This window comes from Streptomyces sp. SLBN-8D4 (assembly GCF_049739545.1).
In the GTDB taxonomy this organism is placed as follows: Bacteria; Actinomycetota; Actinomycetes; order Streptomycetales; family Streptomycetaceae; genus Streptomyces; species Streptomyces canus_C.
This window is the reverse complement of record NZ_JBMGQC010000001.1, coordinates 9742443-9799686: the sequence shown is the minus strand read 5'-3', so window position 1 is coordinate 9799686 and position 57244 is coordinate 9742443. Positions and strand designations below refer to the sequence as shown.

The window sequence follows — 57244 nt, the reverse complement described above, 5'->3', positions numbered from 1 at the left end:
GCCGCTCGGCGGCACCCCGGAGGCGGGGGGCGCGGTGACTGTGAGCCTCGACGACCGGACGCCGGCAGCGTGCAGTTGGGGGACGTGGCGCCCCGGTCGGCTTCCCAACATCCCGCTGACCGGCACGACCCTGTACGCGAGCAGCCCGCACGCCCCGCTCCAGCGCTGCGCCGTCGATCCCGGGCGGGCCGTCGAGCGGGGCTGCGCCCGCGCGAGCACCCGTCTGACGCGAGAACAGCGGCGGGCGTACGGAACCAAGGCGTCGGGAGTCACAGGCGGCGGGCCGCGCGCAGCCCTTGGGCGTAGTAGCCGTCACCGTCGAGCCGATGGGTGCCGCTCTTGTCACCCATGGTGGGGCCACCCGCGTTCTTCCGGCTGGAGATGAAGCGCGGGTGGTCGGCGGTGTCCAGGCCGAGGTAGATGCCGATGTGGCCGATCCGTCCGCCGGGCAGCTCCCGCGTGCTGAAGAAGACCAGGTCGCCGGGCTGGAGCTGCTGGATGACGGCGGGGCGGCGGCCGGTCAGGGGCATCACGGGTACGCCGAACCGCCCGTGGGCGATCGCATCGGCGCTCCGCTGCAGCCCGCTGCCGGCCGGGCCGTCCCTGCTGCTCAGCGGGAACCCCGAGCGGTATCCGTACACCAGCCGGACATAGCCGGAGCTGTCGACGGAGCGCGCGCGGTCCTTCTCGGGGCGGCGGGTGACCGTGTCGGGGAAGGTCCAGGGGATGCCCAGGTAGTCGTAGAAGTCGGAACCCGTGCGCGGCTTCGACTTCCCCTGTCCGGCACGGCCGGCACTTCCGACCCGCCCGGCGTCGCCGGGGGTGTTGGGGGTGTAGCGGGCGGCACCGCTGTATGTGACGCCCGCTGCCGTGGTCCGGGCCGGGGCACCTGCGATGTACTCGAAGGCGATGCCGAGGACGTCGGGATCGCGGCTGCCGAGCCGGGACCTGAGCCAGGTCCTGAACCAGCCGCTCCGCTCCGCGCCACGGGCCCATGTCTTGGGCAGCAGCCGCACCCAGCTCTTGGTGACGACCTTGGCATCCGTCGTACGCGGCTCGGCGAAGGTCCTGCTGGGCCCGGTCAGTACGGCCGTACGGGCGCCGTCGGTGAACGTGGCGATGACGGTGCCGTGCCGGTCGCGGGCGACCGTGCGGGCGGGGTTGCCGATCCGCTCGAAGCGCAGCGGGCCGGTCCCGGCCCGGATTCCGGCATCCGGTGCTGCCGGTGACGGGGGTGCTGCCTGTGCTGCTTGTGCTGCCTCCGGATGGTCGTTGCGGTGCTTGAGCTGCAGGCTCAGCCCGTAGCTCGCCGCGAGCAGGACGGCTGTCACCAGGAACAGGGCGGTGTTCCTGGTCAGGGAGAACCCAAAGATTCCGGGCAGGGGGCGTTTCACTGATCAACTCCGGTGAGGGGAAGGAGACACGGCGCTCATGTCGTGGGCAGGGCGCCCAGCAGCAGCCCGGACACCAGGACCACGTAGGCGGCGAAAGTGACCGCGCAAGTGGAGAGAACCGTCGCTGCCTTGGGCTGCCTCTCCAGCTGGTAGGCGATGAGACCGGGGACGATGAACCCGAGGGCCTGATGGGCGAACAGCAGAGGGAACTGCTGCTGCAGCAGCAGCGAGAGCCCGGCCTGGAGCAGGACGCCGATGAGCACGACAGCGGCGAACAGCCGCTTGCCGTAGAGGATGACGAAGCGCTGCAGCAGCTTGGTCAGCAGATAGGTCAGAGTTGCCACGGCCGCGACCATGGCGGCGCGCCGCAGATCGCCGACAAGGGTGAGGGCGAGCCAGCCGGGGGTGATCATGCCGCCCGGTGAGAGATTCGTGGTCAGGTAGCACAGGAGGGAGAAGACCAGACCGAGTGCGATGCCGATGGCGGCGATCTGCGGGGTGACTACTGCGGGGATCAACGGGACTCTCCGTGGGAGGAGTTGTGGTGGGCGCCGGGCGGTGTGGGGGCGTCGCACGGGCCGGCGGGGTGGGCAGCGTCGGCGTCGGGATGATCGGGCTCGAGTGCCGCGAGCCGCTCCAGGAAGAGTTCGCCCTGGCCGTGGATGTTGCCGATGGCGACGAGCGAGGAGTCCGGCCCCAGGTGAGCCAGCAGATCCGCGGTGAGCCGGTCGGGGTCGCGGCGGTCGCCGCCGAGATCGACGACGTTCCCGGTCCAGTGGGCGGGGACGGCGTCGGCGGCCGACTTGGTGGGGTGGCCGATGAGGAACACCGTCTCCGGGTCGAGCTGGGGTATGAGCGCGCCCATCTGGCCGTTGCGCTCCACACGGTCGGGACGGCAGTTGATGACGACGTGCAATGGACGGTGGATCGCGCCCAGTTCGAGCAGCTGCGTGATGTTCATGAGCGTCGACTCGGGGTCGTTGGCGGCGAAGACGTTCGCGAAGCGCAGCCGCTTTCCGTCAGGGGCGCGGTACCGCTCGACGGACAGCACACCCGGGTCCGGTGGCGCCTCGTACATTCCCTTCAGCGCGGTCGCGCGGTCGACGCCGAGCAGTTCGGCGACCGCGAGTGCGATGGCGACGTTCTCCTTGAAGGTGAACCAGCTGAAGCCGCGCAGTTCCTCGTCGGTGACGGTTTCCGGGTCGGCGTAGACCAGCTCGCAGCTCCGGGCGTCGGCCTCCTCCTGGAGGATGGGGAAGCGCTCCTTCTCGGCGGTGACGCAGACTCCGCCCTCCGGCAGGGACCGGCACAGGGAGCGGGCCACGTCGTCCAGCGTGGGGCCCATCTCGGCGAGATGGTCCTCGCGGACGTTGCAGAGCACGCCGATGGTGGAGCGGATCAGCTTGGACTGGTTGATCTCCTGGAGTGCGGGCATGACGGCCATGCACTCCATGACCAGGACATCGGGCCGGTAGCCGGCGGCCCGCCGGACGATGCCGATCTGCTCCACGACGTTGGCGATGCCGAACTTGCGGTAGACCGGCTCCTCGGTGGCATCGGGATGAATGAACCGGGCCGCGGTGCCTGTGGTCTTGGCGACGGTCACCAGGCCGCTGCCGCGCAGCGCGCCCGCGCACAGCCGGGTGATGGAGGACTTGCCGCGAATGCCGTTGACCAGCACTCGGGTGGGTATGGCGGCGAGATTGGCGTCATGGCGGCGCTGTTCGACGATGCCTGCGACGAGCAGGCCGGCGCAGCACGTCGCGAGGACGCAGTACAGGAAGAGCACGGCGGGTCAGCTCCTGGGACCGGGGCCGGACGGGGAAGTGGAGGGCGTGGGCGCGCTGTCCGGGGAACCGGGCGCGGGCGGTGCGTCGGCGCGCGGGAGTCGCTGTCTGATCAGTTCGAGGCTGCGGGCGAGGGATCCCACCTCGTCGTGGTAGCGCGGGTAGAGCACCGTTCTGCGGTCCCCGGCCGCCAGCGCCTCGGCGTCCTGGGTGAGGTCACGCAGCGGACGTACGACGACGAGGTACAGCCAGCCGAGGCAGAGGGCGCCCGTGGTCACCCCCAGCAGACCGACGAGCATGATCCGCCGCTGTGCCTCGTACTCGGGCAGGCCGAGCCAGAACACCGGTCTGATCGAGGCGACCTCCCAGCCGAGTGCGCTCGCGACGCCCCGCTTGTCGTGGAACGGCGCCACCGCGGCGACCGCCGGATCCCTCCAGCCGAGCAGCAGCTCAGCGGAGCCCTTGGTCCTGGGCACGGCCTGCAGCTGGGTCCGTAGCCGGCCGTCGGAAACCCGCCCGAAGGCCACGAACCCCTTGTTGGACGCGATGACCCGATGCGCGGAGTCCACCAGCCACACCGAGCCGAGACCGGGTCGGTTGAGGATGCCGGCCAGGTACTGGACCTTGAACTCGCCCACGACGTAGCGGCGCCCGGCCCTCGTCGGCGCGCCCTTGACCTGCTGAGCGGCCACCGCGGCGAGCACCGGTTCCGTGCCCGAGGTGTTCGTCTGCAGGACCCCGGGCCTGATGCGGGCCTTCTTCGGGGTACGGGGTCCGTCGCCGGCGCGGACGAGGATCCTGCCGACGCCGTCGACGACGTACAGGGACCGGTATCGGCCGTGCTGCTCCAGGGATCTGTAGAGGACCGTGCGCGCCTCCTCCGACCGGGAAGTGTCGATCACGGTGGCGAGATGGGCGAGATCCGCGTATCCGTCGTTGATCCCCCTGCGCACGCGATCCGCCGTCGTCTCGGTGCGTTGCCGCTGGTCGTCGGAGATCAGCCGCGGTACGACCGCGGCTGGGCGCGGCAAGCTGCCTGCGAGCGTCAGCACCATCGACGTGGGCCAGGCCAGCAGGGCGAACGCGCACACCACAAGGACGGTGCGCAGTCCGAGCCGACGCCGGCCCTTGCCGGTCCCGAGCAGAACACGCTTCCGGGCCGGCGGCTGCGCGACCGTCTGCTGCGAGGGTCCGCCCCGGCCCCGGAGTTGAAGGCGCAGTGCCTCCAGCGCGGCGCCGATCCGGGCGGGTTCGCCGAAGCAGGGCACGCGGACGGGAGCCGTGAGGTCGCCCGAGCCGATCCTCTGCGCTGCGCGACGCAACCTCAGCACAGGCCGCTGCAGCACCATGTGGAGAGCGACGGTGACCCCGGCCGCGAGGGTCAGTAGCACGGCCGCGGCAAGGAGGGCGAGACGAAGGTCACCGGTCCCCGCCCCATGAGGCTCGGTTCGTACCGTCGTGACGACCGTCAGTCCGAGCGCGCTGCTCGGACTCTCTTGCGTGGCAGGCGCCCGGGCCACTGCGGCGTACCCGACGGCGGTACGGCGGTTGCCGTCCGCCGCCCCGACGAGACTGCCGCTCGGACCGGCGAAGCCGCCGCCGGCGGCGGTGTCCGACGGTCCCTTGCTCTGCGCCTCGCGGGCGGCGGTGCCGGCCAGCGCCTTGGCCCGGTCCGTGCCGGATCCCGGCCCGGCCGAGGCGAGAGTGGCTCCGTCACGGTCCACGACGTTGAGCGTGTGATTCCTGCCGACGGAGATGCCCGGCGGCTTCAGGCTCTGGGAAGCGACGAGCAACTCCTGCCTGCCGCCTTGCGACAAGGTCGCGAAGGTCAGTAGCCGGGTGATGCCCGAGTCGTCCCGCACCAGTCTCGGAGGCGGGTCCGTCGGCAGTCCGCGCAGGTTCACCTTCCCGAGGGGTACGGCCTCGCCGTGCGAGGCCAGCAGCCGACCGGTGGACACGTCGACGACGGCGGTGCCGCGCCACTTGCGGTAGGCCCGGTCGAGGCGGGTCAGGATGCCGTCCGCCGGCAGGGACTTGGAGCCACCGAAGTCCGCGGCCGCCGCCCGCAGATCGGTGACGCTCTGGTCGACGGCGCCCTGCAGCGCGACCGCCCCGTCCTCGGCGATGTGCTGCTGGGAGCTGAGGACGGCCTCGGGAACGCCCCGTTCGGCATCGCTCCCGACGGCGAACACCGTCAGGCCCGCGACGAGCGCCAACAGAACCGGCAGGGCCGCCAGGGGCGGCCGCACACCTCCCAACACAGCCGTGTGCGCCCGACGCCGAGCCGGTCCCTGCATGGATATCGGGGATCGAGTGGTGGTCAAGAAGAATCCTTTCCAGGTTCTGTCGATGTCGCGTGAGGCAACGAACAGAAGTTCTCGACCTGTGTGACGACGGGAATGGCCAGCCGGTTTATCAGGGAGGTGTGACGGTACTCACCCGCCGACGAAAAGCGCCGTTTCAGGCAAGCGGGAGGAGTTGCGTGACCACTCTGACCTGCTAGTTCGTGAGACGCTCGCTGAAATACGCACGATTCACAATGCCTGCGAGAATGGTAAATTCGAGCTTCACGGAATCTGAACAAATTGGGATTGGGTCGCCCCAGAATGAGGCGACAATTGCCCGCAAGGATTATTTTGCTTTTCTGCTTCCTTGCCCATCCCTCAGTCGGCTGCTGCACCCCCGCCGATCGGCGGGGGTGCGTTCCGCTCAGCCCTGCTCGCGGCAGTCGTAGAGGCCGAAGTTGCCCCTGGTGTGCCAGCCGTAGGCCCCGGAACGGACGCGCCTGCAGTGGGACTTCACCCAAGTCGTCGCGGGCGTGGTGGGTCGCAGGTGAGTGAGCAGCACGTAGCGCAGTTGCTGGGTGGCGATCAGGTTGCCGAGCTGCGGGGCGCTGGGGAAGGGGGTCTTCCCGGTGAATCCGCCCATGACGAGGATGGGTTGGGCCTGAGCGCGCAGCAGACGTTCCGCCGGGTAGGCGGCCTGGGTCGCGAGCAGGTACTTCTCCCCCTTGCGGTGCGCGATGAGGTAGCCCAGCAGGGTGGTGTCGCGGGCGCTGGGCCGGTCGAGCTCGGCCCGGCGCAGAGCGGAGGGGTCATGGAGGGCCCGGCGGTGGAACTCGCCGACCGGACCGGCCGTCGGCGACGTGGAGGCGCCCGCGTAGCGCGGGTCCAGAGCCGAGACGGCCCAGCCGGCGGGTACCAGCAGAGTGGCGGCTGTTCCGGCGGCCAGACAGCCCTTGACCAGACTCCGGGAGGCTCGTGACCCGCTGGGGAACAGGCAGAGCGTCCCGCACACAGCGAAGATCACGGCGAACGCCAGCAGCCGGGAGACGAACCAGGTCGGCCGGTCGAGTACGAGCGCCCAGGCCACCGTCAGCACGATCGCCGACGGCAGCCACAACCGTCGCCGGCCGCCGGACTCGTACGCGGAGCGGAAGAGCGCGAGGCCGCCTCCGGCGAGCGCGGCGATCGCCGGTGCGAGCACGGCCGTGTAGTAGACGTGGTTGCCGTTGGAGACGCTGAACACCATGGCATGCACGGCAAGCCAACCGCCCCAGAGGAGGAAGCCCGCACGCAGCGGGTCGGTCCGCGGCTCGCGGGCGCGCCAGACCAGGGCCGTCACAACGGCAAGCACTGCGAGCGGCAGGAACCAGGCGATCTGCGGGCCGACGGTGGGGTTGACGAGCATCCCCCATCCCGTGTTTCCGGAGATACGGCTGGCGGCGGTGGCCGGCACGGCGCCGAACGCGGTGTCGTCGTCGGTGAAGCGGCTGATGCCGTTGTAGCCGAAGACCAGGCTGAAGGGGTTGTTGTTCGACGTGGCGTCGACATATGGGCGGTTGCCTGCGGGAGTCACCCACGCGATCAGCGCCCACGAGCAGGAGACGGCCAGCGTGACCGCACCACCCACAAGGAGGCGCCAAGCCCTCCGCAACGGCGAGCCGCTCGCGGCGAGTTGATGGACCAAGGCGAAGACCGGCAGGACGAGCCAGGCCTGCAGCATCTTCGTCTGGAAAGCCAGCCCGACCCAGACGCCACACGTGATCAGCGGGAGCAGCCGCCCGGTTCGGACCGCCTTCTGCAAGGCTCCGGCGGCTGCCACCAGCAGCAGAGTGAGTGCCGTGTCCGGGATGGTGGCCCTGTTCAGCGCCACGGTGATCGGAGTGAAGGTGAGCGTCAGCGCGGCGATCAGTGCGGCGAACGGCCCGGCCCATGCCCGTACGATCCGGTGCAGCAGCCATACGGTGAGGACGCCCTCGATCACATGGGGCAGCGCGGCCGCCCACGTGTGCGGCCCGAAGCCCCATACGGAGACGGCATCGGGCCAGAAGGCGCCGGGCACCTTGTCGAGGGTGATCGAACCGCTGGTGTCGAGACCGCCGAAGAAGAAGGCCCGCCAACTGGTGGCCATCGACCGTATCGCCGCGCCGTAGTAGGGGTGAATCTCGGCATGCCCCATGCCCCATGCCCCATGCATACAGCAGAGCGGCGACGCCCAACACCGCTGCCAGCGCCGGGCGTTCCCAGCGTGCCGGACCTTCCGGCCGGTCGGCGCGGCGGTGCGATTCCCGGAGGAGGTCATGGGAGTCGGTGCTCTGGGCGGTGGGTATGGCAGCCATGGCGAAGGTCCCTGGATCAGTGTTCGGGCGGAACGGCAGGTGAGAGGCGGAAGGCTGCGCGGGGCCGCGATCAGCGCACGTGCGCCCGCGGTGCGGCAGTACGCCGCCCTGGAGACTGCGATGGGCGTCGATGCGCGTCGATGCGCGTCGATGCGCGTCGAGAGGGGTTACGGCGTTCGGCGCCCGCCTGCCGGAGGCCGACTCACGCTGCCGCGCATCCCCGGAGTGCTGAAGTACTCCGGGAATGCGAACAACAGCCACTTCTCGTACGGACGTCCAGGGGTGCCCACCCGCGGCTCAGCGGACGGAATTCGCCAGTTTGGTGGCGCCGTTGAGCAAGTACTCCAGCGGTCCGCGGCGGAAGAAGCGGGACCAGACCGCCGCGAACACGGTGGCCCCGACGATGAAGCACAACAGCAGCGCGGCGGAGGCGGACTGCGGCGGGGTGGCCGCTTCGCCGGGCAGGGCGAGGATGACCAGAATGTGGCCCACGTAGAGGGTCAGGGACATGGTGCCGACAGCGATGATCGGCGCTGCCAGTCGACGCAGCCACGTCAGTCGGTCCAGGGCCACCGTCAGGCACAGGAGCACGGTGATCGCGATCCCCAGGCTGCCGATGAGGTCGAACGTGGAACCGCTGTGCGGCTCGGCTGCCAGTAGCCCCCATGTGTCGGGGCCACCCAGCCCGCCACCGACCGGCGAGTCGAAGGATGCTGATGCCAGGCCGGGATCCTTCATGGCACCTGCCTCCTTCATGGCGGACATCCCGTCCATGATCTTCTGAGCTCCGCCGGTCAACCGCAGCGCCAGCCACGAGACGCCGTACCCGAACGCGATCATCGCGGGACCGACGACGGCCAGCCGCCGCCGGACCGTGCCGGAGGACAGGTCCAGCCGGCCCAGCGCCATGCCGGTGACCACGAACGTCATCCAGGTGATCGCCGGGTAGAGGCCGGTGAGCAGGAGATCGAGCACACCCACGCCGCAGAGTCGTGCGATGGGGTCGTACGAGTCGATGCTGTGCACGATCGACTCGGTGAGCAGCGCCCGGATCACATACGCCAGCTGCGGCGTGACGACCGCGAGGGTGACCGCCGTGATCGCGAGCGTCCTGGTCCGCAGCCGCAGCAGGGGCAGGGCCAACAGGAAGTACACCGCGTAGAAGTTGAGGATCCCGGCGCCGCCGAAGTTGGTCATCGCCAACGCGCTGCCCAGCACCAGCAGGATCACGGCCCGGATCACGATCCGGGCCCTCGCCTGCCGGCCGGCCAGTCCGGTCTTCGGCTCGAAGCGGCCCGCGATCAGCATCAACGAGATCCCGGCGAGGGTGGCGAACAACGCCGACGCGCGGCCGCTCGCCAGCTCCAACAACCAGTCGCCGACACCGCCCCCGGGTGTTGCCATGGGGCCGACATGCACGGCGAACATCCCGAACACGGCCAGTGCACGGGCGAGGTCCACCGCGACCAGCCGCACCGTCGGCGCAGGGCGCTCGGTCGCCGTGGCGGACTCGGGTGAGGGGAACGGCCGGAGAGGCGTCTTCTTGGCGCTTTCGATCTCGGTCACCGGGACAACCTTGCCGAGGCGGGGGGCGGCCGACCATCCGCCGGGCTTCGGGAGGTGTCCCGCCGGTCGGCCGAGACCGACCCCGCCGATCGGAGGGGGTCGGTGTCGGCCGTACCCGAACGACTATGCTCCCCGACCTGGTCGTCATGATGCGGGCGGTGGGCTCACCGCGACCGTGAGAGTGGGGCGCGGTTGTCGGAGCTGCCGTCGCAACGGCCGGCCTCATCAACGCGACGCAGTACGAAGGCGGCGGCCGGGCCCTGAGACGCTTCCACCTGTATAACCGCGTCATTGAGAAGGACAGGTTCTTGGTGTGGATCAAGTTGGCACCACGGTGGAGGTGAGATGAGCGACGAGGTCGCACGCGGCAACGGACGCGTCCCGGTGCAGTACCACCAGTTCGACATCAGCGACGAGGACGGGCCAACCGGCCCCGACCTCGAACGCGGCCACAACGGACTGGTCCGGGTCGCCGACGGCGTCACCACGGTCATGACCGGCATCCACACCGGCGATGTCGACGTCACCGTGACCCTTCATGAAACCGAACCCGTCCCCGACGGCGCCAACTGGCAGGAAATCCTGGAGGTCTCGGCACACTCCGCATCCGGCGACCTCATGGTCCGCGGCATGATGGACGACCTGGACGAAGAACTCCCCGTCCTGTCGTTCCGCGGTCCCGGCGACTACCGGCTGCGCGTTCACACCCGCGGCCGGGACACCGCCGTTGACCTGACCCCGGACCAGATCACCGAGTGGTACCTGATCCAGGCCTGGCCCGCACCTGCCTCCTTGCCCGCCGCCGTCAAACCACAACACCTTTCCGGCCCGTTGCTCTCGTCGGAAACGGATCCCTGCCGGCGCGCCACCAGCGGCGTGACGCCAGCGCGGCGAGACCCGCGCCGGCGGTGTTGAGCAGTACGTCGTCCACGGACGACACCCTGTCCAGTTGCAGGACGTACTGCGCTGTCTCGACGAGGATCGAGCAGCCCGCTCCGAGCGCGAGAACCCGCCGTACCGATGCCAGCGCCGCGAACCGGAGCGGGCCGAGGAACCCGAGCGCCGCGAACACCAGCAGGTTGCCGACGATCTGGCCCGCGTCCATCGTGAGCAGGTCCCGCAACGGCACCAGGTTCACGACCGCCCCGTCCTCGTCGCCCGGCAGCAGGATCAACCAGACCGGCGGCACTGTCCCGTAGACGATGCCGACCTCGGCGAGCGACGTGCGCCACGCCCTCGCCGGCCTGGCACCTGCGCGCCTCCGCCAGTGGGCCAGAGCCCACGCCGCCAGCGCTGCCAACGGCAACGCGGCCACCGTGAGGAGCACCACCCCGGTGAACGTACCGACCCAGCCGTGCCACCCTTCGAGCCGCACCCTGCCACCTCTGCTTCCGTCCAGTTGTCATCGACAGTCTCACCGGCGGCGCATATCGGCGGCGTATTGATCGGCGTTTGATGCCTTACGGGGGGGGGTGAGTTCGACCTCGTGCGCGTGGAAGCAACGGTCCACGTCGGCCTCCGTCGAGGCCTGCGCGGCGGCCTGCCGGAGTTCGTGCCAGTGTGGAACCCACGCAATAGTGATGCCGATGCCGGGGTGCCGCTCGGCCGGGTCGGTGACGGCACCCGACCAGCCACCGGCGAACGCAGAGACAGCCACCGGGATAGCCACCTCACCTCCCGTGACAGCAGACAATGCGACGGGCAGGCGTGTGCAGCGGATGCGTGGGTAAGCGGCTTCTCGTCGGCCTGTGTCTCCAACAGACCGGCGTTCAGACGTCTCGGGAGGGAAGCATCATGGCGGCACTGAGCACGGCAAAGACAGAGACCCACATAAAGGAGCTGCCGGAGCTCACCGACCCTTCCAAGGTCGCCCCGAAGGACGCCCGCGCTCTGACCAAGCTGTTCTTCGACCAGCTGGCGGTACTGGAGGAGGGCACGCCCGAGTACCAGTACGCCCGGAACACGCTGATCGAGATGAACATGTCCCTGGTGCGCTTCGCCGCGGGGCGGTTCCGCAGCCGTGGGCCGGAGGAGATGGAGGACATCGTCCAGGTCGGCATGATCGGCCTGATCAAGGCGATCGACCGGTTCGAACTCACCCGTGAAGTGGAGTTCACCTCCTTCGCCATCCCCTACATCGTGGGCGAGATCAAGCGGTTCTTCCGCGACACCACTTGGGCCGTCCACGTGCCACGCCGTCTGCAGGAAGCCCGGGTCCAGCTGGCCCGCGCCACCGAGGAACTCCGCAGCCGCCTGGGCCGGACCCCCACGGTCAAGGAACTGTCCGAGCTGATGTGCCTGCCCGAAGAAGAGGTCATCGAGGCCCGGCTGGCCGCAAACGCCTACAACTCGACCTCCCTGGACGCCACCATCAACGGCGCGGAGGACGGCGAAAACGCGCTCGCGGACTTCATCGGCACCGACGACGCGTCACTGGAGCTGGTGGAGGACTTCCACGCCCTCGCCCCCATGATCGCCGAACTCGACGAACGGGACCGCCAGATCCTCCACATGCGGTTCGTCGAGGAACTCACCCAGGCACAGATCGGCGAACACCTCGGCGTCTCACAGATGCACGTCTCCCGCTTGCTCTCCCGCACCCTCGCCCGACTGCGCGAGGGCATGCTCACCACCCAGTGACACCCGTCTGCCGGACACCGCGGCGGTAAGGGGAGTTGCTGCTCCATGGCAGCGCTCCCCCGTCCGCCGTGCCGGTGGCACCCGGAAACGCGAACGCAGGCGGGTCTACCTGGTCCACGCCCGCGGTCGTCGACGAGATCGTGTGCGGGAGACCGGAAACGCTCAGCAATCGTCTCCGACGGTGGCGGACGGGACCGTGTACATCGGCAGCCAGGACAACTTGCTGTCCACACCCAGCGGCGGGGTGGACCGCGGCAGCCGCGGCGGGATCATTGCCGCCGTCCGGCATCGATGCGGACGCGGTGAGGGTTTCGACTGCTGTTGCTGTACGTGGGTCGGGGCGGGAGATGCGAGGGCGGCCTGCTGATTTCACGGACGTGTTCGACGCGCTGCCCCCGTTGCTCCGGACAGGACCTGCAGCGGAAGGGCGCCCTGGAATCATGCCCTGGCGGAACCGATGCGACCGGTCAGCGCCCAGCGGGCTCCCACCACATCAGATTGGCGGCAGCCTGGGCCACCGGCTCGATGATCTCCCAACCCTCGGCGATCAGCCCCCCGTCGATCCGCCAGATGTCGACGACCGCGATCTCCGGCCCGGCACCGGGGAGTTGTCGTCGCGAGTGCACCACGACGTGATCACCGTCGGCCAGCAGGTGGTGGACCTCGACCCGCATGTCGGCGAGCGGGGTGAGGGCTGTCTCTACGGCGGCGAGCCATTCCGCCTTGGTCGAGGAAGTCGAGTCCGGCCTGTGATGGACGAAGTCATCGCTCAGCAACGGTTCTAGCGCGTCGACGCTGCCCGTCTCGATCAGTTCCGCCAGTGCCCGTTGAACGATGCCCTTGTTGTCTGTGGTCATGGACGCAGTGTTTCCGCGGTCCCAACGGTTGTCGATGAAGTCGGATTTCATGGCGTGCGACTCCGCGATGAGTACTCTCGACGACTGTGCATACAGTTGGGGAGCTCTTGCGGCAGTGGCGGCATCGCCGAGGGGTCAGCCAACTCACCCTTGCGCTCGCGGCCGACGTGTCGGCTCGTCATGTCAGCCTGGTCGAGACGGGCAAGTCCAACCCCAGTGCCGACATGGTCCTCCGGCTCGCGGACCAGCTCGATGTGCCGTTGCGTGATCGCAACCGGCTGTTGCTCGCGGCCGGCTTCGCACCCCGGTACGCCGAGCGGCCGCTCGATGACGGTGCGCTGTCGGCGGCCCGGGCTGCGGTCGAGAGGGTGCTCCGTGCGCATGAGCCCTACCCGGCGGTGGCCTTCGATCGCCGGTGGAACATCGTGATGACCAACCGCGCGGTCGAGCCGTTCTTCGCGGGCGTCGATCCCGACCTGCTACAGCCGCCGGTCAACCTGGTGCGGCTGGGGCTGGACCCGCGAGGTTTCGCCCCTCTGGTCGTCAACCTGGCCGACGTGCGTGTGGTGTTCCGCTCCCGCATCAGGCGTCAACTCGCCCTTGCTCCCGACCCGGAGCTCACCGCGCTCTATGAGGAACTGCTGACGCCCGACTCCGAGGACACGTCGAGCCGATCGGTCGAATCCGATGTCCTGATCCCGATGATCCTTCGCCTCAACGGACGAGAGCTACGGCTGTTCTCGACCATCACCACGTTCGGTACTCCGATGGACATCACGCTGGACGAGGTCGCGATCGAGTCGTACTACCCGGCGGACGCGGAGAGCGGCGCCTACTTCGAGCAGTCCAAGGGTGACTTCGAGCAGCCGCCCTGCCCTTGATCCTCGGCGAGGATCCGGTGGCCACGGACCTCGGCACACGCCCTCGGTCGCGCCGGTCGCGATCGGCCGGCCTGCTTCCAGGGCCGCATCGTCATAGCACTGGATCCCGTTGTGCCCCGCAGACAGCGGAAGCGACGGCGTGATGTGTTCGTGCCGGGTAGTTCGCCTGGTGCTAGGGCCTGTGTGAGGTCGTGATCATTCTCGGGTTCTGGTCCCGTGCGGGGGTGGGGCCTGGTAGGACGCTGGGTGTGACACGTACGCAACTCACCAACGAGCAGTGGGAGTTCATCGAGCCGTACCTGCCGATAGGCGAGTACGGCCCGTACCCCGAGCGGCTGCGGGAGCAGTTCGAGGGGGTGATCTGGCGGTTCCGCTCCAGCGCCCAGTGGCGCGAGATGCCCTCCGAGTTCGGACCGTGGCCGACGGTCTACGGGCGCTTTCGCGTCTGGCGGGACGCCGGGGTCTTCTCCGCTCTTCTGGAGGGCATGATCGCCGAGGCCGCTCGCCGGGGACAGACGGACTTATCCCTGGTCAGCGTGGACTCCACTACGGCCCGCGCCCACCAGGACGCCGCCGGGATGCACCTCGGCAAGGACGTCATGGACGCCCTTGAGGAAGCCGCCGCCGAACAGGAGCGGGCCCGGCAAAAAGGGGCGGCCCGCCGGGACAGAACGGGCAGGACGGCGGGGACGACCCCGAGCAGGAAGAGCGACGGCGTATCCGGCGGCGGCGCAAGTTCCGGCTGAACCAGGCCCTGCTCGGCAGATCCCGTGGCGGACTGACGAGCAAGATTCATCTCGCCGCGGACCGCAGGTGCCGTCCGCTGTCCCTCGTGCTGACCGCAGGACAGGCCGGCGACAGCCCGCAGTTCGTCCCCGTGTTGCAGAAGATTCGGGTCCGTCTGCCTGTGGGCCGGCCTCGAACCCGGCCCGGCGCTGTCGCCGCGGACAAGGCCTACTCGTCCCGCACCAACCGCTCTTACCTGCGCAAACGCGGCATCAAAGCAGTCATTCCGGAGAAGAAGCACCAGGCCGCCAACCGGAAGAAGAAGGGCCACCGGGGCGGCCGCCCCACGTGCCACGACAGTGATCTTTACAAGGAGCGGAACACGGTCGAGCGGCTCATCAACAAGCTGAAGGCCTGGCGGGGCATCGCCACTCGATACGACAAGTCGCCCGAGAGTTACCTCGCCGGCCTCCACCTCCGTGCCTCAATGATCTGGATCAACGACCTGCTGAAGGCAACTGGCTGATCACAACGTCACACAGGCCCTAGGACACGGTGGTGGCGGGCGGTGCCCACCGGTGGGTGCGTCGCAGGGTGCCGCTGACGCCGAAGTCCTTCTTCAGTTGTTCGGGGACGGCGTAGTGCATGACGCGTCCGCGGGTGAGGGAGGACAGCTCGAAGACGCTGGTGAGGTGGCCGAGGCGGTCCAGCGCCCAGGCTCCGAGGGGAGAGCGGTCCTCGATGGTCTCCAGCACGCCCAGCAGGTGGGGCACGGTCTTGACGACGGTGTCCCATGGGGTACGGGGGACCTGCAGCCAGTCGGCGCACGTGTCGCCGATCAGGTAGCGGATCAGGGCGGAGACGATGGGGTCGAAGAGGGTGCCGGGCACGACCTCCTCGTAGAGGTCGATGAGTTGCCGCGTCAGGTGGGCGCCTTCTTCGGAGGGTCCCATGTGCCGGATCATGTACAGGTCGAGGAACTGCCGGGCCTCTTCCAGGGTCTTGGGGACGGCGTCCTGGTCGACGCCCAGGATCGCGCCGACCACGCGCCAGGCGTAGAAGTACGCTTCGGCTCCCTCGACGCTCATGTGGATGCCGAGCCGGTGCAGGCTGTCCAGGACCAGGAGGGAGAAGAACATCTGTCCGCCGATCATGTCCTCCTGACAGATCGGCGTCCCCATCGCCGCGGTGTCCCAGCGGTTCTCCCGTTTGAGGTGGTGGCGGATGGAGGCGTGCAGCAGGCGCACTTTCTGGGCGGCGGGGATGAACCGGCTTCCCGCCTCGAAGGCGTCGGGCTGCATGAGGTAGACGGTGAACTGGCCGGTCTCCGCCATCCGCTTGGACGGGTAGCTCAGCCCGTGGGTGGCCGACAGCAGCTTCGCGACGTGCGGGACGACGTAGCAGGCGGGCATGGAGGCGAAGGACAGCGCGGTGGAGATGTGCACGTTGTTGTCGATGAAGAACAGGCGGGCCTTCTCCATCTCGCCCCAGTCCACCCAGGCCGGTGGCACGCTGGTGGCCTGAAGGTACTCGCGTGCGACGTCGGGAAGCCCGTCCGGCAGCGGGGCGCCGGCGGTGGAGACGTAGCGCATCAGGGTGTTGAACTTGCCCACCTCGCCGCGCTCGAACAGTTCGGCGACGACGGCGTCGGCGAGGTCGTCACCGGCCTGCCGCAGGACGTCCATCGAGGCCTCGGTGCAGGTCATGGCGGAACTCCTTGTATAGGCGGGATTCTTGCGAGCCGGGATTCTTGCGAGGCGGGAGCGGCCGCCGGGGAGCACGGACTGCGGCGCCCCGATGCGAGGGGTCAGGACCGGCGGACCGCCGCGGTGTGTGCCAGCGCGGTCAGGGCAGCGACAGCGTGCGCGGGAACGTCGAGCTCGTGCAGAGCGCCAAGAGCCGTCTGGACCCGCGCGGTGATCATGTCCTCGATGCGGTCGGGTGTCTTCAGCCGGCGCATCAGCTCCCGGACCGCGTCCAGACCGTCGGTCTCCAGGTCACGTCGGCCGAGCAGGGCGCGCAACTGCTCCCGCTCGCCCTCACCGGCAAGACGCCAGGTCTCCGACAGCAGGGCCGTGGGGCGATGGCCTGACACGTCGTCGGCGTTGGCCTTGCCGGTGTGTTCCGGATCGCCGAACAGGCCGAGCAGGTCGTCCCGCAGCTGGAACGCCTCGCCCAGCGGCAGCCCGTAGGCGGAGTAGCCCTCGCGTAGCCGCTCTCCGGCCCCGGCCAGCGTGCCGCCGATCAGCAGGGGTTGTTCGACCGTGTACTTGGCGGTCTTGTACCGGATCACCTTCAGCGACGTCGCGGTGTCCGGATCCGCTCCGGTGCGCAGGATCTCCAGGCACTCCCCCGCGATCAGTTCCCGGGCCAGCATCGACCACAAAGGGCGAGCCCGGGCCAGATACGCCGCGGGCAGACCGCTGGTGGCGAACATCTGCCCGGCCAGCGACATCAGCAGGTCCCCGACCAGCATCGCCAGCGATCTGGCAGCGGAGACCGCACGCGGCCGACGACGAACCGCCCCGCGCAGCGCGACATGCGCCGTGGGCCGGCCGTGCCGCAACGGGCTGTCGTCGATGAGATCGTCGTGCACGACCGCTGCGGCATGCACCAGCTCCATGGAGGCCGCCGCCCGCACCAGCGCGTCACTGTCCGGCTGCCCTGCCGCACGCCAGCCCCAGTAGCAGAACGCCGCCCGCAGCCGTTTGCCGTCCGCGACCGCCGCCTCCAGTTGCCAGGCCACCGGCTCCAGGGCAGGGTCGATCGCCGCCAACTGGTCGGCTTCCCGCGCGACAAAGACGCGCAGCACCTCGTCGACACGGCTCTTGAACGCGGTTGGCTCCCATCGCTCAGACATCACCAAGGGCCCGCCGGGACAGGGCATGCCGGGCGAGGATCTCCAGGTGGGCCGGGGGGACGGTGGCGTACCTATCCAGCGCGATACGGCCGCGTGCCATCAGGTCCTGCTCGGCTTCCACGGCCAGATCCGCGACGTCCGAGCGGCGCAGCAACCCCCGCACGGTCCCCAGAGCCGACCCCAGCGTGCTCATCGCCAGATCGGCCACTCCGGCCACCAGCAGCACCGCCTGCTCGTCCAGGCCCTCACGGCCACCCGCTCCCTGCACCACGCCCGTCCCCCTTCCGTCCACCACGTCCGAGCGGCGCCGGTCACACGCCGTCCGACCCAGAGTCGCGCCGCACCGGGGACATGAAGGGAAGAACTCACGATCGAGTGATCACATCGCACACCCGGACGAGATCTGCTGGTGAGCGGCATTCCGTTCGCGACGCCGCGACCGACGTGGCCGTACAGCGGCCAACCGGCGCAAAAGGGCGCGGAGTTTCCCGGTAGGCCGCGGCGGGATGCCCGTGTGTGTGCCTGAGCGCTTCAGTTGGTTGTGACCACGCTGCCGCGCTGGGTGCGCCTCGGCAACGAAACCACCTCGCCAGGAGGTACACGACCGCGCATCAACTCGCCGCGTCACCGGTGCGGAAGACGCGGTTCAGGTGGTGGTCCAGGATTGCGGTCGCGGACTCCGGGCTGCGCTGGCCGACGAGGATGCTGGTGCCGAGTCCCGCAGACATGGCGAGCAGGCCGGCTGCCTCCGACTGTACGTCCACACCGGGCTCGAGCAGTGCCGCTTCCCGTGCCTGCCGGAGGAGTGCGGCCAGGGCGTCTTCGGCTGCATCCGGGTTCTTGATGAAGGGCTGGGCCGCGAGCGCCGGGTCGTTCACGGCCAGGACTGCGTATGACGTGTAGAGGTGGTGGAAGGTGCGGCTCTCGTCATCGGTCGGCAGGGCCGCCATCAGCAGCGCCTCGACCATCGCGCGCGGACCAGGACTGTCCCCGGCGGCCCGTAGACGGGCGGAGACCCGCTCCCCGAATCTCTGCGCCAGCAACTCGAGTCCGAAGAGCAGCAGCTTTTCCTTGGTCTGGAAGTAGTACTGCACCAGCCGCAGTGATACGTCCGCCTCCGCTGCCACCTCGCGCATCCCGACGGCGTGCAGCCCGCGTCGGGCGGCGACCCGGACGAGGGCCTCGGCGATCTCGGTGCGCCGTTCTGCGTGGTCTACCCGCTTGGGCATCGGCCGTCTCTCCGCTCGTCGTTGTTGCTGCTGCGGCTCCCATGGGGTCCGGGACTTTTGATGATACAGCTGTACCAACATCATGGTACGTTCGTATCACAAAACCGAGACGCCGGAGGTGGCCATGCCCGAGACCGCTGCCCGACCCCAGGCCGATGTGGGCCGCTACGTGAGCGATGCCTGGCGCGAGCGCTACTTCACGGCCTGCGACGCGGTCTACGCACTAGGAGCGCCCGCACTCGCGGAACAGGACGTGGAGACCTCCTTCGGCACCACGCACGTCTACCGCTACGGCCCCGCGAACCAGGCCTCCCCATCACGCACCCCCGTCGTCCTGGTGCACGGGGCCGGCTCCTGCTCTGCCATGTGGTACCCGAACACCCCCGCCCTCAGCGCGGACCGCACGGTCTACGCGATCGACACCCCGGGCGATCCCGGCCGCAGCGTGCAGCGCGAACCCATCCACCAGCCCGACCATGCGGCGCAGTGGCTGGACGAGACGCTCGCCGGGCTCGGACTCGACCGCGTCCACCTCGTCGGCTCCTCCTACGGTGGCTGGCTTGCCCTGAACCAGGCACACCGCAGGCCCGACCGCCTCGCCTCGGTCACCTTGCTCGACCCAGGCGGCCTGGAGAAGGTGGGGCTGCGCTTCTTCGTCTGGATCTTCGCCAGCCTCTTCGCGACCTTCGCGCCCAAGGCGCTCCGCCCGCGACTGGCGGCCTGGCTCGAACAGCCGGTCCTCGTCGTGCCGGAACTGCGGGCGATGATCAGAACGGCGGTTCGCGCCTACCGCATACGCCGTCCGGCACCACTCCCCCTGTCCGAGCAGGAACTGTCCACCATCCGCACTCCGCTCTATCTGGTGCTCGGCAAGCGAAGCCTCCTCGTGCACCCTCAGCGACAGGCGGAGCGGGTACCGCGCCTGATCCCCGGTGCCCGAGCCGAGATCATCTCCAGCACGGGCCACGGACCGCAGATCGACCACGCGGAGGAGATCAACCGCAGGATGCTGAACTTCATGGCCTCCGTCGACTGAGGTGCGGACTGCAGAAGCTGTTCCCGTTGACGAGAGTTGGGACAGGAGTCTGGTTCGGTCGCCGGGAAGCCGGGGGCGGGCGAGGCTCGCGCGCGGGTGGGCAGATCATGAGCTCGGTGCAGCGCTCTCCGAATTCTCCGCTGCACTCAGCCGTTCGATCGTGCACTTCTCGTCCTTTACGCGGGCGTACAACCCCCACGGCAGCGGGCGAGGATGAATCCCGTTGCGCGGCGGGCTCAACGTCATCGACGAAGCCGGCGCCGGACAGACGGCCGACCTTGCGCCTCTTCCTGTGCGTTGATGAGGTCGGCGTAGTGCCCCAGGTTTCGTTCGATCTCTTCAAGGCCGATCTCGGCGATGGCCTTTCCGAGCTGCGGCACGCGCCTGGAACCCCGGCCAGTTGACCGATGCCACGAACTCCGCCCAGGACGCGCGCAGATCGGCTTCCGGCGGCAGGGTGGACCGGTTGGTTCTGCGCCTTGGCGCCCAGGACCACGCCTTGTCGAAGGACGCTATACGTGCTGTCCCGCCGTCAACCAGGTCGTCCAGTTCGGCGCCAGGGACGGCCCGGGTCACCCATCCGTACCGCTCGGCCGTATCGGCGCTGAAGTCCTGGCTGGCGAGGATCGCTTCGAGCGCGCGGTCCCGCCCCAGCAGCCAGGTCAGGCGGTCACTGCCGCCACCCCCGGGGACGATACCGGTCGCGACCCCGGGCCGGCAGAAGAACGTCTCCTCGCGGCCGGCGTAGCGCAGGTTGAAGGCCAGAGTGATCTCGTCCCGGCCGCCCCGCGTGCGCCCGCGGATGGAGGCGATGCCGACGAACGGGGCACTGGTCAGGCTCGTGACCAGGTCGACCCACGGCGCCAGCCCCACCAGGGTCACCGCCTCGACCAGGTGACCGGCGCGGCGCAACTCGGCCGCCACCGCGTCGAGCGCCCACCCGCCCTGCCGACCACCCGGCACCATCACGAACCCCATGCGTACGCTCCATGACGGCACGTCACGGCTGCTCCGGGCCACCCGCCCCGGTCCGGGGTGAGCCATGTCGCATCAGAGCGAGCGGGGCTTGCTATGCAACGAGTTGCATAGCACGATCGTCGACATGGCGCTCGAACACGCGATCCTCGTGTCGCTCCTGGAGAAACCGGCGTCCGGCTATGAGCTGGCCCGGCGTTTCGAGCGGTCCATCGGCTACTTCTGGACCGCGACCCACCAGCAGATCTACCGCGTGCTCAAGCGCATGGAGAACGACGGCTGGGTCGACGCCCGCGACGTCCCGCAGCACGGACGGCCGGACAAGAAGGAGTACTCCGTCGCCGACCTCGGCCGGGCCGCGCTGTCCTCGTGGCTGCACGATCCGATCGAGCCGGAGAGTGTCCGCCACGATCTGGCGGTGAAGATCCGCGGTGCCGCCTTCGACGACCCGGCCGCCCTGATCCAAGAGGTGGAACGTCACCGGCAGGCGCACCGCGACCGGCTGGCGCACTACCTCGCGGGCGAGGAGCGCGACTTCACAGGGCCCGGGGCGAACGCGGCCCCGCCGGACGCGCCGCCCGACGCGGAACGCGAACTCCAGCACGTCGTCCTGCGCGGCGGCATCGCCTACGAGCGGATGATGATCGGCTGGCTGGACGATGTGCTCGCCACGCTGGCCCGCTTCGGCCCGGCCGAGCACTGACCGTCCCATGAGTGCCCCATCGCTCGGCCCCTGCTCCCCCGGTCTCCGGACGTTCTCCCTTTCTCACCTACCGTCCCGCTCAAAGAGGTTCCTCACCATGGCTGACCAACTCCTCTTCAACCCGCGCACCTACGACCCCGCGCACTTCGATCCCGAGACGCGCCGCCTGCTGCGTGCCACCGTCGACTGGTTCGAGGAGCGTGGGAAGCGGCAGCTCATCGAGGACTACCGCACGCGCGCCTGGCTCGGTGACTTCCTCGCCTTCGCCGCGAAGGAGAACCTGTTCGCCACCTTCCTGACGCCCTCCTCCGCCGCCGGGGAGGGGGAGGCGGACAAGCGGTGGGACACCGCCCGCATCGCCGCGCTCAACGAGATCCTCGGCTTCTACGGCCTGGACTACTGGTACGCCTGGCAGGTGACCATCCTCGGCCTCGGCCCGGTCTGGCAGAGCGACAACGCCGCCGCCCGTGACCGCGCCGCCCAACTCCTCGCCCAGGGTGAGGTGTTCGCCTTCGGCCTGTCCGAGAAGACACACGGCGCCGACATCTACTCCACCGACATGCTGCTGGAGCCGGACGGCGAGGGCGGCTTCCGTGCCACCGGCTCCAAGTACTACATAGGCAACGGCAACGCCGCCGGGCTTGTCTCCGTCTTCGGGCGCCGCAGCGACGTCGAGGGTCCCGACGGCTACGTGTTCTTCGCCGCCGACAGCCGTCACCCGGCCTACCACCTGGTGAAGAACGTCGTCGACTCGTCCAAGTTCGTCAGCGAGTTCCGCCTGGAGGACTACCCCGTGCGGGCCGAGGACGTCCTGCACACCGGCCGCGCCGCCTTCGACGCCGCCCTCAACACCGTCAACGTCGGCAAGTTCAACCTGTGCACCGCCTCGATCGGCATCTGCGAACACGCCATGTACGAGGCCGTCACCCACGCCCACAACCGCGTCCTCTACGGCCGTCCCGTCACCGCCTTCCCGCACGTGCGGCGCGAGCTGACCGACGCCTACGTCAGGCTCGTCGGGATGAAGGTGTTCAGCGACCGTGCCGTGGACTACTTCCGCTGCGCCGGTCCCGACGACCGCCGCTACCTGCTCTTCAACCCGATGACGAAGATGAAGGTGACCACGGAGGGCGAGAAGGTCATCGACCTGATGTGGGACGTCATCGCCGCCAAGGGCTTCGAGAAGGACAACTACTTCGCCCAGGCGGCCGTGGAGATCCGCGGACTGCCGAAGCTGGAGGGCACGGTCCACGTCAACCTGGCGCTGATCCTGAAATTCATGCGCAGCCACCTCCTCGACCCGGCCGACCACCCCGACGTACCGACCCGCCTCGACGCCGCCGACGACACCTTCCTGTTCCGGCAGGGACCGGCCCGCGGCCTCGGTTCGGTCCGCTTCCACGACTGGCGGCCCGCGTTCGAGTCGTACGCGCACCTGCCCAACGTCGCTCGTCTGCGCGAACAGGCCGACGCCCTGTGCCAGTTCGTCACGGCCGCGGCCCCCGACGCCGAACAGAGCCGCGACCTCGACCTCCTCCTCGCCGTAGGCCAGCTCTTCGCCCTCGTCGTCCACGCACAGCTCGTCCTGGAACAGTCCCGCCTCACCGGCCTCGACGAGGACGTGCTCGACGAGCTCTTCGCCGTGCTCGTACGGGACTTCTCCGCACACGCCGTCGAACTGCACGGCAAGGACTCGGCGACCCCGCAGCAGCAGGAGTGGGCGCTCGGCGCGGTCCGGCGGCCCGTCGTCGACCCGGCACGCACCGAGCGGGTCTGGCAGCAGGTAGAAGCGCTGTCCGGCGCGTACGAGATGGCCCTGTAGGCACGTCACGCCGTACCCGTGCACCGGTGGTGGCCGAGCCGCACGGCCCGGCCACCACCTCCCGGTACCCCCTGACGCCCTATCCGTACAACCGGTCGAACCGGAACGGTCGCAGTGCTTGCGGGCGGGTGCCGGTGCGGACGTACTCGGCGAGTTCGTGGCCGGTGGCCGGGCCGAGGGTGATGCCGAGCATGCCGTGGCCGGTCGCCGCGTAGGCGTTGTCGTGGCCCGGGACGCGGTCGATGACGGGAAGGCCGTCGGGGAGGAAGGGCCGCCCGCCCACCCAGGGATCGCGGATCAGGGTGACCAGGTCGTCGGGGTCGTCGAACCAGTTGCCCAGGTAGTGCCGACTGGCGAGCGCGACGGCGACGATCCGGCGCCAGTCGAGCCGGTTGTTGTTGCCGCTGAGCTCCATCGTGCCGCCGATGCGTGTGGTGGCGCCGATGGGTGAGGCGACGGCCCGGCGTTCGCCGAAGTAGAGGGTGTGGCGGGGCGCCGGGTCCAGGTCGACCGAGAAGCTGTAGCCCTTGCCCGCCTGGAGCGGCAGCCGCCGGCCGAGGAGGCCGAGCAGGGCCGGGGAACGCATGCCGGCCGCGATGACGACAGCTTGGCAGGGCATGTCGCCCTGGCTGGTGCGCAGTGCCGTCACCCGCCCTCCGGCCGTGCGGAATCCGGTGATCCGCGTGTGCTCGTGGACCTTCACCCCCGAGGCGGCCAGCGCCTGTCCGAGCCCGCGGGCGAACGCCTCCGGATCGACCACGCCCTCCCCCTCGACGAGATACGCGGCGCGCACCCCGGGCGCGAGAGCGTCGTCCAGCAGGCGCGCCTCGTCGCCGGTGGTCACGTCCTCGGGCAGCCGGTAGTGGCCGTCGGCCATGTCCCGTTGGACGGCGAGGTGGCGGCGAGCCTCTGGCGCCGACAGGAAGGCGTGCACCATGCCGGGGCGGGTCAGCGTCGTCCGCACGCCCGCGTCGCGCAGTTCGTCGAACCGGTCGAAGGTGTCCCGGTTGAGCTCGGCGATCGCCGTGTACCCGCGCCGGAACGCGGCCGGTGTGCTGCTGCGCCAGAAGCGCCACAGCCACCGTACGAACGCCGGGTCCGGCAGGGGCCGTAGATACAACGGCGAGTCGGGGCGGCCCAGCGAGCGCAGCGCGTAGCGCACCACGCCCGGTGCCGGGACGGGCGTGGAGTGGCTGAGGCAGACCCAGCCCGCGTTGCCCCGTGACGCGCCGGAGCCCAGGTCCCCGCGCTCCACCACCTCGACCGGGAGCCCGGCGGCCGCCAGGTAGTACGCCGTGCACAGCCCGACCACTCCGCCCCCGACCACGACCACGGGCCCGTCACCGGTCGGCCCGGTCGCCCCGCTCACGCGGCGGTCCCGGAGGCGGCGAGGAAGGCGCGGGTCCGGGCGTGGAAGGGCTGGTCCAGGACCTCCCCGGGGGCACCCTCCTCCACGATCCGGCCGCCGTCGACGAAGACGACGTGGTCGGACACCTCACGGGCGAACGACAGTTCATGGGTGACCAGCAGCATGGTCATGCCCTCGACGGCCAGCTCCCGCATCACGCTCAGCACCTCGCGGGTGGCCTCCGGGTCCAGGGAGGAGGTCGGTTCGTCGAACAGCAGCACCTCCGGCTTCAGCGCCAGCGCGCGGGCGATGGCGACCCGCTGCTGCTCACCGCCGGAGAGCTGTTCGGGCTGGGCCAGAGCCCGGTGGGCCACGCCGACCCTGCGCAGCAGGGTCACGGCCCGTTCCAGCGCCTCCTGTTCGGGGACGCCCGCCTTGCGCTGGGCGAGAACGACGTTCTCCACCGCCGTCAGATGCGGGAAGAGGTTGAACCTCTGGAAGACCATGCCGACGGTGCGCCGCAGCCGCGGCAGATCGCGGCAGACGGTCCGGCCCCGGCTGTGGACCACCTCGCCGGCCACCTCGACCGTGCCGCCGTCGGGTTTCTCCAGCAGGTTGACGCAGCGCATCAGGGTCGTCTTGCCGCCGCCGCTCTGTCCGATGATGCTGACGATCCGGCCCCGGCCGACCGTCAGGTGCACGTCGTCCAGGACGAGCCTGCCGTCGAAGGACTTGCTCAGCCCCTCGATCCGTACGACCGCCTCGGCGGCGGCCCCTTCGACGGACGCGCGGGTGGTGCGGGGCTCGGTCATACGACCGCCTCCGTTCGTTCGGCGGTGGCGCCCAGGTCGGCCGCGAGCAGCGCGCGGGCCGCCCGCACCCGGCGCCGCCGCCACGGGGACAGCGGGACACCGGCCCGCACCTTGCGCTCCAGCAGCAGGAGGAGTTGGGACAGCGGGTAGCACAGGGCGAAGTAGAGGGCGGAGATGACCAGGTACACCTCCAGTGCGCGGAAGGTCGCCGAGGTGATCAGCCGTCCCTCGGACATCAGCTCGGCGGCCGACACGGTCACCAGCAGGGATGTCGACTTCAGCAGGTCGACCAGCATGGTGTTGGTGCCGGGCAGGGCCTGGCGGACGGCCTGCGGCAGGACCACGTGGACGAAGATGCCCGTCCTGCCGATGCCGAGCGCCTCGCCGGCCTCCGTCTGCCCGCCGTGCACCCCGCTGATCGCGGCGCGGAAGATCTCGGACAGGTAGGCGGCGTAGAACACGATCAGCGACAGGCATCCCGCGCTGAACACGTCGAGCCGGATGCCGGCGGAGGCCAGGCCGAAGTAGGTCAGGAAGATGATGGCCAGCAGCGGGACGTTCTTGAACACCTCGGTGTAGAGCGCGGCCACCGCCCGCAGGGGCCAGGTCCCGCTCAGTCTCAGCAGTGCCACGGCCAGGCCGAGGAGCACCGCTCCGACGAAACTGACGACGGTGTAGGAGACGGTACGGCCGAGCGCGTCGACGAGGTCGCCGCGGTAGTCGGACCAGGGCACTTGGAAAAGACCGGACATGTCAGCCCCTCACTGTCCGATGGTCGGCGGGTTCCAGTCGCGCGGTCGGTCCACCGCGCGTCGGGCGCCGGCGACATCGGCGGCGGGCTTGAGGAACTGCAGCGGATCGCCGCCGTACTTCTTGACGAGCTTGCTCATCTCGCCGTTGCGGTACATGGCGTCGATCTCGTGGGAGACGGCCTGCTCCAGCTTGGTGGCCTTCTTGGGCAGGTAGAAACCGGTCTGGTACTGCTGGAAGTACGCGAAGGCGGGCCGCTGCTTCACCTCGGCGGCGGTCGGAGGCGTCAGGTACTCGGTGGTGATCTTCAGGTCGGGGCGCTGCTTCTGCGCCGCGATGATGATCAGCGGGTCGAGGAAGCCGACGTCGACACGGCCCGCGCCGAGGTCGTCGAACACTCCGTTGGCGTCCGGGTAGGCGTGCAGCTTCGCCTGGGGCACCGCCTGGATCGACTTGACCCACACATAGCCTTCGACCGTGCCGAGGTCGAGGCCCTTGAGATCACCGACGGTCGTGTAGGTCCTGCCGTTGCGGACGGCCATCGCGGGCGGCGAGTAGTACGGCGGGTCGGTGAACAGGCCCTGCTTCTGCCGGTCGGCGGACCAGGCGACACCGCCGACGGTGATGTCGACGCGGTGCGACTGCACGCCCGCGAGCATGCCCGCGAAGTCCGTGACCTGCGGCTTTATCTCCAGGCCGAGCTTCTTGGCGATGGAGGTGAGGATGTCTCCGTCCAGGCCGACGATCTTGCCGTTCTGGAGCGAGGTGTACGGCGCGTACGGCTCGATCGCGACCTTCAGTACGCCGGGCGTGAGGGTGCCCAGCGCGGCGGTCCTCGCCGACACGTTCGTGGGAGCGTCGTCGCCGCCGGAACTGCAGGCGGCCGTCAGGGACATCAGGACCGTCGCGGCCAGGGCGACGGCAAGTGAGCGGACACGGAACATGGGCTGAGCCCTTCCGTCGCGGGGCGGGGTGGGGGTGGGGTTGGGCCCATACGCTAGGGATCACCCCGCTCCGCGTCACTGTTCACCTCGTACGAATGTCTGGCCGAAATCGTGCGGTGCCCTGTACGGTCCGTCCAAGCAAGTCCCGCCGCCGACGGGAGGACCCACCGTGCTGAGCCCCTCGCTCGCCCAGGAGATCGCCGGGGACACCTCCGCCGTCATCGGCTACAACGTGCTCATCACCGACGCCGACGCCATGGTCATCGGCAGCGGCGACCGCAGCCGGGTCGGCTCCTTCCACGAGGCGTCCGTCGAGGTCATGCGCACCAAGGAAGCCGCCACGCACAACGCCTCCCAGGCCCAACTGCTGCGCGGAGTACGGCCCGGAGTCACGCTGCCGCTGGTCGCGGGCGGACAGGCGGTCGGGACCGTCGGTATCACCGGCACACCCGCGCAGGTGCGACGCTTCGGACTGCTCGTCAAGCGCCAGACCGAGATCCTGCTGCGGGAATCGGTCATGCTCCGCTCCCGGCTGCTGGCCGAGCGCGCCGCCGAGAAGCTCCTGACCGACCTGGCCTCCTACGACCCTCAGGTCATCGAGGCCGACAGCCTTGCCTTCCGGGCCGTGGACCTCGGCTTCGACCTGCGCCTGCGCCGGATCGCCGTGGCCTTCGAGGTGACCGTGCCCCCTAGCGCCCCGCGCCGGGACCTCGCACTGGTCCGCTCCGAGATCCTGCGCACGGTCCGCGAGGTCTTCGCCGACCCGCAGGACATCGTCGCCGCCACCGCCCCCGGCCGGGTCGGCGTCCTGCACCGGCTCGCCTCCCGCCGCCCGGTGGACTCCGTGAGCCTCGACTGCCGACGGATCATCGACGCCATCGCCGCCCAGGACGGCCTCGTCGCCCGCGCCGGCATCGGCGAGCCGGCCACGACCGTCGACGGCCTGCACGACTCCTACCAGGACGCCTGCGAAGCACTCCGTCTCGGCCCCCGCCGCCCCCGTGGGTCGCTCGTCCACCCCATCGGTGAACTACGCGTCCACCAGCTCCTCTCCGCGGTGGGCCACCCCGCCCGCACCCGGCTCCTCGACTCCACCACCGCCTCCCTGCGCGACCAGCCGGACTGGCCGACCCTCCGCGACACGATCACCGCCTGGTGCGAGAGCGGCTACAACCTGGTCCGCACCGCGACCGCCCTGCACATCCACCGCAACACGGTCGTCTACCGCATGAACAAGATCGAACAGCTCACCGGCCGCTCCCTGCGCGACCACCCCACCACTCTCGCCCTCTACCTGGCCTGCCTTACCGACCACCTGACGACCCGGAGTTCGGATGAGGCGTGACTGAGCCGTCCCACCATCACTTAAGCCGGCTTGTCGCTGGATTCGGGTCCTGCCGGTGGGCTGGGCCGCCCTGCAAGGCCGGGCCGAGTGGTGGCGACCGTCAGGATGGCCGCGCCGGAGCGGACGAGGACCGGCAGTCGCGCCCGGCGTGCGAGGCGGTCGGGTGGTTCCGGCGGATCACCGCAGCCGCCACAACTGCCCGCCGCGGTCCATCCGTCGGCCGGACGCGTTCTGGTCGGCTGAGGCGGGCCAAGGGGGCCGGAGATCCCGACTTTGGTCGACGATGCCGCTACCTCAGGCCGACTGCGCACCCTCTCGCCCTGCCCGAGGGGGGAGCTTCCGTACATCGAGGAGGCACCATGGCGATCTTCCGAACACGGGCCTGGGCAGGCGGCATCACGCGGGCGGCGGGGGCGATCGGGCTCGCGACGGCGGCCGTGTCCTCTCCGGCGGCGGCCTTACCGGCCCCAGCGTCGACTCCCACGCAGCTGTACGTCGCGACCTGGGGGAAGGACTCCTGGCCCGGCACCCGGGAACGCCCCTTCGCCACACCGGCACGCGCGCAACAGGCCGTACGCGCCCGGGCGCCACGCATGACGTCGGACCTGGTGGTGAACCTGCGTGGCGGAACGTACCGCCTGAAGGCGCCGTTGCGCCTGTCGGAGGCCGCGGGGGACTCCGGCCGGGGCGGCCACCGGGTGATCTACCGGGCGCACGGCTATGGGACACCGCGGCAGGAGCGGGTGACGATCAGCGGCGGCCGTCGGATCTCCGGGTGGCGGCCGGACCAGCGGCTCAGGGGCTTCTGGCGTGCGGACGTGGGCGGGCTCGAGACCCGCCAGCTCTACGTCGGGGACCGGCGGGCCACGCGACTCACGCGCGAAGGTGCGGCCTTTCGGGCACGCTGAAGGCGACCAGGACCGGTTACGTCACCACCAGTACCGTCCCCCGAACCTCTGCAGCGAGGAATGGGGCAACCGTCCCGTCCAGAACGTGCGCTACCGCGGCAACTTCTGGGACGACGCCGTACCCGAGTGGGTCGCCCGACGGGAGTTCCCCGGAGCCTGGCCGCCGGCCAACGCCCAGAACCCGGAGGAGGGGTGCGGAGAACCCCACCACCTCGCCTTCACCGGCAACACCCTGCTGCCTCCGCGCGCCCCCGGCCGGGCCTGCGCCGCCAACCCCGCCTGCGCCGCCGTCCTGGCGAACGCCGGCCCGCTCCCGTCGTACCGCCATCGCCTGGGCATGCCCTGACGGAACGCCGAGTCGCGTGCGTGCCTGCCGGCGACGCCACAGCTCTCGTCAGCGGCTGGTGCTCCTCCCGTCCAGCCACCGGAGTTGACCGCCAGGACTTCAAGAGCGCTCTCAGTCGCCGTACTGTCTGTGCGCCCTTCGTCCCGCGAAGTTGTCGGCAACCTTTTCGCCGTGGGCGACCACTGACCAGTGCACCATCGGCCCGAGCTTGCGAACGGACAGGTAATGAACACAACGAGGCAGATCGCGCGGCAGCGCAGGCGCAGACGCAGACTCGTGCTGGGCGCCACGGTGGCGCTGGCCTCCGCGGGCGTTCTGGCCTACCTGGTCATGGCGTTGATCCCCGGCCACAAGGTCGATGCGGGCCCGGCCGCGGCCACCCCCCTCGTCACCACCCAGCCCAAAGCCGCCGGCACCGCGGGTACCGCGTCTCCGAGCGCGACGCCGAGCCCCTCGGCGAGCCCGAGCGCGAGCGGCTCCGCCAGCCCGAAGGCCACGACGACCACCAAGGCGGCGAAGCCGTCGCCCAAGGGCACCCAGAAGTCCTCGCGCACGTCCACCACGCCCCCGTCGGCAGGACGGATCCGGCCCAACACCTCGTACCAGGGCGTCGCCACCGCCTACGAGGCCGGAGTCGGGGACGGGGCCTGTCTGTTCGGTCCGAGCCCGGACATGATGATCGCGGCGATGAACACCACCGACTACGAGACCTCCAGGGCCTGCGGCGCGTACGTGCTGGTCCACGCGGCGAACGGCAAGTCGATCACGGTACGGATCACCAACGAATGCCCGCTGCCCTGCGCACCCGGGCAGATCGACCTCAGCCAACAGGCCTTCGCCAAGCTCGCCGACCTCAAGGTCGGCCGGCTCCCCATCACCTGGAGCCTGGTGAGCCCCAGCTCGATCGGCACCATGTCCATCAGGTACAAGACCGGGTCCAGCGCCTACTGGTGCGGCATCCAGGTGATCGGTCACCGCAACCCGGTCGCCCGGCTGGAGGTCAGCACCGGCAACGGCTGGCGGCAGTTGCCCCGCACCAGCTTCAACTACTTCATCTCCGCGGACGGCAGCGGCTGTGGCAAGGCGATCAGAGTGACCGACATCTACGGGGAACAGCTGACCGTCAGCGGACTGGCAGTACTGGCGAACGTCGTACAACCCACACGGGTCCAGTTCGCCCAGCACTGATCCCGGCGGTCGTCAAAGGTCGCCTGCGCGAGGTGATGCCTTGAGCGGGCGGCGGCCGCACAGAGTGCTCTGTGCGGCCGCCTGGACCAACCGCCTTTCACACCACCGGTTCGGGCTCGGGTGCGCGCTCGCTGTGCTTCGGTACGGCCTTCTCCAGGCTGGTGCCCTCGACGTCGAGGTCGGGCAGGAGCCGGTCCAGCCAGACGGGCAGCCACCAGGCGTGCCGTCCAGCGAGCGCGAGGACGGCCGGGACGAGGGTCATGCGGACGAGGAAGGCGTCGATCGCCACGCCGATGGCCAGTGCGAAGTCGATGGGCTTGATCAGGGCGTCGTTGTCGGTCCGTGCCGGGCGGCCCGGAGGCGATCCAGCCGCCGCCCAGCACGGTGGCGATAGGACGGCCTGCAAGCCCTGGTCTCGACGGTCATGGCCATGGCCATGGCGAGTGGCCGACTGGAGCCGGTGCCGGTGACCTGAATCCCCGGCGCGGGCGCAACCCCGTCAAGGCGCCGCAGTTGCTCGCCACGACCTCCAGGCCGGTAGCGCCCTGCGCCGGCAGAGCCCGGATCTGCACCGACGGATGTCTAACTCATCGTGTCCGAGATGGACTTGACTCCGCCGTGCGCCGTGAGGCCGCCGTCGACCGGGATGTCGGCGCCGGTGATGAAGGAGGATTCGCCGGACAGCAGGAAGATGACCAGCGGGGCGACCTCCTCCACGGTGCCGGTGCGGCCGAGCGGGGTCTCGCGGATGTTCGCCTCGCGGAAGGCCGGCGCGGCGGAGGCGGTCATCTCGGTTTCGATGAAGCCGGGGTGGATCGTGTTGACGCGGATGCCGCGCGGGCCGAGTTCGGTGGCGGCGGCCTTCGACAGGCCGCGCAGCGCCCATTTGCTCGTCGTGTAGGCGACCGGGTAGTGGCCGGTGAGCGCGGCGGTGGAGCCGACGTTGACGATGGACGAGCCGGGCGGCATCAGCGGCGCCAGATGCTGGATGGCAAGGAGCGGGCCGGTGACGTTGACGGCGTGGACGCGGGCGACGTCGTCCGGGGTCACCTCGCCGAGGCGGGCTCGCCAGGTGATGCCCGCGTTGTTGACCAGGCCGTGCACCTGACCGTACGACTCCCTTAGTTCGGCGGCGAGTTGGGCCCACTGCGCCTCGTCGGTGACGTCGAGGAGACGGCAGCCGGGGGCCTGGGTCACGTCCGTGGCGATGACACGGGCTCCCTCGCGGGCCAGAGCCTCGGCCTCTGCGGCGCCCTGGCCGCGCGCTGCGCCGGTGACGACGACGACCTTGTCCAGGAGTCTCCCGGTGTGCAGGTCGTTCATGGGCGCTCCCGGGTGCGGCGGCGGGCGGTGGGCAGGGGCACCGGATTCTCGCCCGGGACCACGGTGTTGGAGACCGCGCCGATGCCCTCCACGGTGAGCGTGACGGTGTCGCCCGGCTTCAGCGGCGGCGGGGACTGCTCGCCCCGGACGCCCCACAGCTCGGCGAGGCAGCCGCCGTTGCCGCAGGTGCCCGAGCCGAGCACGTCACCGGGGCGGACGGCGGTGCCGCGGGAGGCGTAGGCGACCATCTCCTCGAAGGTCCAGCTCATGTTGGACAGCAGGTCCTTGCCGACGACCTCGCCGTTCACCTCGGCGGTCAGCGCCAGGCGCAGGAATCCGTCGGCGTCGCGGTACGGCTCCAGCTCGTCGGCGGTGACCAGGTACGGCCCCAGCGTGGCGGCTGTGTCCTTGCCCTTGCACGGGCCGAGGCGGACCTGCATCTCGCGGGACTGGAGGTCGCGCGCGGACCAGTCGTTGAAGACCGTGTAACCGATGATGCGGTCTCGCGCCTGCTCGGGAGTCAGGTCCCGCCCCACCCGGCCGATGACGGCGGCGACCTCCAGCTCGAAGTCGAGGACGGTGCTGCCCGGCGGCACCGGGACGTCGTCGTGGGCGCCGATGACCGCGTACGGGTTGGTGAAGTAGAACGTCGGGGCGTCGTACCAGGCTTCGGGCACTCCGCCGACGCCGTCCACGGACCGCCGTACCCCTTCGACGTGCTCCTCGAAGGTGACGAAGTCCCGCACGGTGGGCGGCTGGAGCGGGGGAAGGAGCCGCACCTCGGACACATGCGGGCCCGGGGGGACGTCGAGAGCGGCGGTGCCGACGTCCAGGAGTGCGTCGAGTCCGGCGCCGGAACCGATCAGCTCGGTGAGCGAGCGTGCCCAGGGGACCGGGAGGAGAGTGCCGTCCTCCTCCACGACGGCGACCCGGCGCTGGTCTCGGTGTTCATAGGTGGCGAAACGCATGCACGGCTCCAGGCTCCGACGATCGTGGAAAGCGATGAGGGCCGGGGACGCGGCGTGGGAGTCAGGGCAGTTGACAGGGCCACCGCGTCCCCGGGGTCGAAGGGATCAGACCGGCGGGGCGACGAACACGCCGCGGTCGACATCGTTGAAGGACTCCCTGGCGACCAGTTCGTTCATGGGGTTGGCGGTGCCCCACTGGTCGGTGACCTCGGGCTGGGAGAAGTCGTAGACGTGCGGGTGCCAGGTGTCCTCGTCCAGCACCTCCAACTCCGTCGTGTACTCCACGGTGTTGCCGTGCGGGTCGAGGAAGTACGTGAAGGTGTTGTCGCCCGCCACGTGTCGGCCGGGGCCCCAGATCTTCTGGACCCCGGCCCGCATCACCCGGCCGGACCCGCGCATGTACTCGTCCAGGCCGCGCATCTCGAAGGAGACGTGGTGCAGGGAGGTGTGCGGGCCCTTGGCGATGGCCATGGAGTGGTGCTGGTTGCTGATCCGCATGAAGTGCATGACATCGCCGACGTACGGCGAGCTGAGCGTGTCGGAGTGGCGGAAGCCGAGGTGCCGCTCGTACCACTCCCGGGTCGCGTCGAGGTCCGGCGAGTTCAGCACGACGTGCGACAGCTTGACCGGGATCGACTCCTTCTCCTCGATCCTGCGGTGCTGTCGTACGTCCACGTCGGCCAAGACCTCGATGGTGCGGCCGTCGATGTCGAAGAAGCGGAAGCCGTAGCCGCCTCCGGGCGTGTCCACCTTGCCCGGCTGGGAGATCAACTGGACCCCGCCTGCGAGCAGTCGCTCGGCGAGGGTGTCCACGTCCTCGGCGGAGCCGGCACCGTAGGAGACCAGGTCGAGGCGCTTCTCCTCGGCCTTGCGCAGCCGTACGACGTACTGCTCGGGGCTGCCCTCGGCGGCGAGGAAGGCGATACCGGAGTCCTCGACCACCTTGGTCAGGCCCCAGACACCGGAGTAGAAGTCGAGTTGCTTGTCGTAGTCGGGTACGGCGAGGTCGACGTGCCGCATATGCGTCAGCAGGTATGCGCTCATAGTGGGGGGTCCTTCTCTGTGAGGTTCAGGTCAGGCCGAGCAGGGCCGCCGCGTTCCCGCCGCGCACGGCATGGAAGTCGGCGTCGGGAAGGCGTGCGGCGCGCAGTGCGCCGACGGGGTTCTCGGTGCCCATGTCGAAGGGGAAGTCGGAGCCGAGCAGTACGCGGTCCGCGCCGGCCGCGCCGATCAGTGCCCGCAGGACGTGCGGGTCGTGGACCAGGGAGTCGAAGTACAGGCGCTTGAGGTAGCTGCTGGGCAGGTGGGCGCAGCCCGCGCCCGCGTCGGAGCGGGCGGACCAGGCATGGTCGGAGCGGCCGATGTGGGTGGGCAGATAGCCGCCGCCGTGCGCGGCGACCAGCTTCAGCTCCGGGTGCCGGTCCAGAACCCCGGAGAAGATCAGATGTGAGAGGGCGACGGCGTTCTCGGTGGGCTGGCCGACGGTGTTGGACAGGTACCACTGGTCCAGGCGCTCGTCGAGCGTGCAGCCGAAGGGGTGCAGGAAGAGGATCGCGCCGGTCGCGGCGGCCCGCGCCCAGAAAGGCTCGTACGCCGGGTCGGACAACTCCCGTCCCGGGGCGTGGCTGGAGATCTCGACGCCCAACAGCCCCTGTTCCAGGACCTGGTCGAGGGCGCGCACAGCCTGTTCGGGGTGCTGGAGGGGGACCAGGCCGAGCCCCCGCAGCCGGTCGGGCGCCTCGGCGCAGTGTGCGGCCGTGGCCTCGGCCGCGAGCCGGCAGACCTTCTCGGCCGTCTCCTCGCCCGCCCAGTAGTGGTAGTGCGAAGGCGAGGGGCTCACCAACTGCACGTCCACGCCCTGCGCGTCCATCGCGGCCAGCCGCAGGCGCACGTCGGTGGCCCTGGGGAGGACGGTGCGGACCATGGGGCCGCTGACCGCGAGGGACGCGGGGCCGTTGCGGCGGGCCTCCAGGTCCCTGGCCTCGGCCAGTCCGGGAAGCCCGGCCACGAAGGCCTCGACCTCGGGGATCAGGATGTGCGCGTGTACGTCGACGGTCGGGGAAGGAGGCGCGTCGGCGGTCGAGGAGGAGTGGCGGCCGGGTTGGGGACGTCCCGCAGCGGCGGGTTCCGGGGCGTGGGCCGTCACGGCAGCTCCGTGAGCTTGGTCATCGTGGCGTCGATCAGGCCGGGAACGTCACCCTGCACCCCGTCGAGCTGCCACTGCCCGATCCGCACGGACGCCTCGACGACCATGCGGGCCCGGTCGATCCGCCGCTCGTAGTAGCGCGTGAACAGCTCGGTGTTCCAGGTGGACCCGCCGGCCAACAACTGGCTCAGCACCCAGGCGTCCTCCAGGGCCATCGCCGCGCCCTGGGCCATCGTGGGCGGGCAGCAGTGGGCGGCGTCGCCGACGAGTACGACCCTCCCCCGGTGCCAGGCCCCCTCCACCAGCATCTGGTCGAAGCAGGTGTAGTTCACCTGGGCCGGGTCGGTGATCGCGTCACGGATCTCGTCCCAGGGACCGCCGTACCCTTCGGCGAGGCGGCGCATCTCCCGCGCGTACGACTCGGGCGGGATGGTGGCGCGGTCGCGGCTGGCCTCGACCAGATAGGCGTAGACCGTGTCCTGGCTGGTGGGCGTGTAGCCGGCGATGTAGCAGGGCCCGCCGTGGGAGAGGTCGCTGCGCTCCACGCCGGCCGGGCGGGGTGCCGGGACTCGCCAGATCGACATGCCGGTCGGCTCGGGCTTGGCGTCGATGCCGATGGCGGCGCGGGTCGCGGAGTTCAGGCCGTCGGCGGCCACGACGAGGTCGTAGCGGTCCTCGGTGCCGTCGCTGAGGCGGACGGTCACCGCTTGGTCGTCCTGGGTGAGGATCTCGGCGGTGGTGCCGAGGAGGACGGTGGCCCCGGATGCCCGGACGGCGTCGGCGAGGATGCGCTGGAGCACCGGGCGCTGCATGCCCAGCGTGGCGGGCAGGTCGTCTCCGCCGGTGCGCAGGACGTCGCCGACGTGGAGCACGGTGCCGTCCGGGGTCGTCAGCCCCAGGGAGTCGAAGGCGAAGCCGTGCTCGCGGACCTCGTCCCACACGCCGATCTCGCGCAGCACGCGCAGGGCGTTGCCCTGAAGGGTGATGCCGGAGCCGCGGACGTTCCAGTCCGGCCTGGCCTCGACGAGGTCGACGTCGATGCCCGCCCGGCGCAGCAGCACGGTCATGGCGTTGCCGGAAGTGCCCCCTCCGACGACCAGGACTCTCCTTCTTCGACTCGTTGCTTCCATGGCCAACTCCTTTGTTGGGCGGGTCACTTGACGGCGACCGGGTTGACAGGGGAACCGACGGCTCCGGTGATGGGCAAGGGTGCGGCGGCGAGCCAGAACTCGTACACGCCGTCGGCCGCGCAGTCGTCGGCGAGGGGGTCGGGGTCCCACATCTCGCCGATCAGCAGGCCGATGTTGGGGATGGCGACCTGATGCAGCGGCTGGAAGGCGGCGTCGAACTCGTTCGGCCGTACCTCGAAGCCCCAGGTGTCGGTGGCGATCGCGGCGATCTCGCTGGCGTGCAGCCAGCCGGCTGTGGTGAAGGACAGCCCGGGTGAGTCTCCGCCGGCGTAGTCGCCCCAGCCCTCGCGGCGGGCGCGCGCCAGCCGCCCGGTCCGGACGACGACGAGGTCACCTCGTCCTACGGCCACGCCGTGCGCCCGAGCCGTCTCGGCCAGGTGTTCCTCGGTGATCGCGAACCCGTCCGGCAGCTCTCCCCGTTCGTCGCCGATCACCCGTCCGACGTCGAGAAGGACGCCCCGCCCCGCGACGTACGGCGCCATGTGCTCGATGCCGGTGACGAGGTCGCCTTCGGAGGTGACAGTGCTCGCGGCGTCGCGGCCGTTCCACGCCTTGCCGTGGTCGAAGATGTGCCCGAGCCCGTCCCACTGGGTGGAGCACTGCAGGGGCATCGCGATCACGTCGTCGGCGCCGCCGATGCCGTGCGGGAAGCCCTGGTTGCCGAGGGCGGCATCGGTGCCGGTGTCCAACATCGTGTGCACCGGGTTGGTGCGGCGCCGCCAGCCCTTCTGCGGGCCGTTCATGTCGAACCGCTGCGACAGCGAGAAGCTCACGCCCCGCCGGACCAGTGCCGCGCCTTCGCGGCGCTTGGCCTCGTCGAGGAAGTTCAGCGTGCCGAGCACGTCGTCCGGGCCCCAACGCCCCCAGTTGGAGTACGCCTTGGCGGCCTCGGCGATCGCGCCCTCGGGGTCGTGGCGGTTCACGACGCCTCCGCCACGCAGCGGGTGCGCTGCGCACCGAGCCCGGTGACGGAGCCCTCCATCACGTCGCCGTCGCGCAGCAAGCGGCCCCAGTGGATGCCGTTTCCGGCCGGGCTTCCCGTCAACACCAGGTCTCCGGGCAGGAGTTGGGAGGTCTGCGAGATGTACGACACCAGCCGCGCGACTCCGAACAGCATGTCCTTGGTGGACTCGTCCTGCATGGTGTCGCCGTTCAGCTTGAGGGTGACCCGCAGTTCACCCGGGTCGGCGATCGACCCGGCCGGCACGATCCACGGGCCGAGCGGGGTGAAGCCTGGCGCGTTCTTGCAGCGCAGCCAGTCGGTGCCGATGGCCTTCATGTCACGCCGGAAGACCGTGGCCCGGTCCGTGAGGTCGTTGGCGATGGTGTACCCGGCGACATGATCCAGCGCGTCCTCGACGGACACCCGCTGGGCGGTCCTGCCGATGACGACGGCCAACTCCAGCTCCCAGTCCGGTTGTTCGGCCCAGGACGGGAGCACTACGTCGTCGTAGGGGCCGGTGATCGCGCTCGGCAGCCCGATGAACACGTACGGCAGGTCCTCGGCGGCCCGGCGGTCCATGATCGCGGCGATCTCCGCACGCGCCTCCTCCACCGTGCGCGGGTCCTCGGGCGAACGGTGGGCGACCTCCAGATCGATCACGTGCTGCCGGTAGTTGGCTCCGGACTGGAAGACCTGGCGGGGCTCGACCGGGGCTTGTACGCGCAGGCCCTCCAAGGGGCGCCAGGCCGCCGTGGTGTCGGCCGCGATCTCGTGCAGGCGAGGGAGCAGGGCGTCCCAGCGTTCGAGGATCTGCCGGGTCGTCAGGGCGGGCTCCGCGAGGGCCGCACGCAGATCCAGCACGCGTCCCGCGGGAATCACGAGAGCGGGGAAGGACGCCTGGCCCGGGGCGGCGAGGGAGCCGAGGGCGAAGGGTCCGGAGAAGGACGCGGAAGCGGCTGCGGGTTTCACGGGAATGTCCTCCAGATTGCGGTGGGACCAATCTGGGGCCTCACCTATTAATCTGGGAAATAGATTCTTAAGATGTTGATCATCTGCCTGGCAGATGTCGCTGTCGGTGACCCAGCTCTGGAGGCGTCGTGTCCCTCTCCGGCCTCGATCTCAACCTCGTCCTGTCCCTGCGGGCCCTGCTGGAGGAACGCAACGTCACCCGCGCCGGGCAACGCGTCGGGCTCAGCCAACCGGCCATGAGCGCCGCGCTGGCCCGCCTGCGCCGCCACTTCGACGACGACCTGATCTCACGCGCCGGTAAACAGTACGAGCTGACCGCCCTCGGCCGCGCCCTGCTGGACCGCACCGCGACCGCGTGCGACCTGCTGGAACGAGTCTTCACCAGCAGGGCCGACTTCGCTCCCGGGAGCGAGGAGCACGAGTTCACCCTGCTCACCTCCGACTACGCGCTCAGCGTCTTCGGCGCCGAGCTCGCCCAGAGGGTGCACGCCGAGGCCCCGGGCGTACGGCTGCGCTTCCAGCGGACGCCCGGCGACGTCACGGAGGACACCGAAACGCTGCTCAGCACGGCCGACGGACTGCTGATGCCGCACGGTGTCATCAGCGGATTCCCCGCCGTGGAGCTGTTCGCCGACCGCTGGGTCTTCCTGGTCGCCGAGACCAACGACGAGGTCGGCGACCAGCTGACCATGGACGACCTGGCACGCTTGCCCTGGGTCGCCTACCAGCGCACTTACGACGCCCCGGCCGCCCGGCAGTTGAGCATGCTCGGCATCGAACCGCAGGTCGAGGTGTCCGTCGACAGCTTCCAGGCGCTGCCGTTCCTGGTCGCCGGAACCCGGCGGATCGCCCTGGTGCAACAGCGTCTGGCGGAGCTGCTGAGCGGGGTGGCCGCCGTACGCCGTATGGAAGCGCCGTACGGGGCGGTCCCGCTCCAGGAGGCCCTGTGGTGGCACCCGGTGCACACCCACGACGCGGCCCACATCTGGCTGCGCGAGACCGCGGCCCGGGTGGGAGCGGAACTGGCGCCGTCCGAACCCCGGCCTCCCGCCGCCGTCCCATCGAGCTAGCGGCGACGCCTGCAGCCCCCTCCATCCAGACTCCGGATGATCCGCATCTTCGATATCGATCGGACGAGGGCTAGGCATGACCTGTTCCTTGGCCCATAGTCGTCTCAGCCCGGCGCAGGAGCCGCCCCCTCACACTCCGCCGGGACCGCGCAGGCGCCCGGCGAGCCCATCCGCCGCGACGCCCGGCGACCATCGGCACCCCGCTCCGAGGCCGCCACGGGTGCCGGACGGTCCGTCCACAACGGCCGCACCAGCCCGATCCCCTCCCGACACGCCACGTGGAGTTCCCGCATGCCTGCACCCGTGTCCCCGCTCCCCTCCCGGCCGTCCGACGCGGCCGCGGACGCCCCGCCCGAGCAGATCGTGTCCGGCCCCGGCCACCGGCTTCGTCTGACGCTCCTGATGGCCGGCGCCTGTCTGCCCATCCTGGGCGCCGTGCTCATCGCCCCCGTGCTGCCGCAGATGCAGGACCACTTCGCCGACGTGCCGGGCGCGGACGCGCTCGTCCCCATGGCGCTGACCATCCCCGCCCTGTCACTGGCACTGCTGGCCCCGTTCGCCGGCGTCCTGGTGGACCGGCTCGGCCGCAAACGCCTGCTCGTCGTCGCGACCGTGGTGTACGCGATCCTCGGCACCGCTCCCCTGTGGCTGGACTCCCTCGTCGCCATCGTCGCCAGCCGCGCCCTCGTCGGCGTCGCAGAAGCCGCCATCATGACCTGCTGCACCACACTGCTCGGCGACTACTACTCCGGCCGGCAACGCGACCGCTACCTCGCGATGCAGACGATGTGCGCCGCGATCTCCGCGACGGCCTTCTTCGTCCTGGGCGGCGCGGCCGGATCCGCCGGCTGGCGCATGCCGTTCTGGGCCTACGCCGTGAGCCTGCTGCTCGCCCCCGCCATGGCCGCATTCCTGCCCCGGCCTCAACCGCACGGCCTCGCGGACGCCTCCTCCCCCACCACCCCGGAGCCGGTCGCCGCACGGCCCTTCCCCTGGCGTCCGCTGGCAGGCACCTGCGCGCTGACCGTCTTCGGCGCCGTCCTCTTCTACACCGTCCAGGTGGAGATGGCCTATCTCCTGGACGACATGGGCGTGAGCAACACCGCGGTGATCGGGCTGGCCAGCGCCGGTTCCAGCGCCGCGATCGTGATCGGCGCCGTCGTCTTCACCCGGTCCGGCCGCAGCCCGCGGGACTGGCTGCCCATCGCCTTCGCCCTGTGCACCCTCGGCTTCGCGGTGATCTGGCTCGCTCCCGATCCGGTCGTACTGACCGTCGGTGCCGTGATCAACTGCCTGGGCGGCGGCATCATGCTGCCCAGCCTGCTCACCCTCGCCATGTCCCTGCTCGACTTCGAGGACCGCGGCCGCGGCACCGGCCTGTGGACCGGCTCCTTCTTCCTCGGCCAGTTCATCTGCCCGCTCGTGGTCCTCGCCCTCGCCTCCGCCCTCGGCACCCGGGCCAACGCCCTGGGCGTACTCGCCCTCGCCGGGGCCGCAGCCGCCGTCGCACTCGGCCTCGCGGCCCGACGACGCCGTACGCAATCCGCGCTGGAACCGGTGCGGCAGTTGGCGGGCTGAGCCGAGGCGGCGCCGGAGCAAGGCGAAGACCACGCGCCTGTCGGGATCGGCGTCGCGGACGTCTCCGTGACGCCGATCGCCCGGGGTCCGAGTGCCCCACCCGTCCTACCGTCCCACCGTCCCATGGGAGAGACATGCTGAACCTGATCGCGGCGATCCGCCGCAAGCCGGGCATGACGCATCAGGCGTTCCTGCGCCACCTCCACGAGGTGCACGGAGGGCTGGCCGCCGCGAACCCGCTTCAGATCCGGCGCTACATACAGAACCACGTGTTCGACGCGTCCTTCGGCAGCGCGGAAGACCCGGCGTACCTCACCGAGTTCGGCCGGGACTCCGTCACCGAGCTGCAGTTCGACAGCATGGAGGCGTTGGCCGCCACGATGTCCGACCCGTACTCGCGCGAGGTCGTCGGCCCCGACGGCGCCCACTTCAACGACCTGCCCAGCGCCTTGGCCCTGCTGACGCGCCCCGCGGTGCTCATGCCCCCGCCGACGTCGGCCGGGGAAGCGGGCCGCGTGAAGGTACTGCACTTCCTCCACGTGTCGCAAGGGCTGCTCCCGAACGACTTCACCGAGGGGTGGCGGGCCGCCCATGAGGAGGTCATCACCGAAGGGGCGCCCCATGCGAAGGCGTTGCGCGGATGCGTCCAGCACGGGCAGACCCCCGGGGCCGAGAAGGCGCTGAGCCACTTCGGCGGCGGAGGCGAGCCCGCGTACGCGGGAGTCGGCGCCCTGTACTACGACTCTCCGGACGAGGCTCTGACCCACTTCCCTTCCTACGAGCGTTCGCTGCGGGAATGCTCCGCACAGGCCGGCGGCTTCTACGACCCGTCCCGCTCGTTCGTCCTCTACAGCCGCGAGGTGACCGTCTTCTGAGCCTGCGTCCGTTCCCGCGCGCCTTCGATTGGCCGGCTTGCGGTAGGGCTTACCCGAGGGATGACACGCCTGGTAGCACGATGGCTCATGATGGAGTCGCGCTGGGAAGATCCACGTGACCGAACACCGCCACGCCGCACTCGGGGGACCTCCCATGCGCAGCTCTCGTCTCGTTGTCGCTTCTCTGGTCGGGGTTCTCCTCTCCGGTCTCGCCGTCTCGGCCCCGGCCGCGGCCTCAGCCGCGCACGCCGCGCCGGCGCTGTCTGTGCCATCGAACCCGGCGAAGGGCCAGACACTCAGGCTGCCTGCACCACGCGGCCACCACACCACCGGCGAGTCGGCCTTCCGGCTCGTCGACGACAAGCGCGCGGACCCGTGGGTGCCGGGCCGGTCTCCCCGCGAGCTGATGATCAGCGTCTTCTACCCGGCAGTGCACACGGGCGGCCGGCCGTTCACGCACCAGTTTCCGACGGCGGTGGCCGCGGCGGTCGGTCCGGCGGTCGAGCAGAACAACGAGCTGCCCGCCGGTCTGGTGAACTGGGCCGCGACCAGGACGCACTCCGTGCCGGACGCCGCGCCGGCGCCCGGCCGCTTCCCCGTCGTCCTGTACTCCCCCGGCGCCGGTGACTCACGGGACTGGAACGTCTCGCTGGCCGAGGACCTCGCGTCGCGCGGCTTCGTGGTGGTCACGGTCGACCACACCGGGGAGGCGCCGGCGGTCCAGTTCCCGGACGGCCACGTGACCGGGAACGGCCCGATGATGGCGGCCTGGGCCGAGGCGTTCCAGAACGGCACCACACTGGCGTTCTTCACGAAGCTGATGACCGCGCGCACGGCCGACACCGAGCTCGTACTGGACCGGCTGTCGAGCCTGCCGGCCCGGCTGACCCGTGTGATGGACCTGCGCCGGGTGGGCATGTTCGGGCAGTCCGGCGGCGGGTTCACGGCGGCGAGCACGATGTACGGCGATCCGCGGATCAAGGCCGGTATCAACATGGACGGCACCTTGGAGTACAACTCCGAACCCTCCGGCACCAACCTGAGCGAGGTCGCCCTGCACGGGTTGGACCAGCCGTTCCTGCTGATGGGCAACAGCTCTGCGGCCGACGGGAGCGACGTGCGCCGCGAGCCGTCGTGGGCGTCGTTCTGGAATCACCAGCGCGGCTGGAAGGCCGACGTCACGCTGAACGACTCCGTGCACGCGTCCTTCACCGACGCCAAGGCGCTGCTGCCGCAGTTGGCCGGCCGGGTACCGGACGCGACGCTGGCCGCGGCGGTCGGGACTGTCGACTCCCACCGGGCGGTGGCCGCGAACCGGGCACTGGTGGCCTCGTTCTTCGACCGCTTCCTGAAGGGCCGCCACGACCACCTGCTGGACGGCGGTGCGTCGCCGTTCCCGATCACGTTCGTACGCTAGTCAGGGCCCGCCCGGCGGATCTCGCCGGGCTCCCCCTGAACACCGTCGGTGCTGTGGCACTTGAGGGTCCTTCCGATCAGCGTCGGGGCAAGACGACGAAGCCTAGTCGCACCGCGGGGACGGGAGCCCGTCTTGAGGTCATGTCAAGGAAGTTCTTCTGGTTGGCTCACCACATCCACCCGTGGGGCGACCGGAATGAGAGAAGATGCATCATGGATCCCCGCATACCCCGCCTGCGTCGCAAGCTGGCCGCGATCCCCTTCCAACCGCTGCGCAGCCACTCCTTCGGCGAGGAGAAGCACAAGTTCAGCGTCGGTCCAAAGCTGGCGGAAGCTCGCCTCGCTGCGTTCGAGGCCGAGCACGGCATCGTCCTGCCCGACGCCTATCGGCAGTTCCTCACGCACATCGGCGGCTCAGGGGCAGCACCGTTCTACGGATTCATACCGCTGGAGCGGTGTGCCCTGCTGGTCATGAACCCGCGTGGAGAGCCGGGGGCACCCCGCGGCTTCGAGGACGCAGGGCCCGGGGCGCACGAACGCGACCTCTTCCTCCACATCATCGAGATGGGCTGTTCCGACGTGTGCGTCCTCGCGGTGACCGGCCCCCTCACCGGCCGCGTGCTCACTGGTAACAGCGACGGTTTCTGGGGCCCCAACGTCTCCTCGGCCACCGATTTCCTCGACTGGTACGAGCGCTGGCTCGACCACATGAGTGCCGGACGCGACAACCGGGCCCTGGAACTCACCTCACCTCGACTCCGTGCCCATCCGAACCGTCATCGCATGGCGCCGAAGATCTGACGGGTCGTGGGGCGATGCGGCGTGACCCTGCGACGGTCTCCGAAACCTCCACCGCGGCTCGGCCGATCCACCAGACTTGCTGCTGTTTCCCCACGGAGAAGGGACAGCAAGCATGGCGAACAGCGCACTTCTGGTGATGGACGTCCAACGGGACGTCGTGGCCATCGCCGATGACGGTTCCGGATATCTGCCGCGCCTGCGTCGGGCGATCGACGGTGCCCGCGCCGCAGGTATCACCGTGATCTACGTGGTGCTCGGGTTACGGCCGGGAGATCCAGAAGTCAGCTCCCGCAACAAGGTGATGACAAACGCCGTTCGGGCCGGCCTGTTCGCCGAGGGTGCCCCTGGCACCGAGATCCATGACGACGTCGCTCCCCGGCAGGGCGACGTCGTGGTCACCAAGAGGCGGGGCAGCGCATTCTCCGGCAGCGACCTCGACCTGGTGCTCAGGGCTCGCAATATCGACAGCCTTGTTCTCACCGGCATCGCCACCAGCGCTGTGGTGCTGTCCACCCTGTGGCACGCCATCGACCTGGACTTCGGCCTCACCGTCCTGGCGGATGCCTGCCTCGACACCGACCCCGAGGTGCACCGGATGCTCACCGAGAAGCTGTTCCCGCAGTGGGCGGATGTGGTCGACGTCGAGGACTGGATCAAAGCCATCGCATCGCAATAGAGGCCGGCCTGTCCCTCGCCAGCGTCGCCATTGCCATCGCCATCGCCATCGCCATCGCCATCGGCCCGACGGTGCGGTGCGCTCACTCGTCCGTGTGCCGTGGCTGCCTCCCTTGTGTTCGTCGAGCGATCAGTACCTCGATTCCGTCCAGGATCCGGGTCAGGCCGAAGTCCACGTCGTCGTCGCCGATGTCGTCGTCGTATTCGTTGTTCGTCATCGTGGACGCCAGAATGGGATATCCGTGCTCGTGCAGGAGCGGCTGAAGGAACCGTGCCACGGCGGCGGACTGAACCGGCGCCGCACTGCTGTTGCGCACGTCGCGGCGGGCACTGGCGATGCGCCGCGCGTAGCCGTCGAGCAGGAGCGCGCACCCTAGCGATTCGGCAGTGCTCAGCCCGGCGCCGGTGAGCGCCTCCAGCAGGACCTCTGTCCAGCGCAGGTTCGGATTCCTCGACCATCCCGCGCTCGACCACGGTCCGGCCAAGCACCTGTCGGGCAACTTCGGCCTGGAGGACCAGCAGGCCACGTTGCGGTGGGTGCAGCGCAACGCGGCGGCATTCGGCGGTGACCCGGCGAACGTCACGCTCTTCGGCGAGTCGGCCGGCGGTACCAGCGTCTGCGCGCATCTCGTGGCGCCGGGGTCAGCGGGCCTCTTCCACAAGGCGATCCTGCAAAGCGCCCAGTGCACGGGACGCACATGGTCACCGGGTCCGGCGACCTGGTTCCCGTTGCCGCGCGCGGAGCGCGAGCGGCACGGGCTTGACGTGGCGGCCAAGGTCGGCTGCTCCGACCTGCGGACAGCAGCAGCCTGTCTGCGCGCCGAACCCGTGGAGGAACTCGTCAAGTGGTCCGACTACGGACTCGGGTCCGGACCGACGGTCGGCGGTGGCGGTGGCGGTGGCAGTGGCGTGTTGCCCGTGAGTCCGGAACGGGCCTTCGCCACCGGTCACTTCCGCCGGGTCCCCATCATCCAGGGAACGACCCGGGACGAACATCGCCTGTTCACCGCGGCCGTCGAAGCCGTGACCGGCGAGACGACGACCGACGCCGACTACCGGCAGGAGATCCAGACACTTTTCGCGCCCTCCGACGCGGCCCGCGTCCTGGCCCGCTACCCCGCCGACCGCTTCCGATCCCCGGGCGAGGCGCTGTCCACCGTCGTCACCGACTGGGCCTGGGGTTGCACGGTCCTCGACCGGGACCGGGCCCTGGACCGACACGTGCCGACCTACGCCTACGAGTTCGACGACGACGAAGCCCCCTGGTTCAGCACCCTCAAGAAACCCAATTTCCCCACGCGGGCGTTCCACGGCAGCGAACTGCAGTACCTCTTCGACGACGAGCAGCTCCCCGGCCCGGCCACACCCGCTCAGCACCAACTCGCGGAGACGATGGTGCGTTACTGGGCCCGGTTCGCCTACACGGGCGACCCGAACGGCCACGGCGCGGCGCCCTGGCCCCGGTTCGGAACCGGCCGGCACGTCCAGTCGCTGCAACCGGGGAAGACGGAACCGGCTGATCTCGCCCAGGAACACGACTGCGGCTTTTGGAAGACCATCGGCAGCTGACGGCCGCTACGGCGGCTGTCCTCGCTGGGCTACGGATGGGCTTGCGACAGCTCCCTCTCAGCGAACTTGAAGTCGTCCTCGCACGTCATCGCTCTCATCTGGGGTGATGCCTGCTAGCTTCGCGAGCTGATCCGAGGACCCGTGTGCCTTCGGCATGGCGGGGCCGTGACTGCGAGGCGAGGGTGATGGCGTGAGGGAAGACGTGGAGAGGCCGGCCGGGGCTGCGCTCAAGCGCCGGAGTTTCCTGGCCACTACAGCCGTGGCGGCCGGTGCGCCGGTTGTCGCGGCGGCCGCACCGGCGTCGGCCGCCGCGGGCCCCCACAGCGGACCACCCGAGCCGCCGCCGCTCGGTTGCGTGGCGCGCCTGATGTCCGTCCCCGAGACCGGTCGCAGCGTCGACTGGCTCCGGTCGGCGCTTCAGATCGCTGTGGAGCTGGAACTGTCCACCATCCCGCCGTACCTGTGCGGCTGGTGGTCCATCACGGACCGCAGCTCGCAGGCCGCACGACTGATCCGGCGCATCATCGACGACGAGATGTACCACCTGGGCGTGGTGTGCAACCTGCTCGTGGCCGTGGGCGGGCAGCCCCGGATCAGGGAGGCGGCACCCAACTACCCCGGCCCGCTGCCCGGCGGCGTACGCGACGGCGAGACCGTGTACCTGTCGGGTCTCACCAAGTCCCTGGTGCACATGATGATGTCCATCGAGGCACCCGAGGAACCGCTCGCCCTCAGCGACAGTGCCACGCATTCCGTCGGCGACTTCTACGCCGCCATGCTCGACGGTTTTCGGACCGTGGCCCCGCAGTTGTCGGCCCGCGGACAGCTGACCGCGCGCATCGGCTCCGACGATCTGCACCCCGTCGAGACCCTCCTCGACGCAGAGCGCTCCATCGACATCATCAGGGAGCAGGGCGAGGGCACGAGCAGTTCCCCGGCCGACTCCTTCACCGACGACCACCCGGCCCACTACTACGCCTTCGCCGAGATCTACCACGGACGGCAACTGCGCCGGACCGCCGACGGCTGGACGTTCACCGGAGCGCCGGTTCCCTTGCCTCACGCACGCCCCATGGCCCGGGTCCCGGCCGGCGGCTGGTCCCGGCCGTCGGCGCCAGTGCAGCGGCTCCTGGACAGGTTCGACAACACCTACACCGCCGTGCTGAACTCCCTCGACGCGGCCTGGGCCGACGGCGGCCCCCGCGCCCTGGGCGCGGCCATCCACGCCATGCGCGCCCTGGAGGAGCCCGCGGTGCGGCTCATGGAGACCAAGATCCCCGGGACCCGGAGCACGTACGGTCCCCAGTTCCACCCGCGGCCCTAGTAGGGCTTGGTCATGTTCGTATGGGGGTGGGTATGTCACGGTGGCAGGTGGGGCAGGCGCCGGCCCAGATCGCGAGGAGTGTCTGCAGCTCGCGGACGACTTGGTAGAGGCTCAGGCCCGCACGGCGTCTTTTGGGTCGCGGGCCAGTCGTTGCAGTGTGCAGAAGGCGTGGGCGGCGGAGACGAGGGTGACGTGGTGGTGCCAGCCGGCCCAGGTGCGGCCTTCGAAGTGGGCCAGGCCCAGGGCCTGTTTCATCTCGCGGTAGTCGTGCTCGATGCGCCAGCGCAGTTTGGCCAGCCGCACCAGCGTGGCCAGCGGCATCCCCGAGGGCAGGTTCGACAGCCAGAACTGCACCGGTTCGCTTTCGTCGGCGGGCCATTCGGCCAGCAGCCAGCGCTCGGCCAGTTCGGAGAATCGTTGGTCTTGCGGATGCCGCGGCCGGCGGGCCGGATCCGAAGGGCGACGAACCGCGAGTACATGCGCTTGAATCCGCTTTGGCCCTTGCCCGGGCGCGAGCCTTCCCGCCAGGACACCGGTCTCGCGGCCGTCCTCCCGGCCGCGATGATCAGGTCTTTCATGGTCTGTGCAGGGTCGGGATACTGCATCCTCGGTGGCCTGCCGGTGCCCGCATAATCAGGCTGGACGGGCCGGGCGTCGGCTGGATGGGCGGTGTGGCGGGAAGAAATGCCCACCGCGTAGGGCAGGTTGCGTTCTTCCAGACCGTGGCGGAAGGCCGCGGCATCCCCGTATCCGGCGTCCGCGACGACCAGGGGGATGTCGATGCCCCACGACCGGGTCTCGTCGATCATGTCCAGGGCAAGCTGCCACTTCTCCACATGCCCCACCCGGTCGGGGATGCCGCAGCGACCGCGGCGGGCGACCTTGTCCGCATCCGACTCCGCAGAGGCCGGATCCCACGATGCGGGCAGGAACAGCCGCCAGTTCACCGCGGCCGAGGCGTGATCACGGGCCAGATGCAGCGACACCCCCACCTGGCATTTGGTGACCTTGCCCGCGGTGCCGGTGTACTGCCGCGACACACACGCCGAGGCATCCCCGTCCTTCAGAAAGCCGGTGTCGTCGACGATCAGGGCTTCCGCCCCGATCGCGTCCTGCATCCTCCAGGCCAGCCGGGCCCGCACATGCGCCGGATCCCACGGGCTGGAGGTGATGAAGTGCGCCAGCGCCTGACGGTTGCCGTCCTCACCGAGGCGGGCAGCCATCGGCTCCACCGACTTGCGCCGTCCGTCCAGCAGCAATCCGCGCACATACGCCTGCCCCCACCGCCGCTGATCCGCACGGAAGAACCCGTCAAACAGCTCCGCAGCGAACGCCTCCAGGTCCTCCCGGACCCCGGCCATCTCCTCAGGTGTCACACCACCCCAACGAGTGCCGCACCCCAACAGACACGCCACTCACACATCAAGATGACCAAGCCCTACTAGGGCCTGTGTGGCGTTGTGATCAGCCAGTTGCCTTCAGCAGGTCGTTGATCCAGATCATTGAGGCGCGGAGGTGGAGGCCGGCGAGGTAACTCTCGGGCGACTTGTCGTATCGAGTGGCGATGCCCCGCCAGGCCTTCAGCTTGTTGATGAGCCGCTCGACCGTGTTCCGCTCCTTGTAAAGATCACTGTCGTGGCACGTGGGGCGGCCGCCCCGGTGGCCCTTCTTCTTCCGGTTGGCGGCCTGGTCCTTCTTCTCCGGAATGACTGCTTTGATGCCGCGTTTGCGCAGGTAAGAGCGGTTGGCGCGGGACGAGTAGGCCTTGTCCGCGGCGACAGCGCCGGGCCGGGTTCGAGGCCGGCCCACAGGCAGACGGACCCGAATCTTCTGCAACACGGGGACGAACTGCGGGCTGTCGCCGGCCTGTCCTGCGGTCAGCACGAGGGACAGCGGACGGCACCTGCGGTCCGCGGCGAGATGAATCTTGCTCGTCAGTCCGCCACGGGATCTGCCGAGCAGGGCCTGGTTCAGCCGGAACTTGCGCCGCCGCCGGATACGCCGTCGCTCTTCCTGCTCGGGGTCGTCCCCGCCGTCCTGCCCGTTCTGTCCCGGCGGGCCGCCCCTTTTTTGCCGGGCCCGCTCCTGTTCGGCGGCGGCTTCCTCAAGGGCGTCCATGACGTCCTTGCCGAGGTGCATCCCGGCGGCGTCCTGGTGGGCGCGGGCCGTAGTGGAGTCCACGCTGACCAGGGATAAGTCCGTCTGTCCCCGGCGAGCGGCCTCGGCGATCATGCCCTCCAGAAGAGCGGAGAAGACCCCGGCGTCCCGCCAGACGCGAAAGCGCCCGTAGACCGTCGGCCACGGTCCGAACTCGGAGGGCATCTCGCGCCACTGGGCGCTGGAGCGGAACCGCCAGATCACCCCCTCGAACTGCTCCCGCAGCCGCTCGGGGTACGGGCCGTACTCGCCTATCGGCAGGTACGGCTCGATGAACTCCCACTGCTCGTTGGTGAGTTGCGTACGTGTCACACCCAGCGTCCTACCAGGCCCCACCCCCGCACGGGACCAGAACCCGAGAATGATCACGACCTCACACAGGCCCTAGTAGGGCTTGGTCATCTTGATGTGTGAGTGGCGTGTCTGTTGGGGTGCGGCACTCGTTGGGGTGGTGTGACACCTGAGGAGATGGCCGGGGTCCGGGAGGACCTGGAGGCGTTCGCTGCGGAGCTGTTTGACGGGTTCTTCCGTGCGGATCAGCGGCGGTGGGGGCAGGCGTATGTGCGCGGATTGCTGCTGGACGGACGGCGCAAGTCGGTGGAGCCGATGGCTGCCCGCCTCGGTGAGGACGGCAACCGTCAGGCGCTGGCGCACTTCATCACCTCCAGCCCGTGGGATCCGGCGCATGTGCGGGCCCGGCTGGCCTGGAGGATGCAGGACGCGATCGGGGCGGAAGCCCTGATCGTCGACGACACCGGCTTTCTGAAGGACGGGGATGCCTCGGCGTGTGTGTCGCGGCAGTACACCGGCACCGCGGGCAAGGTCACCAAATGCCAGGTGGGGGTGTCGCTGCATCTGGCCCGTGATCACGCCTCGGCCGCGGTGAACTGGCGGCTGTTCCTGCCCGCATCGTGGGATCCGGCCTCTGCGGAGTCGGATGCGGACAAGGTCGCCCGCCGCGGTCGCTGCGGCATCCCCGACCGGGTGGGGCATGTGGAGAAGTGGCAGCTTGCCCTGGACATGATCGACGAGACCCGGTCGTGGGGCATCGACATCCCCCTGGTCGTCGCGGACGCCGGATACGGGGATGCCGCGGCCTTCCGCCACGGTCTGGAAGAACGCAACCTGCCCTACGCGGTGGGCATTTCTTCCCGCCACACCGCCCATCCAGCCGACGCCCGGCCCGTCCAGCCTGATTATGCGGGCACCGGCAGGCCACCGAGGATGCAGTATCCCGACCCTGCACAGACCATGAAAGACCTGATCATCGCGGCCGGGAGGACGGCCGCGAGACCGGTGTCCTGGCGGGAAGGCTCGCGCCCGGGCAAGGGCCAAAGCGGATTCAAGCGCATGTACTCGCGGTTCGTCGCCCTTCGGATCCGGCCCGCCGGCCGCGGCATCCGCAAGACCAACGATTCTCCGAACTGGCCGAGCGCTGGCTGCTGGCCGAATGGCCCGCCGACGAAAGCGAACCGGTGCAGTTCTGGCTGTCGAACCTGCCCTCGGGGATGCCGCTGGCCACGCTGGTGCGGCTGGCCAAACTGCGCTGGCGCATCGAGCACGACTACCGCGAGATGAAACAGGCCCTGGGCCTGGCCCACTTCGAAGGCCGCACCTGGGCCGGCTGGCACCACCACGTCACCCTCGTCTCCGCCGCCCACGCCTTCTGCACACTGCAACGACTGGCCCGCGACCCAAAAGACGCCGTGCGGGCCTGAGCCTCTACCAAGTCGTCCGCGAGCTGCAGACACTCCTCGCGATCTGGGCCGGCGCCTGCCCCACCTGCCACCGTGACATACCCACCCCCATACGAACATGACCAAGCCCTACTAGCTAGGGGCTTTCGTTTGGATCAGCGGGCGGACCACGGCAAGATGCCCGAGATGGGGAGTCCGGCCAGGTGGATCGTGGCTGTCCTCTCGTAGCGGATGGCGACGCCGCGCCTATCCGCTCGACGGTGTTGCGCTGCTTGTAGGCCTCGCGGTCGAAGGCCGGCGGCCTGCCGCACGGGCCGCCTCGACGCGGCCGATGGCCACGGTGATCTGCCGGGACCCAGGTCGTACGGCCACCCGGTGCTGGTCATAGCCGCACCGCGGTTCTACGTCAGCCGGCCCGCAGCACGTCGAGTGCAGTGAGTGCCACATGGAGCTCGGTGCGCTGGTCACCCGTTTCGAGGTCTCGGCCGAGGAGACGCTCGATGGTGCGCAGGCGTTGGTACATGGTCTCGCGGGAGAGGCCGCTCCGGCGGGCGGCGGTCGTCTTGTTGCCGGCGGCGTCGAGATAGTGGCGCAAGGTCGTCAGCAGGTCTGTGCTGTGCTGAGTGTCGTGGTCGATGACACGCCGAAGCTGCCGTTCGGTGTACTCCTGGATCCGGGCGTCCTCGCGCAGGGCGTACAGCAGGCGGCGCAGGCCGATGTCGGACAGCTCGTTGAAGGATCGGTCCGGGGGGAGAGGTTGGCGGGGTGGGGTGGCCTCGGCGACGCGGGCGGCCTCACGGAAGGAGCGGGTGGTGTCGACGAGGTCTGTGACCTCGGAACCGACGCTCACGACTGCGTCCGGGACGAGGCTCAACACCGTGACGGACAGGCGCTCGACGAGGGGGCGCCAGGGCTGCGAGCCGCGCAGAGCCAGCAGGATTCCGAGACGGCCTGGGGCCAGTTCCCCGACGAGGGCCGGCACGCCTGCCGTCCTCAGCTCCTGCAGCAGACGGGACTCCATCTCGGTTCCCCTCTCCGCTGCGTGCAGGTCCACCAGGGTGGCGACGAAGTGGCTTCGATCGGTCGGCAGGCCCAGCGCGGAGCAGCGGGCGCGGGCGTCCTGCGCGGAGCGGTGGCGCTGTTCCATGAGGTCGCGCAGGGCATTCCGGTGTGCCGTGCGTTCCCAGGGAGTGGGGTGGATGAGGCGCGCGACGGTCAGTGCCATTGCGGCCCTCCCCAGCAGGGTGGTGTCCTCCGGCCCGAAGGCTGCTCCTCCGGTGGGGGCCGGGAGCATGGCCAAGCGACCCCAGCGTTCGCCCTGGTATTCGACGGGGGTGGTGAGCCAGTCTTCCGGGCCGTGTGTCGCCGTGGTGTCGCGGGGGTCGACCGCCCTCGATCGTTGTTCCCAGTCGGCGAGTGCCTCCTCGACGGTGAGTCCGGCCGGTTCGCAGATCAGGGCCTGGTGCACCAGGTTCTCCAGGACGACCGTACGTCCGCTCATCTGCGCCGCCGCACGCACCACCTCCTCCGGCCCCGCGCCGCGCAAGGTCAGGGTGGTGAACGCTTCATGGATGCGTTGGGTGCGGCGCATCGCCTCGGCCTGGTTGCCGAGCAGGAGAGCATGCACGACCTGCGTGACCTCAAGGAAGTTGACGTCCTTGGCCAGGGTGACGAGGGGCAGGCCGCGGCGGTGACAGGCGTCGACGAGCGTCTCCGGCGGGCGGTGGTAGCGACGTACGAGTTCGATGACCAGGGCCGCGGCTCCGATGTCGGCGAGTTCGTCGACGTACCGGCGCACTCCGGCGGCGTCCTGCGGCAGAGGCACCCCGGTGGTGAGCACGAGCTCGCCGCCCTTGAGGAACGACGCGGGGTCGGTCAGCTCAGTGATGTGAACCCACCGGACCGGACGGTCCAGGTGCCGGAGGCCGGTGACGACATCAGGCCGTCCGGCCGCCAGGACAGGAAGCGCCAGGACGTCGGCCACGGTGAGCGGGTGGGTGGGCCCCCGGCCGGCCGGGTGGTGGTCGTTCACGGTCTCTCCAAGGGTTCCTGCTCGGACTCGACCCATACAGCCCCCGGGGGAGTGCCCGGTCACTGTGACAAGCGTCCGTGACCTGCGCAAGGGCGGTGCAGGAGTGATCGGTGCCGACGTGGCCCGGATGAGGCTGACACAACGTCCGGATGACGCGTCCCGGCCGGACAGATCGGGCGTTGGCGCACCCCTCTCCCGCGGGGACGCTCGAGAGACCGCAGCAGAGCGAACACCGAGGCCGGGAGACGAACATGACCGCACTGTCGCCGCACCTTCGCCAGGCCACGCCCGTGGTGGCGGCCCGGGGCGAGGGCGTCCACCTCTTCGACCAGGACGGTCGCCGCTACCTCGACTTCACCGCCGGCATCGGCGTCACCAGCACCGGGCACTGCCACCCCAAGGTCGTGGCGGCAGCCCAGGAACAGGTGGGCTCGCTGATCCACGGCCAGTACACGACGGTGATGCACGAGCCGCTCCGGCGGCTGGTCGACAAGCTCGGCCAAGTGCTGCCGGCCGGCCTGGACAGCCTGTTCTTCGTCAACTCCGGCAGCGAGGCCGTAGAGGCTGCGCTGAGGCTCGCCCGCCAGGCCACGGGCCGCCCGAACGTGATCGTCTGTCACGGTGGCTTCCACGGCCGTACGGTCGCCGCTGCCTCCATGACGACGTCGGGTACTCGTTTCCGCTCCGGCTTCTCGCCGCTGATGAGCGGTGTGGTGGTCACGCCCTTCCCGTCGGCCTACCGCTACGGCTGGGACGAGGAAACCGCCACGCGCTTCGCTCTGAAGGAGCTGGACTACATCCTGCAGACGATCTCCTCGCCCGCCGACACGGCCGCGATCATCGTCGAGCCGGTCCTCGGCGAGGGCGGCTACGTGCCCGCGAACCGCGCGTTCATGGAGGGCCTGCGCGAGCGTGCGGACCGCCACGGCTTCCTCCTCGTCCTCGACGAGGTGCAGACCGGCGTCGGCCGCACCGGCCGCTTCTGGGGTCACGACCACTTCGGTGTCACACCCGACATCCTTGTCACCGCCAAGGGCCTGGCCAGCGGTTTCCCGTTGTCGGGCATCGCTGCCTCCGAGGAGCTGATGGCCAAGGCGTGGCCCGGCTCGCAGGGTGGTACCTACGGCGCGAACGCCGTCGCCTGTGCCGCGGCCTGCGCAACCCTCGATGTCGTGCGCGACGAGAGGCTGGTCGAGAACGCCGAGGCGATGGGCAAGCGGCTGCGCGCCGGCCTCGAAGCGGTGGCCGAGCGGACGCCGGGCATCGGTGACGTGCGCGGCCTCGGCCTCATGCTCGCCACCGAGTTCGTCACCGAGGACGGCAGCCCGGACCCCGGGACAGCCGCCCGCGTTCAGCGCGCCGCCGTCGACAAGGGCCTGCTCCTGCTGCTGTGCGGCGCCTGGAACCAGGTCGTCCGGATGATCCCGGCGCTCGTCATCGACGAGACGTCGGTGGACGAGGGTCTCCAGGCGTGGGCGACGGCGGTGGAGGCCGGCACTTTGGGAGGGGAACAGCTGTGACACGGGCCACAGTGTCCCTGGAGCATCCGGTCGTACGGTTCTCCTGTGCGGACCGTCACCGCGGTGGACAGTCCGCACAGTAGCGACCGGGCACCTCGGCGAAGGGAGCCAGGCCGTCGGCCGGGCGTACGGCAGCGACCCACCGCCGCACCGGATCCACGCCTGGGTCGAAGCGAGACGTGGGGCCACCATGGCCGGGACCGATCGAGTCGTCGGTTCGTTTCTCGCAGGGACAGAGGGCGCGTATGGACGTTCGGCAGCTGGAGTACTTCCTTGCGATTGTCGACCGTGGTGGGTTCAACCGCGCGGCCTCGGCTCTGTACGTTTCGCAGCCGTCGCTGTCGCAGGCCGTGCGGGCACTGGAACGTGATCTCGGGTCCGAGCTCTTCCATCGCATCGGACGGAGGGCGGTGCTGACGGAGGCCGGAACGGCTCTGATCGGCCCTGCCCGGGAGGCCGTGCGCAGTCTGCAGACGGCACGGGCGAGCGTCGCGGCGGTGCACGAGCTACGTGAGGGGCGTCTGGACGTGGCATCCGTGCCGTCGCAGGCTGTGGAGCCGCTGACGAGCCTGGTGAGCACCTTCAGCCGCCGGTATCCAGGCGTTTCCGTGGCCATCAAAGCAGCGTTCACCGCGCGTGATGTGATCGACATGGTGCGCACGGGGGCAGTGGAACTGGGGCTTTTGGCGTCCGCCGGGCCGTTCTCCGACAAGGAGGTCGTCTCCTACGCGCTGGAGCGACAGCGCTTCGTGCTGATGGTGCCGGCCGACGGTCCCTTCGCAGGTCGGACGGCGGTGGAGTGCCGGGAGCTCGCAGGACAGCGGCTGATCGTCGGGCAGCCCGGCACCGGGATGCGCGCCTACGTCGACACGCTGCGTGAACAGGGCGTCGAGTTCACCATCGCCGCCGAGACGGAGCACCGGGTGTCGCTCATGCCCCTGGTACTGGCCGGGGTGGGCATCGCGGTGATCATGGATTCCTGGCGAGACCTCGCCCGGCGGCTGGGCGCCCGCGTCCTGGACATCGAGCCGGAGACCAGCTTGCACATCGCGCTCGTCAGCCGCCGAGCCAGCCTGTCGCCGGCAGCCGCCGCGTTCGTCACGACCGCCACCTCGGCCGCCGGCAGCTGATAGGCACCGCTTATAAGGGCTATCCGCTTTGCGTCTTGGACGCCCCACGGGCCGCCTTGCTGCAATCGACGGCATGACGACAAACCACCGCATTGCCCTGATCCCCGGCGATGGCATCGGCGCCGAGGTACTGCCGCCGGCACAGCAGGTCCTTGACGTTCTCGGCCGCCGCCACGGCTTCAGCCTGTCCTACACGTCGTACGACTGGTCGTGCGAGCGTTACCTGCGGGAGGGCGCCATGATGCCCGCCGACGGGATCGACCAGCTGCGCGACAAGGACGCGATCCTGCTGGGCGCCGTCGGCTACCCGGGGGTCCCGGACCATGTCTCGCTGTGGGGGCTGCTGATCCCGATACGTCGCAGCTTCCGTCAGTACGTCAACCTCCGGCCCGTCCGTGTCTTCGCGGGCATCGACAGTCCGGTGCGCGGCGCGCGGCCGGGCGAGGTCGATCTCGTCGTCGTGCGGGAGAACGTCGAGGGCGAGTACAGCGAGATCGGCGGACGGCTGAACCAGGGAACGGCCGAGGAACTGGCCGTCCAGGAGGCGGTGTTCACCCGGGCCGGGGTCACCCGTGTCGCCGACTACGCGTTCTCGCTCGCCGCCCGCCGCCGAGGGAAGCTCACCTCCGCAACCAAGTCCAACGGCATCATCCACACCATGCCGTTCTGGGACGAGCTGATCGCCGAGCGGGCCGCCGAACACCCAGGCGTCTCCTGGGACCAGGAGCACATCGACGCGCTGGCGGCCAAGTTCGTCCTCGACCCCGCCCGCTTCGACGTCGTCGTCGCCTCCAACCTCTTCGGCGACATTCTCAGCGACCTCGCGGCCGCGGTCGCCGGATCGATCGGCGTCGCCCCGGCGGCCAACCTCAACCCCGAGGGCGAGTTCCCCTCGATGTTCGAGCCGGTACACGGCTCAGCGCCCGACATCGCGGGCCAGGGCATTGCCAACCCGCTGGGCGCGATCTGGTCCGCGGCCATGATGCTCGACCACCTCGGCCACCCAGCCGCGGCCAGGGACATCACGGACGCGATCGCGTCGGTCCTGGCCAAGACCGATACCCGCACCCGTGACCTGGGCGGAACCGCGACGACCGCAGAGTTCACCGACAGGCTGATCGAG

Annotated in this window: 51 protein-coding genes and 3 pseudogenes (1 of these 54 running past the window's edge); 24 read left to right on the top strand and 30 right to left on the bottom strand. The window is 69.9% G+C overall.

The window, feature by feature from the left end; translation table 11 throughout:
- Positions 1–269: 269 nt before the first annotated feature.
- The 6 genes from RKD20_RS44540 to RKD20_RS44515 all read right to left on the bottom strand — a co-directional run bounded on the left by RKD20_RS44540 (position 270) and on the right by RKD20_RS44515 (position 9368).
- Positions 270–1394: an NlpC/P60 family protein gene (locus tag RKD20_RS44540; RefSeq protein WP_424882735.1), complete on the bottom strand. Its 1125-nt coding sequence runs from the start codon at positions 1392–1394 to the stop codon at positions 270–272.
- A 35-nt stretch (positions 1395–1429) separates the two neighbouring features.
- Positions 1430–1912, bottom strand: a complete 483-nt coding sequence (locus RKD20_RS44535) for a poly-gamma-glutamate biosynthesis protein PgsC/CapC (protein ID WP_424882734.1) — start codon at positions 1910–1912, stop codon at positions 1430–1432.
- Positions 1909–3183 (bottom strand): poly-gamma-glutamate synthase PgsB, encoded by a 1275-nt coding sequence (gene pgsB / locus RKD20_RS44530; protein WP_424882733.1) that lies wholly within the window; start codon positions 3181–3183, stop codon positions 1909–1911. Before pgsB ends, RKD20_RS44535 begins: the two co-directional genes overlap by 4 nt.
- A 6-nt stretch (positions 3184–3189) precedes the next feature.
- The gene (locus tag RKD20_RS44525; RefSeq protein WP_424882732.1) at positions 3190–5430 is read right to left on the bottom strand and encodes a HAMP domain-containing protein; all 2241 of its coding nucleotides are present in this window, start codon (positions 5428–5430) and stop codon (positions 3190–3192) included.
- Between the two features lie 460 nt (positions 5431–5890).
- On the bottom strand, positions 5891–7642 hold the full coding sequence (locus RKD20_RS44520; RefSeq protein ID WP_424882731.1) for an ArnT family glycosyltransferase: 1752 nt from the start codon (positions 7640–7642) through the stop codon (positions 5891–5893).
- Between the two features lie 457 nt (positions 7643–8099).
- On the bottom strand, positions 8100–9368 hold the full coding sequence (locus RKD20_RS44515; protein WP_424882730.1) for a DUF418 domain-containing protein: 1269 nt from the start codon (positions 9366–9368) through the stop codon (positions 8100–8102).
- Positions 9369–9713: 345 nt separating this feature from the next.
- On the opposite strand from RKD20_RS44515, the gene RKD20_RS44510 reads away from it, so the two are divergent.
- On the top strand, positions 9714–10283 hold the full coding sequence (locus RKD20_RS44510) for a hypothetical protein (protein ID WP_424882729.1): 570 nt from the start codon (positions 9714–9716) through the stop codon (positions 10281–10283).
- On the opposite strand, the gene RKD20_RS44505 is transcribed toward RKD20_RS44510, so the two are convergent.
- Both RKD20_RS44505 and RKD20_RS44500 read right to left on the bottom strand, forming a co-directional pair.
- A complete protein-coding gene (locus RKD20_RS44505; RefSeq protein ID WP_424882728.1) occupies positions 10174–10743 on the bottom strand; it encodes a VanZ family protein in 570 nt (189 codons plus the stop codon). The two genes, RKD20_RS44510 and RKD20_RS44505, sit on opposite strands and share 110 nt — an antisense overlap.
- 39 nt (positions 10744–10782) lie before the next feature.
- Entirely contained in the window at positions 10783–11037 is a 255-nt protein-coding gene (locus RKD20_RS44500; RefSeq protein ID WP_424882727.1) for a hypothetical protein, read from the bottom strand.
- Between the two features lie 125 nt (positions 11038–11162).
- Between RKD20_RS44500 and RKD20_RS44495 the strand changes: the two genes are divergently transcribed.
- Positions 11163–12008, top strand: coding sequence for an RNA polymerase sigma factor SigF (locus RKD20_RS44495; protein ID WP_424882726.1), 846 nt, complete (start codon positions 11163–11165; stop codon positions 12006–12008).
- Between the two features lie 142 nt (positions 12009–12150).
- Positions 12151–12375 carry a PQQ-binding-like beta-propeller repeat protein gene (locus RKD20_RS44490; protein ID WP_424882725.1) on the top strand — a complete coding sequence of 75 codons (225 nt, stop codon included), beginning with the start codon at positions 12151–12153 and terminating at the stop codon, positions 12373–12375.
- A gap of 100 nt (positions 12376–12475) precedes the next feature.
- Here RKD20_RS44490 and RKD20_RS44485 read toward each other — a convergent pair whose 3' ends face one another.
- Positions 12476–12865 carry a nuclear transport factor 2 family protein gene (locus tag RKD20_RS44485; protein WP_424882724.1) on the bottom strand — a complete coding sequence of 130 codons (390 nt, stop codon included), beginning with the start codon at positions 12863–12865 and terminating at the stop codon, positions 12476–12478.
- A gap of 86 nt (positions 12866–12951) precedes the next feature.
- Between RKD20_RS44485 and RKD20_RS44480 the strand changes: the two genes are divergently transcribed.
- Together RKD20_RS44480 and RKD20_RS44475 are read left to right on the top strand one after the other, a co-directional pair.
- Positions 12952–13746: a helix-turn-helix domain-containing protein gene (locus RKD20_RS44480; RefSeq protein ID WP_424882723.1), complete on the top strand. Its 795-nt coding sequence runs from the start codon at positions 12952–12954 to the stop codon at positions 13744–13746.
- Positions 13747–13994: 248 nt separating this feature from the next.
- Positions 13995–14998, top strand: a pseudogene (locus RKD20_RS44475) (IS5 family transposase).
- A gap of 19 nt (positions 14999–15017) precedes the next feature.
- Here the strand turns inward: RKD20_RS44475 and RKD20_RS44470 are convergent.
- The 4 genes from RKD20_RS44470 to RKD20_RS44455 form a co-directional block, all read right to left on the bottom strand.
- A complete protein-coding gene (locus RKD20_RS44470) occupies positions 15018–16178 on the bottom strand; it encodes an oxygenase MpaB family protein (RefSeq protein ID WP_424882722.1) in 1161 nt (386 codons plus the stop codon).
- 101 nt (positions 16179–16279) lie between these two features.
- On the bottom strand, positions 16280–17332 hold the full coding sequence (locus tag RKD20_RS44465; protein ID WP_424882721.1) for a polyprenyl synthetase family protein: 1053 nt from the start codon (positions 17330–17332) through the stop codon (positions 16280–16282).
- Positions 17325–17603, bottom strand: coding sequence for a polyprenyl synthetase (locus RKD20_RS44460; protein ID WP_424882720.1), 279 nt, complete (start codon positions 17601–17603; stop codon positions 17325–17327). Before RKD20_RS44460 ends, RKD20_RS44465 begins: the two co-directional genes overlap by 8 nt.
- 340 nt (positions 17604–17943) lie before the next feature.
- Positions 17944–18561: a TetR/AcrR family transcriptional regulator gene (locus RKD20_RS44455; protein ID WP_424882719.1), complete on the bottom strand. Its 618-nt coding sequence runs from the start codon at positions 18559–18561 to the stop codon at positions 17944–17946.
- 124 nt (positions 18562–18685) lie between these two features.
- Between RKD20_RS44455 and RKD20_RS44450 the strand changes: the two genes are divergently transcribed.
- Positions 18686–19597 carry an alpha/beta fold hydrolase gene (locus tag RKD20_RS44450; RefSeq protein WP_424882718.1) on the top strand — a complete coding sequence of 304 codons (912 nt, stop codon included), beginning with the start codon at positions 18686–18688 and terminating at the stop codon, positions 19595–19597.
- A 339-nt stretch (positions 19598–19936) separates the two neighbouring features.
- Here the strand turns inward: RKD20_RS44450 and RKD20_RS44445 are convergent, their stop codons facing one another.
- Positions 19937–20575 carry an enoyl-CoA hydratase/isomerase family protein gene (locus tag RKD20_RS44445; protein ID WP_424882717.1) on the bottom strand — a complete coding sequence of 213 codons (639 nt, stop codon included), beginning with the start codon at positions 20573–20575 and terminating at the stop codon, positions 19937–19939.
- A 124-nt stretch (positions 20576–20699) separates the two neighbouring features.
- On the opposite strand from RKD20_RS44445, the gene RKD20_RS44440 reads away from it, so the two are divergent.
- Complete coding sequence (locus RKD20_RS44440; RefSeq protein WP_424882716.1) at positions 20700–21275, top strand: PadR family transcriptional regulator; 576 nt, start codon at positions 20700–20702, stop codon at positions 21273–21275.
- A gap of 97 nt (positions 21276–21372) precedes the next feature.
- Entirely contained in the window at positions 21373–23097 is a 1725-nt protein-coding gene (locus RKD20_RS44435) for an acyl-CoA dehydrogenase family protein (protein WP_424882715.1), read from the top strand.
- A 79-nt stretch (positions 23098–23176) separates the two neighbouring features.
- On the opposite strand, the gene RKD20_RS44430 is transcribed toward RKD20_RS44435, so the two are convergent.
- From RKD20_RS44430 to RKD20_RS44415, 4 genes are read right to left on the bottom strand one after another with little or no spacing between them, the layout of a single operon-like run.
- Positions 23177–24466 carry an NAD(P)/FAD-dependent oxidoreductase gene (locus RKD20_RS44430; protein WP_424882714.1) on the bottom strand — a complete coding sequence of 430 codons (1290 nt, stop codon included), beginning with the start codon at positions 24464–24466 and terminating at the stop codon, positions 23177–23179.
- Entirely contained in the window at positions 24463–25257 is a 795-nt protein-coding gene (locus tag RKD20_RS44425; protein WP_424882713.1) for an amino acid ABC transporter ATP-binding protein, read from the bottom strand. The genes RKD20_RS44430 and RKD20_RS44425 overlap by 4 nt, the downstream gene beginning before the upstream one ends.
- Entirely contained in the window at positions 25254–26009 is a 756-nt protein-coding gene (locus RKD20_RS44420; RefSeq protein WP_424882712.1) for an amino acid ABC transporter permease, read from the bottom strand. The genes RKD20_RS44425 and RKD20_RS44420 overlap by 4 nt, the downstream gene beginning before the upstream one ends.
- Before the next feature lie 9 nt (positions 26010–26018).
- The gene (locus RKD20_RS44415) at positions 26019–26951 is read right to left on the bottom strand and encodes a substrate-binding periplasmic protein (protein ID WP_424882711.1); all 933 of its coding nucleotides are present in this window, start codon (positions 26949–26951) and stop codon (positions 26019–26021) included.
- A 169-nt stretch (positions 26952–27120) separates the two neighbouring features.
- Between RKD20_RS44415 and RKD20_RS44410 the strand changes: the two genes are divergently transcribed.
- From RKD20_RS44410 to RKD20_RS44395, 4 genes are all read left to right on the top strand, one after another.
- Positions 27121–28296 carry a CdaR family transcriptional regulator gene (locus RKD20_RS44410; protein WP_424882710.1) on the top strand — a complete coding sequence of 392 codons (1176 nt, stop codon included), beginning with the start codon at positions 27121–27123 and terminating at the stop codon, positions 28294–28296.
- A gap of 359 nt (positions 28297–28655) precedes the next feature.
- Positions 28656–29204, top strand: a complete 549-nt coding sequence (locus RKD20_RS44405) for a hypothetical protein (protein ID WP_424882709.1) — start codon at positions 28656–28658, stop codon at positions 29202–29204.
- Between the two features lie 85 nt (positions 29205–29289).
- Entirely contained in the window at positions 29290–29550 is a 261-nt protein-coding gene (locus tag RKD20_RS44400; RefSeq protein ID WP_424882708.1) for a hypothetical protein, read from the top strand.
- A gap of 225 nt (positions 29551–29775) precedes the next feature.
- On the top strand, positions 29776–30738 hold the full coding sequence (locus RKD20_RS44395) for an expansin EXLX1 family cellulose-binding protein (RefSeq protein ID WP_424882707.1): 963 nt from the start codon (positions 29776–29778) through the stop codon (positions 30736–30738).
- Between the two features lie 97 nt (positions 30739–30835).
- On the opposite strand, the gene RKD20_RS44390 is transcribed toward RKD20_RS44395, so the two are convergent.
- From RKD20_RS44390 to RKD20_RS44355, 8 genes are all read right to left on the bottom strand, one after another.
- Complete coding sequence (locus RKD20_RS44390; protein ID WP_424882706.1) at positions 30836–31144, bottom strand: MMPL family transporter; 309 nt, start codon at positions 31142–31144, stop codon at positions 30836–30838.
- A gap of 176 nt (positions 31145–31320) precedes the next feature.
- Positions 31321–32061 (bottom strand): SDR family NAD(P)-dependent oxidoreductase, encoded by a 741-nt coding sequence (locus RKD20_RS44385; RefSeq protein WP_424882705.1) that lies wholly within the window; start codon positions 32059–32061, stop codon positions 31321–31323.
- Positions 32058–33029 (bottom strand): fumarylacetoacetate hydrolase family protein, encoded by a 972-nt coding sequence (locus RKD20_RS44380; RefSeq protein ID WP_424882704.1) that lies wholly within the window; start codon positions 33027–33029, stop codon positions 32058–32060. The genes RKD20_RS44385 and RKD20_RS44380 overlap by 4 nt, the downstream gene beginning before the upstream one ends.
- A 105-nt stretch (positions 33030–33134) precedes the next feature.
- Positions 33135–34073 (bottom strand): VOC family protein, encoded by a 939-nt coding sequence (locus RKD20_RS44375; RefSeq protein ID WP_424882703.1) that lies wholly within the window; start codon positions 34071–34073, stop codon positions 33135–33137.
- Between the two features lie 25 nt (positions 34074–34098).
- The gene (locus RKD20_RS44370) at positions 34099–35175 is read right to left on the bottom strand and encodes an amidohydrolase family protein (RefSeq protein WP_424882702.1); all 1077 of its coding nucleotides are present in this window, start codon (positions 35173–35175) and stop codon (positions 34099–34101) included.
- Complete coding sequence (locus RKD20_RS44365; RefSeq protein WP_424882701.1) at positions 35172–36305, bottom strand: FAD-dependent oxidoreductase; 1134 nt, start codon at positions 36303–36305, stop codon at positions 35172–35174. The genes RKD20_RS44370 and RKD20_RS44365 overlap by 4 nt, the downstream gene beginning before the upstream one ends.
- Positions 36306–36328: 23 nt before the next feature.
- A complete protein-coding gene (locus RKD20_RS44360) occupies positions 36329–37288 on the bottom strand; it encodes a cyclase family protein (RefSeq protein ID WP_424882700.1) in 960 nt (319 codons plus the stop codon).
- Entirely contained in the window at positions 37285–38277 is a 993-nt protein-coding gene (locus tag RKD20_RS44355; RefSeq protein ID WP_424882699.1) for a fumarylacetoacetate hydrolase family protein, read from the bottom strand. Before RKD20_RS44355 ends, RKD20_RS44360 begins: the two co-directional genes overlap by 4 nt.
- Positions 38278–38405: 128 nt before the next feature.
- On the opposite strand from RKD20_RS44355, the gene RKD20_RS44350 reads away from it, so the two are divergent.
- The 6 genes from RKD20_RS44350 to RKD20_RS44325 all read left to right on the top strand — a co-directional run bounded on the left by RKD20_RS44350 (position 38406) and on the right by RKD20_RS44325 (position 44693).
- The gene (locus RKD20_RS44350; protein ID WP_424882698.1) at positions 38406–39347 is read left to right on the top strand and encodes a LysR family transcriptional regulator; all 942 of its coding nucleotides are present in this window, start codon (positions 38406–38408) and stop codon (positions 39345–39347) included.
- 291 nt (positions 39348–39638) lie between these two features.
- Positions 39639–40925, top strand: a complete 1287-nt coding sequence (locus tag RKD20_RS44345; protein ID WP_424882697.1) for an MFS transporter — start codon at positions 39639–39641, stop codon at positions 40923–40925.
- Positions 40926–41059: 134 nt separating this feature from the next.
- A complete protein-coding gene (locus tag RKD20_RS44340) occupies positions 41060–41800 on the top strand; it encodes an EthD domain-containing protein (RefSeq protein WP_424882696.1) in 741 nt (246 codons plus the stop codon).
- 154 nt (positions 41801–41954) lie between these two features.
- A complete protein-coding gene (locus RKD20_RS44335; RefSeq protein WP_424882695.1) occupies positions 41955–43217 on the top strand; it encodes an alpha/beta hydrolase family protein in 1263 nt (420 codons plus the stop codon).
- A 212-nt stretch (positions 43218–43429) separates the two neighbouring features.
- A complete protein-coding gene (locus tag RKD20_RS44330; protein WP_424882694.1) occupies positions 43430–44017 on the top strand; it encodes an SMI1/KNR4 family protein in 588 nt (195 codons plus the stop codon).
- Between the two features lie 112 nt (positions 44018–44129).
- On the top strand, positions 44130–44693 hold the full coding sequence (locus RKD20_RS44325) for a cysteine hydrolase family protein (RefSeq protein ID WP_424882693.1): 564 nt from the start codon (positions 44130–44132) through the stop codon (positions 44691–44693).
- A gap of 82 nt (positions 44694–44775) precedes the next feature.
- On the opposite strand, the gene RKD20_RS44320 is transcribed toward RKD20_RS44325, so the two are convergent.
- A complete protein-coding gene (locus tag RKD20_RS44320; protein WP_424882692.1) occupies positions 44776–45177 on the bottom strand; it encodes a TetR/AcrR family transcriptional regulator C-terminal domain-containing protein in 402 nt (133 codons plus the stop codon).
- Between RKD20_RS44320 and RKD20_RS44315 the strand changes: the two genes are divergently transcribed.
- Positions 45098–46261 (top strand): carboxylesterase family protein, encoded by a 1164-nt coding sequence (locus RKD20_RS44315; RefSeq protein WP_424882691.1) that lies wholly within the window; start codon positions 45098–45100, stop codon positions 46259–46261. The two genes, RKD20_RS44320 and RKD20_RS44315, sit on opposite strands and share 80 nt — an antisense overlap.
- Before the next feature lie 190 nt (positions 46262–46451).
- Positions 46452–47585, top strand: coding sequence for a ferritin-like domain-containing protein (locus RKD20_RS44310; protein ID WP_424882690.1), 1134 nt, complete (start codon positions 46452–46454; stop codon positions 47583–47585).
- 111 nt (positions 47586–47696) lie between these two features.
- Here RKD20_RS44310 and RKD20_RS44305 read toward each other — a convergent pair.
- Positions 47697–48946 (bottom strand): annotated as a pseudogene (locus RKD20_RS44305) (IS701 family transposase).
- Between the two features lie 103 nt (positions 48947–49049).
- Positions 49050–50054 (bottom strand): IS5 family transposase, encoded by a 1005-nt coding sequence (locus RKD20_RS44300; RefSeq protein WP_424882689.1) that lies wholly within the window; start codon positions 50052–50054, stop codon positions 49050–49052.
- Positions 50055–50210: 156 nt separating this feature from the next.
- Here RKD20_RS44300 and RKD20_RS44295 point away from each other — a divergent pair.
- Positions 50211–51460, top strand: a pseudogene (locus RKD20_RS44295) (IS701 family transposase).
- A gap of 385 nt (positions 51461–51845) precedes the next feature.
- Here the strand turns inward: RKD20_RS44295 and RKD20_RS44290 are convergent.
- Entirely contained in the window at positions 51846–53507 is a 1662-nt protein-coding gene (locus RKD20_RS44290) for a PucR family transcriptional regulator (protein WP_424882688.1), read from the bottom strand.
- A 215-nt stretch (positions 53508–53722) separates the two neighbouring features.
- Here RKD20_RS44290 and RKD20_RS44285 point away from each other — a divergent pair, with 215 nt between their 5' ends.
- From RKD20_RS44285 to RKD20_RS44275, 3 genes are all read left to right on the top strand, one after another.
- Positions 53723–54991 (top strand): aspartate aminotransferase family protein, encoded by a 1269-nt coding sequence (locus RKD20_RS44285; protein WP_424882687.1) that lies wholly within the window; start codon positions 53723–53725, stop codon positions 54989–54991.
- A 245-nt stretch (positions 54992–55236) separates the two neighbouring features.
- Positions 55237–56121 carry a LysR family transcriptional regulator gene (locus RKD20_RS44280; RefSeq protein WP_424882686.1) on the top strand — a complete coding sequence of 295 codons (885 nt, stop codon included), beginning with the start codon at positions 55237–55239 and terminating at the stop codon, positions 56119–56121.
- 73 nt (positions 56122–56194) lie between these two features.
- On the top strand, positions 56195–57244 hold the 5' portion of the coding sequence (locus RKD20_RS44275; protein WP_424882685.1) for a tartrate dehydrogenase. Its footprint extends 9 nt past the window's final position; only the first 1050 of its 1059 coding nucleotides appear in the window; its start codon is at positions 56195–56197; the stop codon falls past the right edge of the window.

Excerpts from the sequence above, each read along its gene's own strand:
- RKD20_RS44405 (WP_424882709.1), top strand. The coding sequence starts at position 28,656 with ATGGCGATCTTCCGAACACGGGCCTGGGCAGGCGGCATCACGCGGGCG.
- RKD20_RS44465 (WP_424882721.1), bottom strand. The coding sequence starts at position 17,332 with ATGTCTGAGCGATGGGAGCCAACCGCGTTCAAGAGCCGTGTCGACGAG.
- RKD20_RS44395 (WP_424882707.1), top strand. The coding sequence starts at position 29,776 with ATGAACACAACGAGGCAGATCGCGCGGCAGCGCAGGCGCAGACGCAGA.
- RKD20_RS44470 (WP_424882722.1), bottom strand. The coding sequence starts at position 16,178 with ATGACCTGCACCGAGGCCTCGATGGACGTCCTGCGGCAGGCCGGTGAC.
- RKD20_RS44510 (WP_424882729.1), top strand. The coding sequence starts at position 9,714 with ATGAGCGACGAGGTCGCACGCGGCAACGGACGCGTCCCGGTGCAGTAC.
- RKD20_RS44340 (WP_424882696.1), top strand. The coding sequence starts at position 41,060 with ATGCTGAACCTGATCGCGGCGATCCGCCGCAAGCCGGGCATGACGCAT.
- RKD20_RS44330 (WP_424882694.1), top strand. The coding sequence starts at position 43,430 with ATGGATCCCCGCATACCCCGCCTGCGTCGCAAGCTGGCCGCGATCCCC.
- RKD20_RS44495 (WP_424882726.1), top strand. The coding sequence starts at position 11,163 with ATGGCGGCACTGAGCACGGCAAAGACAGAGACCCACATAAAGGAGCTG.
- RKD20_RS44520 (WP_424882731.1), bottom strand. The coding sequence starts at position 7,642 with ATGGGGCATGCCGAGATTCACCCCTACTACGGCGCGGCGATACGGTCG.
- RKD20_RS44440 (WP_424882716.1), top strand. The coding sequence starts at position 20,700 with ATGGCGCTCGAACACGCGATCCTCGTGTCGCTCCTGGAGAAACCGGCG.
- RKD20_RS44435 (WP_424882715.1), top strand. The coding sequence starts at position 21,373 with ATGGCTGACCAACTCCTCTTCAACCCGCGCACCTACGACCCCGCGCAC.
- RKD20_RS44380 (WP_424882704.1), bottom strand. The coding sequence starts at position 33,029 with ATGCGTTTCGCCACCTATGAACACCGAGACCAGCGCCGGGTCGCCGTC.
- RKD20_RS44420 (WP_424882712.1), bottom strand. The coding sequence starts at position 26,009 with ATGTCCGGTCTTTTCCAAGTGCCCTGGTCCGACTACCGCGGCGACCTC.
- RKD20_RS44445 (WP_424882717.1), bottom strand. The coding sequence starts at position 20,575 with ATGGGGTTCGTGATGGTGCCGGGTGGTCGGCAGGGCGGGTGGGCGCTC.
- RKD20_RS44285 (WP_424882687.1), top strand. The coding sequence starts at position 53,723 with ATGACCGCACTGTCGCCGCACCTTCGCCAGGCCACGCCCGTGGTGGCG.
- RKD20_RS44290 (WP_424882688.1), bottom strand. The coding sequence starts at position 53,507 with ATGGGTCGAGTCCGAGCAGGAACCCTTGGAGAGACCGTGAACGACCAC.
- RKD20_RS44455 (WP_424882719.1), bottom strand. The coding sequence starts at position 18,561 with ATGCCCAAGCGGGTAGACCACGCAGAACGGCGCACCGAGATCGCCGAG.
- RKD20_RS44325 (WP_424882693.1), top strand. The coding sequence starts at position 44,130 with ATGGCGAACAGCGCACTTCTGGTGATGGACGTCCAACGGGACGTCGTG.
- RKD20_RS44485 (WP_424882724.1), bottom strand. The coding sequence starts at position 12,865 with ATGACCACAGACAACAAGGGCATCGTTCAACGGGCACTGGCGGAACTG.
- RKD20_RS44335 (WP_424882695.1), top strand. The coding sequence starts at position 41,955 with ATGCGCAGCTCTCGTCTCGTTGTCGCTTCTCTGGTCGGGGTTCTCCTC.
- RKD20_RS44385 (WP_424882705.1), bottom strand. The coding sequence starts at position 32,061 with ATGAACGACCTGCACACCGGGAGACTCCTGGACAAGGTCGTCGTCGTC.
- RKD20_RS44365 (WP_424882701.1), bottom strand. The coding sequence starts at position 36,305 with ATGGAAGCAACGAGTCGAAGAAGGAGAGTCCTGGTCGTCGGAGGGGGC.
- RKD20_RS44415 (WP_424882711.1), bottom strand. The coding sequence starts at position 26,951 with ATGTTCCGTGTCCGCTCACTTGCCGTCGCCCTGGCCGCGACGGTCCTG.
- RKD20_RS44375 (WP_424882703.1), bottom strand. The coding sequence starts at position 34,073 with ATGAGCGCATACCTGCTGACGCATATGCGGCACGTCGACCTCGCCGTA.
- RKD20_RS44450 (WP_424882718.1), top strand. The coding sequence starts at position 18,686 with ATGCCCGAGACCGCTGCCCGACCCCAGGCCGATGTGGGCCGCTACGTG.
- RKD20_RS44425 (WP_424882713.1), bottom strand. The coding sequence starts at position 25,257 with ATGACCGAGCCCCGCACCACCCGCGCGTCCGTCGAAGGGGCCGCCGCC.
- RKD20_RS44280 (WP_424882686.1), top strand. The coding sequence starts at position 55,237 with ATGGACGTTCGGCAGCTGGAGTACTTCCTTGCGATTGTCGACCGTGGT.
- RKD20_RS44345 (WP_424882697.1), top strand. The coding sequence starts at position 39,639 with ATGCCTGCACCCGTGTCCCCGCTCCCCTCCCGGCCGTCCGACGCGGCC.